The organism is Microbacterium sp. GCS4 (assembly GCF_001262495.1).
Lineage (GTDB): Bacteria > Actinomycetota > Actinomycetes > Actinomycetales > Microbacteriaceae > Microbacterium.
Genome location: NZ_LGYE01000001.1, coordinates 616,999 through 674,507 on the forward strand (window position 1 = coordinate 616,999; position 57,509 = coordinate 674,507).

The following is a 57,509-nucleotide window of genomic DNA, read 5'->3' on the forward strand; positions in this document are numbered from 1 at the left end:
CGATCACATCAGCTGTAGTGCTTCGGATAGAGTGCGGGGATGGCCAAGAACGAGGCGCGGCGCCGGGCGATCGCGGATGCCGGGCTGAGCGTGCTCGCTTCAGAGGGGTCCCGAGGGCTCACCCACCGGGCCATCGACCAGGGAGCCGGGCTCCCCGTCGGCACGACCTCGAACTACTTCCGCAGCCGCGATGCCCTCATCGAAGGGCTGGTCGACCGCATCAGCGAGCGGCTCGCCCCGACAGAGGACGACCTCGCGCGCCGAGCCGCTGATTCCCCGAGTCCCGCGCTGTTCGCGGACTACCTGCGGGACATCGTGCGGCGACTCACCGCGGATCCCGACGTCACGATGGCCCTGTTCGAGCTGCGCCTGGAGAGCAGTCGTCGTCCGGAGGTCGCGGCTCTCCTCGGGGCATGGCAGCGCGCGGGCTTCGAGGGCGACGTGGCTTTCAACGCCTCGGCGGGGCTGCCCGGGGGCCGCCGCGAGATCGCACTGTTCCACTATGCGATCGACGGACTCCTGCTCGACCGGCTCACGACGCCGATCGACCCCGAGACCTCGACCGACGAGATCATCGACGACCTGGTGGCGGGTCTGCTCCGCTGACCACCGGACGCGACTCCGGTCTGCCTCAGTGACCCACCACGATGATGAGGATGCCGACGACGACCGCTGCCGCGCACAGCGCGAAGCACGCATACGCCCCGACCAGCGCGAGGCGCTTCTGTCCTTCGGTCAGCGGGCTCTTGCGCGCCGCCTTCGCCGCCTGCTTCGCGGCCCGCTTGAGCTCCTTCTCGGTCACGACCGTGATCGCGTCGGTGAACTCGGCGGGGCTCACGACGGGCGCGCGCCCGCTGCGCACCAGCAGCCGAAGGCCCGTCGCATAGAAGGTCACCACGGCGCAGGCTCCGAGCAGTGCGGCGATGAAGACGAGCGCGAACGCCTCCCAGTCGATGGCGACAGTCACTTCGATCCCTCCTCATCGGCAGGCGACCCGCTCGTCGCGGAGACGCCGCCCTGCGGCTTCCCCTTGCCCTTCGCATCGCCCTTGCCCTTCGCCTTGGCCTCGGACTTCGCCTTCGCGTCGGCCTTGGCCTTGGTCTTCGCCTGCTCGCGCGCCTCGGCTCGGGCCTTCGCCTCGGCCTTGGCCTCGGCGATGCGCTGCTGGCGTCGCGTCGGCGGGGGCGTGTCGGGGAGGTCGACCGCGAGACCGGACTCGGCGACGTCGCTCATCGCGTTCGCGTGCGTCACGGCATCCTTGCGCGAACGCAGGAACAGACCGACGATCACGGCGAGCGCGAGGACGGCGTCGATCGCGATGCCCCAGTTGCCGAGCCAGGTGACCAGAAGCGCGGCGATCGCCCCCACGGCGCCGGCGGCGGGGAGCGTGAGCACCCAGCCGATCGCGATGCGCCCTGCGGTCCGCCAGCGCACCGTCGAGCCGCGCCGGCCCAGACCCGACCCGATGACCGAGCCCGAGGCGACCTGCGTGGTCGACAGGGCGAAGCCGAAGGCGCTGGAGGCGAGGATCGTGGCCGCGGTCGAGCTCTCGGCCGAGAACCCCTGCGCGGGCTTGACCTCGGTGAGTCCCTTGCCGAGGGTGCGGATGATGCGCCAGCCGCCGAGATAGGTGCCGAGCGCGATCGTGACGGCGCAGGCGATGATGACCCAGAGGTACGGATCGGCCTGCTCGCTGTTCTGCCAGCCGACGGCGATCAGCGCGAGGGTGATGACGCCCATGGTCTTCTGCGCGTCGTTGGTACCGTGCGCGAGCGCCACGAGCGAAGAGGTGAAGATCTGTCCCCAGCGGAAGCCGTCGCGTCCATCCGGCTTGCCGTCGTACCGACGAGTGATCGAATAGGCGATCTTCGTCGCTGCGAACGCGATGATCCCGGCGGTGAGCGGAGCGATCAGCGCCGGGAGGATGATCTTGGACAGCACCATCCCGAAGTCGATGCCGGCGACCCCGACGCCCACGAGCGTGGCGCCGATCAGACCGCCGAAGAGAGCGTGGGAGGAGCTCGACGGCAGACCGAGCAGCCAGGTGAGCATGTTCCACGTGATGGCGCCGATGAGTCCCGCGAAGATCATCGGGAGGAACAGCTCTCCCTGCATGCTGTCCTCGCGGATGATCCCGTGCGAGACCGTCTTGGACACCTCGGTCGACAGGAAAGCGCCGACGAGGTTCAGGACCGCCGCGAGAAGCACGGCCGTCTTGGGCTTCAACGCACCGGTGGCGATGGGGGTGGCCATCGCGTTCGCGGTGTCGTGGAACCCGTTGGTGAAGTCGAAGAAGAGTGCCAGCGCGATCACCAGCACGACGATGAGGACTGCGGTTTCCACCGTTCTCTTTCGGTCGTCGGGAAGAAGGAGGTGTCGACGGGATCGACGTGATGAACGAAGAGTTCACCGTGGGTTTGACTTCCGTTAACCGGCCCCGGTAGATCCTCCCACCCTGCCGGGTGACGGTCAACTCGACCTGGACTAGCGTGGAGCGGGTGACTGATGCTCCGATCGCCGCCCGCCGCTCCGCCCTCCGCACTCATCACGGCGACACGTTCGACGATCCCTACGAGTGGCTGCGCGACAAGGACTCCCCCGAGGTGATCTCGCATCTCGAGGCCGAGAACGCTCACACCGACTCCGAGCTCGCGGGGCTCGCCGACCTGCGCGAGACGCTGTTCCAGGAGATCAAGGGCCGCGTGCAGGAGACCGATCTCTCCGTGCCTACCCGTCGCGGCGCGTGGTGGTACTACAGCCGCACCGAGGAGGGCTCGCAATACGGCATCCACTGCCGCACGGCGGCCTCAGAGGACGACTGGACTCCCCCGGTGCTGGAGCCCGGGGTGCCCGTTCCCGGCGAGATCGTGCTGCTCGATGGCAACGCCGAGGCCGAGGGGCACGAGTTCTTCTCGCTCGGAGCGTTCGACACCTCCGACGACGCCACGAAGCTGCTCTGGTCGACCGACTTCGAGGGCGACGAGCTCTACACGGTGCGCGTCCGCGACCTAGAGAGCGGCGAGACGCTCCCCGACGAGATCCCGAACACCGGTGGGGCGTTCTTCACCCCCGACGGCACCGGCGTGCTCTACACCACCCGTGACGACGCGTGGCGTCCCGACGCCCTGTGGCTGCATCGCCTCGGCACACCCGTCGCGGACGACGTGCAGCTCTTCCATGAACCCGACGAGAAGTTCTGGCTCGGTGCCGGGATCACCCGCAGCCGCCGCTACCTCGTGATCGCCGTCGGATCGAGCGTCACGAGCGAGGAGCGTCTGGTCGACCTGACCGGTGACCTCACAGCGGAGCCGCAGATGGTCTGGCCGCGACGCGAGGGCGTGGAGTACTCGCTCGAGCACGCGATCGTCGACGGCGAGGATCGCCTGTTCATCCTGCACAACGATGGCGCCCTGGACTTCGAGCTCGTATCGGTCCGCGCGGACGATCCGCAGGGCGACCGACGCGTCGTGCTGGCCCACGAGCCGGGCCGACGCCTGCTCGGCATGGACGCGTTCCGTGACTTCGCGACCGTCGAGTACCGCCGTGAGGGTCTCGAGCGCGTCGGACTGCTCGACTACTCCACGGATGCCGTCGAGGACGTCGTCTTCGACGAGCCGCTGTACTCGGCCGGCGTGAGCGGCAACCCGGAGTGGCATTCGCCGTTCCTGCGCCTCGGCTACACGTCCTTCGTGACTCCCGGCACGGTGTACGAGCTCGACCTCGCGACGCGGGAGCTCGTGCTGCGCAAGCAGGTGACGGTGCTCGGCGGCTACGAACCGCAGGACTACGACCAGCGGCGCACGTGGGCGACGGCGTCCGACGGAACACAGGTGCCGATCTCCCTGGTCTGGAAGCGGTCGTTCGGCGAGCCCGGCGACGCACCCCGCCCCGTGCACCTCTACGGCTACGGCTCCTACGAGCACTCGATCGACCCCGGCTTCTCGGTCATGCGCCTGTCGGAGCTGGATCGCGGCGTGGTCTTCGCCGTCGCGCACGTGCGCGGCGGTGGCGAGATGGGTCGTCAGTGGTACGAGGACGGCAAGCTGCTGCACAAGCGCAACACGTTCACGGATTTCGTCGCCTGCGCCGAGCATCTCGTCGCGAGCGGCGTCACGACGCCCAAGCGCCTGGTCGCCGAGGGCGGCAGCGCCGGCGGTCTGCTGATGGGCGCGATCACGAACCTGGCCCCGGAGCTCTTCGCCGGCGTGCTCGCGGCCGTGCCCTTCGTCGACGCCTTGACCACGATCCTCGACCCCTCGCTGCCGCTCACCGTGATCGAGTGGGATGAGTGGGGCGACCCGCTGCACGACCCCGACGTGTACGCGTACATGAAGTCGTACACGCCCTATGAGAACATCGGCAACGGTTCGACCTATCCGCGGATCCTCGCCGTCACCTCATTGAACGACTCGCGCGTCGCCTACGTCGAACCCGCGAAGTGGGTCGCGGCGCTGCGCGAGGCCGGCGCGGAGGACGTGCTGCTCAAGTGCGAGATGGTCGCCGGCCACGGCGGCGTCAGCGGTCGGTACAACTCGTGGAAGGAGCGGGCTTTCGAGCTGGCCTGGCTCCTCGACACGGTCGGCCTCGCCTGACGGCATCCGCGTCCCTTCCCTCCGCCCTGCGCGATGAGGTAGGCGATCGCGCGGAGGGAGGACGATTCACGCAAGATCGTCCTCCCTCCGCGCGTTTACCTACCTCCCTTGCGCTTCGACTCGCCCTCCACATCACGAGGTCTCCGTCGAGTGTCCCCATCCCGTGCGTCAGCGGTCTGGCCGGTGACCGTGGACCGCCCATCCTGGTGCGTGTGGACAGACTGACGACATGGATGCGGAGCCGGAACGGCGTCGCCCACAGCACGGCCCTTCGGAATGCCGGATTCACCGACGCGACAATTCGCCGCGCCGTCGCGAGCGGGCATCTCGTAAGAGTGCGACGCTCCTGGCTCATCGACCCGACCTGCTCGCAGGCCCGGCGACGTGCGGCGGCGGGCGGCGGACGCATCACCTGCGTCACGGCCGCGCTCGAGCTAGGGCTGTGGACCCCGGCGATGGACTCGGTGCACATCGCCGTCCCGGCCACGGCATCCCGCAATCGAGGCGAGGATGTGACGAATCACTGGGCGCGCGGGCCGATACCCGTGCCGTCGAGGTCCGCCGAGGAGCCTCTCCTGAACGTGCTGTTCCATGTCGCCCGCTGCCTCGAACCGGCCGACGCCCTTGCGGTGTGGGAGTCTGCCCTGCATCTGCAGCGGATCACCGACGTCGAACTCGCGCGCGTGCGGTGGCGATCAGCGCGCGCCGATAGCCTGGCCGCCGTTGCGTCCTCCCTGTCGGACTCCGGATTGGAGACGCGATTCGTCTGGCTCATGCGCGAGATCGGCGTCACCGTCCGACAGCAGGTGTGGATCGACGGTCACCCTCTCGACGGCCTGATCGGCGATTCCCTGGCCGTGCAGATCGACGGGTTCGCCCATCACAGCGCGGCTCGCGATCGACGACGCGACATCCGCGCCGACGCACGCCTGGTGCTACGGGGCTACACCACGCTGCGGTTCGACTTCCACCAACTGCTCTTCACTCCGGACGAAGTGCAGGCGACCGTGCTCACCGCCATCGCACAGGGGCTTCATCGGTCGAGACTGCGCTGACGGGTGCAACGAGGTAGGCGATCGCGCGAAGGTAGGAGGATCCAGGTCGAATCCCCCTACGCCGGCGTGATCACCTCCGCACGCGCCCGCACCCCGCGCCCCGCTCAGCCGAACAGCGCGGCGGCTTCGTCGTACCGGCTGCGCGGGACGGTGTTGAGCTCGCCGAGTGCCTCCGCGAAGGGGACCCGCACGATGTCGGTGCCCTGCATGGCGACCATCTGGCCCCACGCGCCGTCGACGATGGCATCGGCAGCATGCAGGCCGAGGCGCGTCGCGAGGACGCGGTCGAAGGCCGAGGGCGATCCACCGCGCTGGATGTGGCCGAGGATCGTCGCGCGGGTCTCGATGCCCGTGAGACGCTCGATCTCGGGGGCGAGCCGGTCGCCGATGCCACCCAGCCGCGGGCGGTTGAAGGCATCCAGCCCCTTGTCGCTGTAGGCCTCGTCCATGCCCTGCAGCTTGAATCCCTCGGACACGACGACCAGAGGGGCGCGGCCGCGGTCATGAGCGCTCGTCACGAGCGCCGTGATCTCTTCGAGCGTCTGCGGGACCTCGGGGATGAGGATCGCGTGAGCGCCCGCGGCCATGCCGGCGTGCAGGGCGATCCACCCCACGTGCCGTCCCATGACCTCGGCGACCATGCAGCGCTGATGCGAGTCGCCGGTCGTGCGCAGGCGGTCCATCGCGTCCGTGGCGATGTTGACCGCCGTGTCGAAGCCGAACGAGTAGTCGGTGGCCCGTAGATCGTTGTCGATGGTCTTCGGCACGCCGATGACGTTGATGCCGTCCTTCGCGAGGCGGTCCGCCGCCGCGAGCGTCCCCTCGCCGCCGATCGCGATGATGCCGTCGATCTTGTGCCCGTACAGGGTCTTGGCGATGTTCTCCGCGCCGCCGCGCTCGCCCTCGTAGGGGTTGGTGCGGCTGGTTCCGAGGATCGTGCCGCCGACCTTCGAGAGTCCCTTGACCTCGTGGCGAGTGAGCGGGAAGAAGTCGCCGTCGACGACGCCGCGCCATCCGTCACGGATGCCGACGAACTCGAGGTCGTAGGTCGTGGTGCCCTTGAGCACGATGCCGCGGATGACCGCGTTGAGTCCGGGGCAGTCGCCGCCGCTCGTCAGGATGCCGATCTTCATGCTTGCCTCAGAGGGATTCGGGAACAGGGGGAAAGGCGACTCTGCCTGCGATCGACACTAGCGGTCGGGAGCGAGCATCCGCCATTCGAGACGGTGAAAACAGCCGATCTTGCCGCCGAATCGAGACGAATCGGCAGAAGTTCACCCGATTCACATCCGAGACGAGAAATCGGCGTCAAGAATCTGAATTCTTGACGCCGACTTCCGTGGCCGAGTCAGCTGCTCGCGACGCTCAGGCCGCGCCCAGAGCCTCGCGCAGCAGGTGCATCAGAGCACCGAGCTGCACGGGCTCGGCCGCAGCGTCATCGGTCGTCTCCCCGTCGAGGGCCCGCGCTGCGAGCCCCTGCTTCTGGTCGATGAGCTCGGCGATCTTCGTGTCGACCGTGTGAGCGGCGATGATGCGCCACGCCGTCACGGGCTCGTCCTGACCGATGCGGTGCACGCGGTCGATCGCCTGCGTCTGCTCCGCCGCGGTCCACGACAGCTCGGCGAGCACGACGTTCGACGCTGCCTGCATGTTGAGTCCCACACCGGCGGCGGTGAGCGAGCACACCGCGATGCCCACCTCGGGATCGCCGTTGAAGTCGTCGATCGCCTGCTGGCGCGCGGCCGAGGTCTGGTCTCCGCGGATCGACACCGAGCGGATGCCGGCGGCGGCGAAGTGCGCCTCTGCCTGATCCATCACGTCGATGTGCTTCGCGAAGAACACCACCTTTCCGACCGACCGCTGCAGCTGAGCCGCATAGTCCGCGGCGAGCTGGGCCTTGGCCTGTCCGATCCGGCGCACCATCGTGAAGACGTTGTCGCCGCCCGTTCCCGCCGCCTTCGACTCCTCGAGCTCGTTCTGCGCCACGAGGCGGACGATGTCGTCGTCGATCTCCCCCGGAGCGAGGCCGCGGTCGCCGCGCGCCTCGATGATGCGCCGATACCGCGCCGCGAGACGCTCGCCGAGCTCGCGCTCCGCTTGCCGGATGCTGCGCCCGAACTCGTCGTCGAGCTGCACCGGCAGATCCGCGATGAGCTTGTCGGGGAGATCTGCCGCGACGTCCTTCTTCTTGCGGCGCACGATCCCCATCGAGATCACGGCGTCACGCGCCTCCGGATAGAAGGCCTTGTCGGCAGGCGTGAAACCCGTCGCGTCGAGCTTCTCCATGAGCACGGGCCCGGGCTTCTCCCCCGTGGTCCACCCCAGGAAACGCCAGATCGCGTCGAAGTCCTCGACGTCGTTGATGAGCGGAGTCCCGGTGAGGGCGAGCATGAGCGGGTTGCCGCCCGGCGTGCGCTCCCGCACCCGCGAGGCGAGCGACAGCACGTTCTGCGACCGCTGCGAACTGAGGTTCTTGATGAAGTGCGCTTCGTCGACGACCATGCCGCGCAGCCCGATGGAAGCGAGCCACGACATGTGCCGGTCGAGGATCTCGTAGTTCACGATGAACACATCGGCGAAGGCGTCGATGTCGTCGCCATCGCCCTGGATGACGGTGGCGCGGCGCTGGGGCGTCCAGCGCTCGACCTCGCGCGCCCAGTTCATCTTGACCACGTTCGGCACCACGACGAGGAGCGGGTACGCGCCCGCGACCGACGCGGCGAGCACGGACTGCGCCGTCTTGCCGAGCCCGGGCTCGTCCGCGAGGAGGAAGCTGCGGTGCCCTTCCCGGACCGCTTCGAGGAAGCGCGACTGGTGCACCATGACCTCGAGGCCCTTGGGCGACAGGTGGTCGAACTCGGGCGCGGGCGGGAGATCCATGCTGGCTGCGGAGCCACCGGCTCCCGACTCGAACGCCTTGTAGAGCGGGCCCATGAGCTCCCACCCGTCGAGCCGGCGACGCGGAGTCGTGGTGGCGCGCGGCGTCAGATCGGGCGCAAGGAACGGGTTCGCGAGCTGACGCGCCTCGACCGACGGCGGAGTGACCTGCCGCTCGGCGATCGCGGCGGGCACGACCGGCACCTGGATGGGCGCGATGTCCGCAATGATGAGCTCCTCGGGAGCGAGCTCCGCGCCGGACTCGAGCAACCAGTCGCGACGCATGCGCTTGGCCACAGGCGAGGTGGCCTGGTCGGCCTCGAGCAGCTGGATCAGCGAGGTGTCGCGCGCAGCGGTCTTCGCAAGGATCGTCGCGACCCCGTCCAGACGCTTGAGGAGCTCGGCGCGCGCGGCGTCGGCGATCTCGGCATCCGCCTTGACCCTGGCGCGCTCCTCGCGCACCAGGAACGCGATCACCTGGAACTTGACCCGGTTCGTCGGGCCGAGCTTGCCTCGCTGCGACTTCGCCTCGATCTCGCGCACCTTGCGCGCGAGGATCGGGATGAGGGGCGCCTCATCGTCGCGACGGGATGTCTTCTTGCGCCGCGTGGCGGCGGTTGCCGTGGTCGGCATGCTCCTCCTGAGCGTGAAGGCCCTGCATCCCCATGATGCGAAGCCGTTCTCGATGTCCGCGTGTGGCGCGAGCCAGGACCGTGCGGACTGCAGTACCGGTCGACATCGATGCGCGATTGCAGCGGGAGATCGGTGACGACCGCGTCCATTCTATGTCATCACGACGCGCGTGCGCAGTCCCCGCCACGCCGGAGGCCGCCGGTCAAGGGACGACGGAGTCCAGGACCCGCTCGGCGTCGGTGACATCCGCCGCCATCTGCGCCTTGAGCTTCTCGATCCCCTCGAACGCGACCATGCCACGCAGCCTCTCGATGAACTCGACGGTCACGTCGTGCCCGTAGAGGTCGAGGTCGTTCTCCCCCAGCACATGAGCCTCCACCTGCCGCTCGAGCACGTCGTCGAATGTCGGATTGGTGCCGACGGAGATCGCAGCGCGGTGACGCACACCCGTGTCGTGATCCACGAGCCAGCCCGCATACACGCCGTCGGCAGGCACGAACGAGTCGACGGACGCCGAGAGGTTCGCCGTGGGGAAGCCGAGCTCGCGCCCGCGCTTGAGCCCGTGGACGACTTCGCCGCGCACGTCGACCGGACGGTCGAGCACGCGAGCGGCGGTCGACACATCGCCGTCGATCAGCAGCTCACGGATCCAGGTCGACGAGACACGTCGGTCGGAGCCGTCGAGGTATACGTCGTCGACCACCTCGACCGTGAAGCCGTGCGCGGGGGCGAGTTCACGGAGGAGCTCGGGGGTGCCTGCTCCGCCGTGTCCGAAACGGAAGTCCTCACCCACCAGGACGGTCGACACCCGCAGTGCGCCGACGAGGATCTGAGTCACGAAGTCCTCCGCCGTGAGCGCGGCGAGCCGCTCGTCGAAGGTGAGCATCAGGGTCGCATCGAGTTCGAGCTCGCCGAGCAGCTCGAGCTTGCGGTCGACGGTGACGACATTCTCGGGGCATCGGTCTGGACGCAGCACGGCGAGGGGATTGCGGTCGAAGGTCACGGCCACCGAGCGCACCCCGGAGGCCGACGCCGCGTCGCGGAGTCGGCGGATCACCGCACGGTGCCCGGCGTGGACACCATCGAACTTGCCGATCGCGACAGCCGACGGACCGAAGTCCACGGGCACCTCCTGCGGGTCGCGGAAGACGATCACGCCCGCACCTCGGCGCCCCGGGTCTCGGCATCCGCAACCACCGGGCGATGCGTGCGCAGCCACCAGATGCCGAACACGGGGAGCACGAGCGGGATGAAGAGGTAGCCTCGGCCGAACATCGACCACACGGTGTCGTGCGGGAACAGGTCCGGCAGGAAGAGGCTCAGCGCTCCCACCACGAGCACCCCGGTGAGCTCGAAGACGATCGCGACCCAGGCGACCGTGTACCAGCCGGCGCGTCGGGCGAACACGAGAGCCAGCGTCGCCAGGACGTAGACGACCGCCGCGAGCGCGGAGAGCGCGTAGGCGAGAGGCGCCTCGTCGAACTGGCGGACGATCTGCACGAAGCTGCGACCGGTCGCGGCCAGCGCCATCACGGCGTAGACGATCACGAGGACACGGCCGATGCCGGTCATCCGAGAGGAAGGGTGGGAGGTGCTCATAGCTCGATCCATTCTAGGCGCGCCCCGAGCACACCGGAGTCGTGCGCTGGACGGCCGTGACGGATCATGACCGAGCGCCGGTCATGCGATCTGGACAGTCCAGATCACGTGCATCCGCCACACCATGACCGCGACCGCGAGAGCCGCGACGCCGAGGATCACGGTGCTCCATCTGCTGCGCTCCATGAGCGCCCACAGCACGGCCCCGATCGGGAGGAGCACGGCCGAGACGAGGTAGACCCAGTACTCGAGAAGATCGCCGGTCGGGGGGTTTCCGGCGAAGGGCGCGACGATCGCGGCCACGACCTGCACCACGAGCAGCAGCTCGACCAGCGCGAGGGCGCCGACGGACCAGTCGCTCGGGCGGCGTCCGGCGAGACCGACGATCACGCAGAACAGCCCCGCCGCGACGGCGACGGCGACCTGCACGATCGTGAACCACAGGATCATCGCGCGACCTCCGGCATGTTCATGGCGCTCTTCAGATCGGCACCGCGCCTCTCGACGACGCCGACGAGCGTGCCGTCCTCGTCGATCGCGGCCGCGTGCGCGCCCTCGAGGCGCGACGCCTGGTCGTTCAGACGCTTGCCGTGTCGGAGGTCGCGGGCCTCCTCCGCGGTCACGTGCAGAACGTCGAGAACGCGGGCGGCCGCCGCGGCGGGTGTCATCGGGGTGGCGTCCGCGAGATCGTCGACGCTCACGGCATCCGCGACATCGAAGTCCCCCACGCGGGTCCGGCGCAGCGCCGTCAGGTGGCCGCCGACGCCGAGACCTGCACCGAGATCGCGGGCGAGCGAGCGGATGTACGTGCCGGAGGAGCAGCCGACGACCGCGTCGAGGTCGATCGCTCCGTCTCCCACGCGCCGGTCGAGGAGGTCGAAGCGCGACACGGTGACCTCGCGTGCCGCGAGCACCACCTCCTCGCCCGCGCGCACGCGGTCATAGGCGCGGCGTCCGTCGACCTTGATCGCCGACACCGAGCTCGGCACCTGCGAGATCCGTCCCGTGAGGGCTCGGACGCCCTCGTCGATGCCCTCTGCCGTCACCGCCGCGAGGTCGTCGGCGTCTGCGCGCGCAAGGATCTCCCCCTCGGCGTCGTCGGTGGACGTGGTGATGCCGAGACGGATGACCGCCTCGTAGGTCTTGTCGGCGCCGACGATGTACGTGAGCAGGCGCGTCGCCCCCTCGATGCCGATCACGAGCAACCCGGTCGCCATGGGATCCAGGGTGCCCGCGTGGCCGACCTTGCGCGTGCCGAACGCGCGGCGGACGCGGGCGACGACGTCGTGGCTGGTCAGTCCAGCAGGCTTGTCGACGAGGAGGATGCCGGGCGAGACCATCCCCCCAGCCTACGGTGCGGGCCTGCGCTCCACCGCACGCGGCATGCACGTACCGGACGGCTGTCGGCGGCTGAGCGCACCGCGGGTCGTGCCGCGCCACTCGCGCGGGACGGGAGGAGATTCTCGCCTAGGCTGTCGGCGTGCCCCCGACCTCGCGCCCCGACTCCTCTGGGTTGCCTGCCTTGATCGGATGGTACCGAGCGTCGGCGCGAGATCTGCCGTGGCGACGCGCCGAGTTCCATGAGGAATTCGGCGCGTGGGGAACGCTCGTCAGCGAGTTCATGCTGCAGCAGACCCCCGTGTCGCGGGTGCTCCCGCACCTCGAGGCATGGCTCGCCCGCTGGCCGAGCGCCCCCGCTCTCGCCGCGGCCACGCCCGCGGAGGTGCTCCAGCAGTGGTCGAACCTCGGTTACCCACGACGCGCGCTGTGGCTGCACCGCGCGGCGATCGAGGTCACTGACCGGCACGACGGCGTGGTCCCCCGCGACGTCGAGGCGCTCCTCGCACTCTCCGGGATCGGCGACTACACGGCGCGCGCGGTCGCCGCCTTCGCGTACGGCGATCGTCACCCCGTCGTCGACACGAACACCCGACGAGTGCTCGCGCGGGCGGTCCTCGGCCAGGCGCAGCCCGGCGCACCGTCGCGCAAGGACCTCGAGCTCATGTCGTCGCTCCTGCCGGAGGACGACGACGAGGCGGCGATCTTCAACGCCGCCGCCATGGAGCTCGGAGCAACCGTGTGCGTGTCGCGGCGCCCTCGCTGCGAGCAGTGCCCCCTGATCGAGTCGTGCGCGTGGGTCGGGGCCGGGCGTCCCGACACCGGCGACAGCCGCCGCCGTCAGGCGGCATTCGAGGGGTCTGATCGTCAGGCGCGCGGCGCGGCGCTGCGGGTTCTCCGCACAGCCGCGCCCGAGGCCGTGCCCTTGGTCTCCGTGCTCGCCGACTGGCCGGACGCACTGCAACGCGACCGGGCCATCGACTCGCTCATCGCCGACGGTCTGGCTGAGGCGGACGGCGAACTGCTCTCGTTGCCGCGCTGACGTGCTCCGGCCTGGGGACCTCAGCCGTGCCGCGCGGTCCGATGTCCCAGCAGCACGAGGTCGATGCGACTCCGCACCCCGAGCTTGGTGAACACGCGACCCAGGTGGACCTCGACCGTGCGGACCGACACGGTCAGCATGCCGGCGATATCGCGATTCGATCCGCCCTGCACCGCTATCAGTGCGACCTCCAGCTCCCGCGGTGTGAGGAGGCTCTCCCAACGACGGCGCACGGTGGCGAACCGCTCCGCGTCACGCTCGGCGCCGAGGCCGTCCAGCCGGTCGGCGACCGCGTCCGCCCACGCGGTCGCGCCGGACTCGTCGAAGAGCTGCCAGGCTGCGCGCAGATGAGTCCGCGCGACGTCGGAGTCTCCGTCGATCAGCGCCCTGGTGCCGAGTGACGACTCCACTCGTGCCCGCTCGAACGGCGAGGCGATCGCGCGGGCGGCGTCCGCGACCTCGGCGGCTTCATTCCGCCAGATCGGGGCGGAGCTCGTCGCCGCTCTCGTTCTCAGCAGTCGCCCGAGCGCCATGTCGGGTGGTTCGACCAGCTGCCGCGTACGAGGGGCCGGATCCGCCCCGATCGGCAGGTCCTCGTCGAGCCCCGGCACCGACAGCGCCGTCTGCGGTGAGCCGCGATCGAGCCACAGCCTGAGGCACGACGTGGCGACATTCGGCTCGCCGGCCAGGTGCGACCGGATCGCGCGATCGACGAGCTGATCCGTGCGCGAGGGGGCGGGCAGGGCAGCGGTGAGCGTGTGGGCGAACGGCCCGAGACGTCCGAGGACCGCGAGATCGAGGCGCCGGGCGAGCACGACTCCGAGGCCCGCGAACGGCACCGCGATGGGCAGGGTGAGGGATGCCTCGCAGAGGCGCGTGCGCGCACGCGCGATATCGCCGCGCCACACGTGCAGCAGCACCTCGATCACGATGCGGTGCGCAGCGATCAGGTCGGTCCGCTCGTATCCGGCGATGAACGGATCGATCTGCGGGACGACGCCCGACTCCCCCGTCGCCAGTACCTGCAACCCGCCCTCGACGTCTCCGACGACGGCACGTTGCAGCGCGCCGAGCACGATGCCGGTGACCGCGCCCGTCCCACTCGCGTCATCGGCCTCCCCTTCGCCGAGCAGCAGCCAGATCAGCGATACGACGGGATCCCGGAGCCGCCCGTCGGCGTCCGTGCGCTTCGCCCCCTCGCGCAGGACGTCGAGCCATGCCCGCGCTCTCTGTCGATCGCCCCGCTCCGCGCACAGGGCGGCACCGAACGCCGCTGCGCGGGTCCACGCATGCCAGTCCTCCCCTGTGTCGCTCGGCGGGCGGAGCAGCGCCATGTTCACGTCCGGCACGGTTCCCTGCAGGTGCGCGTGCGCGACGAGCAATGCCGCGAGTCCGTGCAGTCGGGAGCTGCCCTCGCCGTCGGGGTACATCGGAGCGAGCCATCCCGCTGCCTCAGCCATGCACCCGGATCCGACCGCGGCGCTCCCCGCGATCAGCCGCACAGGATCCCGGTCCGCCGGATTCGCGTGCGCGGCAGCCTCCGAAGCGAACAGGAGCGCGCGTTCGGTGTCTCCGGCATCGGCGAGCTCCCGTGCGGCCTGCACGAGCAGACGGGCGGATGCCGGGTCGCTCCGCGCCGAGCTCCGCGCGCGATGCCACGCGGCAGTGGCGGGCTCACCGGCTGCCCGGAGCGCCTCCGCGAGTCGGCGATGCGCGTCCACGACCATGACGGGGCTGCTCACCGCCACGATCCAGATCGCGAAACGCTGCTCGACGAACCGGAAGTGCCCGGCGTGCACGCACAGATGCTGCGAGAGCTCGGTCTCGTCGTCGACGCTGCGCTCGCAGGCGGCGAGCACGGGGCCGATCCCTTCGTCCAGGCTCAAGGCTGCGATGAGCAGCAATGTCCGTTCCTCCGCGGAGACCGCGACGTCGGCGAAGCGATCGACGATGGTCGGCACGGCGGGCAGTGGGAGCGGCAGGGGACGCAGGCCTGCGCGCTCCGCGGGATCCAGCAGTCCGGCGACCTCCCGGATCGTGTGCACGTCGCCGTCGAGGCGTTCGGCGAGACGCGCCGCGACCCACGGTGCACAGGGTAGGTCGTGATCGACCAGGTCCGACAGGATCCGCTCGACGACGACGACCTGCGTCCCCGCACGCACGCTCGACACTTACCGCCCCCTCCGGCCGAACCTCCGCTCAGCCCTGTGCCGACGGTAGCAACCGGATACGGCACCTTGTGCGAGATGCCGGAACTTCACATCCGTGTCGACGGAGAGGTGCGCGGGACGTCAGGAGACCGCGTCGTCGTCCTCATGACGGTACGGGTCCGCCTCACCGGCGTGGGACGCCGAAGACGCGAGCTTCGCGACCTCCGCATCCCGCTCCTGAGCCTCCCGGAGGAGGGCGGTGATGTGGTCGGCGTTCTCGGGCAGCGCATCGGGGATGAACTCCAGCGTCGGGACGAGACGCGTGCTCAGCTGCCGCCCGACCTCGCTGCGCAGCATCCCCGTCGCGGAGGTGAGCGCGGCACCGCTCGAGAGCCGCTCCTCCTCCGTGCCGAGCACCGTGTAGAACACCGAGGCGTGCTGGAGGTCACCGCTCACCCGGACATCCGTGATGGTGACGAAGCCGAGCCGCGGGTCGCGGAGCCCCTTCTCGAGCCGCTCCGCGAGGATCACACGGATGCGATCAGCGAGTCGGGCCTGTCGTTCTCCAGCCATTGTTCCTTCTCCTGAGGCATAGCGGTCGTTGAGCGAGCGAAGCGAGACGAAACGTCCGAAGAGGGCGTTTCGTCTCGTCGCTTCGCTCCTCGCTCAACGACCGCGGTGGGGATCAGCCGCGCGGCTTCTCGACCATCTCGGTGGTCTCGATCTCGTCGCCGATCTGGATGTCGTTGTACTTGCCGAGACCGATACCGGCCTCGTAGTCCGTGCGGACCTCGGTGACGTCGTCCTTGAAGCGACGCAGCGACTCGATGGCCAGGCCATCGGCGAGCACGACGCCGTCACGGATGACGCGCGCCTTGGCGTTGCGCGTGATCGTTCCGGAGCGGACGATGACACCGGCGATGTTGCCGAACTTCGAGGAGCGGAACACCTCGCGGATCTCGGCGACACCCGACTGGACCTCTTCGTACTCCGGCTTGAGCATGCCCTTGAGCGAGCTCTCGATCTCGTCGATCGCGTTGTAGATGACGGAGTAGAACCGGATGTCCACGCCCTCGCGCTGAGCGCGCTCGCGCGCCTTCGTGTCGGGACGGACGTTGAAGCCCACGATGATCGCGTTGTCGATCGTCGCGAGGTTCACGTCGGATTCGGTGATCGCACCCACACCGCGGTGGATGATGCGCAGCTGCACCGACTCGTCGACCTCGATCTTGAGCAGCGACTCCTCGAGCGCCTCGACGGCACCCGAGACGTCACCCTTGATGATGAGGTTGAGCGACTCGACCTTGCCCTCTTCGAGAGCACGGGTGAAGTCCTCGAGCGAGATGCGCTTGCGGGCCTTGGCCAGCTGGGCGTTGCGCTCGACGGCCTCGCGCTTCTCGGCGATCTGACGGGCCATGCGGTCTTCCTCGGTCACGATGAAGACGTCGCCGGCACGCGGCACCGAGTTGAGACCCTGCACCTGCACGGGGCGCGACGGGAAGGCCTCGAGGACCTGCTCGCCGTTCTCGTCCGCCATCGCACGGACGCGGCCGTACGCCGTACCCGCGACGATCGCGTCGCCGACGCGGAGCGTTCCGGACTGGATGAGCACCGTGGCGACCGAACCGCGACCCTTGTCGAGCTTCGCCTCGATGGCGACACCGCGAGCTGCCTTGTTCGGGTTGGCCGTGAGGTCGAGTCCGGCGTCGGCCGTGAGCAGCACAGCGTCCAGGAGGTCCTGGATGCCGGTTCCGGCACGAGCCGAGACGTCGACGAACATGACGTCGCCGCCGTACTCCTCGGCGACCAGACCGTACTCGGTGAGCTGCTGACGCACCTTGGCCGGGTTGGCCTCGGGCTTGTCGACCTTATTCACTGCGACCACGATCGGCACGTTCGCCGCCTGAGCGTGGTTCAGCGCCTCGACCGTCTGCGGCATGATGCCGTCGTCGGCCGCGACCACGAGGATCGCAAGGTCGGTCACCTGCGCACCACGGGCACGCATGGCGGTGAACGCCTCGTGACCCGGGGTGTCGATGAAGGTGACGGCACGCTCGACGCCCTCGTGCTCGGTCCACACCTGGTAGGCACCGATGTGCTGGGTGATGCCGCCGGCCTCGCCCTCGATGACGTTGGTCTGACGGATCGCGTCGAGCAGTCGCGTCTTACCGTGGTCGACGTGACCCATGACGGTGACCACCGGAGGACGGATCTCGAGGTCGTCCTCGCTCTCCGCCTCCAGCTCCGCCTCGAGGTCGAGACCGAAGCCCTCGAGGAGCTCCTTGTCCTCGTCCTCGGGCGAGACCATCTGGATCTTGTAGCCGAGCTCCTCGCCGAGGACCTCGAACGTCGCCTCGTCCAGCGACTCGGTGGCCGTGGCCATCTCTCCGAGGTTGAAGAGGATGGTGACGAGCGTTCCGGGCTGGACCGTGTAGCCGGTCAGCGTCTCGATCTTGTCGGCGAAGTCCGCGATGGACGCGCCGCGACGCATGCGGATCGTCTCGCCGTTGCCGCGGGTGACGTTGACGCCGCCGACGACCGGAGCACTCCGCATCTCGAACTCTTGCCGCTTCGCCCGCCGCGACTTGCGCTGCTTGCTCTTGCCGCCGCCCTTGCCGAAGGCACCTGCGGTACCGCCGCCGGGGCCGCGACCACGGCCGCCGCCACCGGGACGTCCGGCGAAACCGCCGCCGGGACGAGCACCGGGTCCGCCGGCACCGGGTCCGCCAGCGCCGCCGGGACGACCGGGGCCGCCGGGACGCTGCTGGAACGGTGCGCCGGGACGACCGCCCTGGCCGCCGCGAGGGGCGCCGGGACGGGGCGAGCCGGGACGCGGAGCGCCGGGACGCGGTGCGCCGGGACGAGGAGCCTGCGGGCGCGGGATGTTGCCGGGCGTCGGGCGCTGGCCCATGCCCTGCGCCGAGGCGAAGGGGTTGTTGCCGGGACGGGGTCCGGTCGGGCGCTGGCCCATGCCCTGGTTCGAGGCGAAGGGGTTGTTGCCGGGACGGGGGGCGCCGGGCTTCGGCGCGCTGTCTCCAGCGGGCTTGGACCCGCCTTCAGCGCCGGGCTTCGGGGCACCGTCGGACGACTTCGGGGCAGCGGGTCCCGGCTTGGCCGCAGCCGGGCCGGGGGTCGCCGCAGGAGCCTCCGCCGGGGCTGCGGGAGCCTCGGGGGCCGGGGCCGGCTTGGGGCCGGGCTTCGGACCGGGGGTCGGCGCCGCGCTCTTGGCAGCAGCCGGCTTCGCCGCAGCGGGCTTGGCGGCGGGAGCCGCCTCACCCGAGGACTTCAGCGAGGGGTCGGCCTCGATCGCCGCACGCAGCTTGCGCGCCACCGGCGGTTCGATGGTCGAAGAGGGGCTCTTGACGAACTCTCCGAGTTCCTTGAGCTTCGCAAGTGCGACCTTGCTGTCGACGCCGAACTCAGCGGCGATCTCATGTACGCGTGGTTTACCAGCCACAATTCTCCTGTCTGGGTCGGTCTGCCCAGACAGGGCAGACCACTAGTCGCGGACGGGTCTCATTTCGAGCCGTTCACTTTGTTTCCATAGCTGTTCAGCCTTTGTTTCTCGATGGTCTGCGTGTCCAGGGGACCGGACACGCGCAATGCTCGTCCGAAAGCACGTCGCCGCAGCGCGGCATCCATGCATTCCTGCGTCGGATGCAGCCACGCGCCCCTTCCCGGCAGGACGGCATGCTCATCGATGATGAGGACGTCGTTCTGGGACACCACCCTGAGAAGGGCGGAGCGGGAAGCACGCGTGCGACAGCCGACGCACGTTCGTACGGGTTCCATCTTACACCTGCGTTCCCACCCGACTCGCGCCGGCGGGGCGAGTCGGGTGTCGGAATGGGTCAGTCCAGGACGCTGTCGGGCTGGATGTCGATCTTCGCGCCCGTCAGCTTGGCGGCGAGTCGGGCGTTCTGCCCCTCCTTGCCGATCGCGAGCGAGAGCTGGTAGTCGGGCACGAGGGCGCGAACGGCCTTGGTGCCCGCATCCAGGATGAACGAGCTCGTCACCTTCGCGGGTGACAGCGCGTTCGCGACGAACGCCGCGAGCTCGGGGTTGTAGTCGACGATGTCGATCTTCTCCCCTGCCAGCTCCTCGGTCACGGCCCGCACACGGCGGCCCATCTCCCCGATGCAGGCGCCCTTGGCGTTGATGGAGGGGTCGTTGGCCTTGACCGCGATCTTCGTGCGGTGACCGGCCTCTCGCGCGAGCGAGACGATCTCCACGAGACCCGCCGCGATCTCGGGCACCTCGAGGGCGAACAGCTTGCGCACCAGGCCCGGATGCGTGCGGGAGACGGTGATCTGCGGACCCTTGAGTCCTTTCGCGACGCTCGTGACGTACACGCGCAGGCGCGAGCCGTGCGTGTACTCCTCGCCGGGGACCTGCTCCTCGGGCGGGAGGATCGCCTCGACCGTACCGAGGTCGACGTGGATCATGCGCGGGTTCGGACCCTGCTGGATCACGCCGGCGACGATGTCGCCTTCCTTGTCCTTGAAGTCGCCCAGAACCACGTCGTCGGCGATGTCGCGCAGGCGCTGACTGATCACCTGCTTGGCGGCGAAGGCCGCGATGCGTCCGAAGTCGTCGGGAGTCGCGTCCTCCTCGCCGATGACGGCGCCTTCGTCGTCCTTCACGGCCTGGAGCACGGCGACGTGCCCGCTGCGGCGATCGAGTTCGACGCGCACGCCCTCGGGCGTCGCGCCGTCGGCCGAGACATGCTTCGAGTAGGCGGTCAGGATGGCCTGTTCGATGATCGCGACGAGTTCGTCGAAGGGGATCGCCTTCTCCTTCTCGATCCCACGCAGCAGACTCAGTTCGATATCCATGACGGCTCCCTATTCAGCTCTCGTCGCGCCGGTTCGCACGCGCGACATCCGTACAACGATACCGTGTGCCCGCATCCTCGTGCCACGACGGCGGCGACGGACGCGGAGCGGATGCCGCAGGGGCGCTCAGGCAGCGGGAGCGCCGGCCAGGTCGTTGATCGCGCCGATGAGTCGGAACAGGTTCCCCACCTGACGCTGGTCGAGGTGCAGCGCCAGCCGTGGGAGGTGCAGCACGTCGTCATCGGCGACCTCCGGCGACCGCGGCAAGGTCCGTTCGATGCGTCCGCTCGACAGCATCCCGCCGAAGCGTGCGTTGAGATCGGCGATCTCCGCATCCGTCGGCTCGGAGCGCAACCGCAGCACGAGGGTGTCGCCCACCCAGCGAAGCGAGTCGTAGTTGCGCCAGAACCCCGCGATCTCCGCCACTGCGGCCTCGACGGAGTCGGTGACCACGACGCGGTCGAAGTCGCCCTCGGAGATCACCCCTGTCGGCGCGAGATCCTCGTCGACGAAACGCTTGAGACCGTTCCAGAATGTGCCGCCCCGCTCGTCGAGCAGCACGATGGGAGTGGGCTCGGCCTTGCCCGTCTGCTGCAGCGTCAGCAGCTCGAACATCTCGTCGAGCGTCCCGAACCCGCCGGGCAGGCAGATGAAGCCGCTGGACTCCTTGATGAGCATGAGCTTGCGAGTGAAGAAGTACTTCATTGCGACGACGTGGTCGCTGCCCGCGACCAGGCTGTTCGCCTTCTCCTCGAAGGGCAGCCGGATCGACACGCCGAGCGACAACGCGGGTCCCGCGCCCTCCGCGGCGGCCTGCATGATGCCCGGCCCGGCCCCGGTCACGACCATCCAGCCGTCGGTCGCGAGCGCTGCGGCGACATCCCGCGCCTGCACGTAGAGCGGGTCGTCCGTGCGCGTGCGCGCGGAGCCGAAGACCGTGACCTTGGGGACGCCTCGGTAGGGCGCGAAGAGCCGGAACGCGTCGCGCATCTCCGCGAGGGCAGCGGAGGCGATCTTGAGGTCGAGGCGCTCGGTGTCGTCCTCCCCCAGCAGCACCGCCGTGCGCATCATGCGCATCACGAGGCGACGATCGGTGCGCACGCCGGCCTCGTCGAGCACGGCGTTGATCTCGGCGGCCAGGGACTCCGGCAGCGGTTCCTCTGTCATGCCTCCACCCTGTCACGCACGAGAGCGGGCACGGCCGTCGAAACGCCGCCGGTTCACCGCGTCGTCACCCGACGTCCACGCGGATCACGGCGACCGGCTCCTGTCAACTCCCCTGCCGTCGCGCCGGGTCGGCGGGAGGATCGTCCCATGACAGAGATCACCGGCCCGGAAGCACTCGCCCGCGTCACCGCCCTCGTCGAGGACATCGACTTCACCATGCTCACGACAGTCGACGACGACGGCAACCTCGTCAGCCGGCCCATGTCGACCCGGCAGATGGACGAGTCCGGCGACATCTGGTTCTTCACCTCGGAGGACACCGAGAAGGTCGAGGAGGCGCAGGAGCACCGGCAGGTCGGACTCGCGTACTGCGACGCGAAGGGCATGCGTTACGTCTCCGTCGCCGGCACGGCGAGCATCGTGCGCGACCGTCGGAAGATGGAGGAGCTCTACTCCCCCTCCCTCGACATCTGGTTCGAGGACGGACTAGACACCCCCGGGGTCGTGCTGCTGAAGGTCACGCCCGTCGTCACGGAGTTCTGGGAGTCGTCCAAGGGCCCGATCGCGATGGCCGCCGGAGCACTGAAGGCGCTCGTCACCCGCGACACGCCCGACGACGACATCATGGACCACGGACGCATCGTCTGCTGACGCCGTCCCCTCGGAGAGCGACGAACGCCGCACCCGTCGAACGGGTGCGGCGTTCGTCGTCGATCCTCTAGCGGCGTGCGAGCGTTGCGATGGCCTCCGCCACCGAGACGGTGTCCCGGTCTCCGGAGGCGCGGTCCCACAGTTCGACCTGTCCGTCGGCGGCACCGCGTCCGACGATCACGATCTTCGGGACGCCGACGAGCTCGGCATCGCCGAACTTGACTCCCGGCGAGACCTTCGGACGGTCGTCGTAGAGCACGTCGAGGCCCGATGCCTCGAGCTGTGCCGAGATGTCGGCGGCGACCTCGAACGCCACCTGATCGCGGCCGGCAGCCACGACCTGGACGTCGAACGGGGCGACCGACGCCGGCCAGATCAGTCCCTTGTCGTCGTTGTTCAGCTCGGCGATGATCGCGAGGATGCGGGTGACGCCGATGCCGTACGAGCCCATGGTCACGGTGACGAGCTTGCCGTTCTCGTCGAGGACCTTGAGTCCGAGAGTCTCGGCGAAGAATCGGCCCAGCTGGAACACGTGTCCGATCTCCATGCCCCGGGCGAGTTCCACGGGGCCAGAGCCGTCGGGCGCGGGGTCACCGGCGCGGACGTTCGCGATCTCGATGATGCCGTCGGCCTCGAAGTCGCGGCCTGCGACGACGGAGTGCGCATGCTTCTGGTCGATGTTCGCGCCGGTGATCCAGCTCGTGCCCTCGCTCACGCGCGGGTCGACGAGGTAGCGGATGCCGGTAGCCGATTCCTCGCCCAAGACGGCGCCGGTCGGCGACCAGGGTCCGATGTACCCCTTGACCAGAAGAGGGTTGTTCTCGAAGTCCTCGGACGTCGCGGTCTCCACCTCTGCGGGTGCGAACGCGACCTCGGCGCGCTTCTCGTCGACGTCGCGATCCCCGGGGATGCCGACGACGACGAGCTCGCGCGTGCCGTCGAGGTGCGTCAAGGCGAGCACGACGTTCTTGAGCGTGTCCGCCGCGGTGTACTCGCCGTCCAGATGCGCGTTCGAGTGCGCGACGAGCGTCTCGATCGTCGGTGTGTCCGGTGAGTCGAACACCTCGGGTGCGGCATCGGGGTCGAAGGCGACCGCTTCGGGCACTGCCGTGGAGAAGGCCTCGACGTTCGCGGCGAATCCGCCGGCGCTTCGGACGAACGTGTCCTCTCCGACGGGCGTCGGGTGAAGGAACTCCTCGCTGCGAGCGCCACCCATGAGGCCGTTGTCGGCGTTCACGATCACGTACTCGAGGCCGAGACGCTGGAAGATGCGCTCGTACGCATCGCGCTGCGCCTGATAGCTGACGTCGAGTCCTGCATCCGAGGAGTCGAAGGAGTAGGCGTCCTTCATCGTGAACTCTCGGCCGCGGAGCAGGCCTGCACGGGGACGTGCCTCGTCGCGGTACTTGTCCTGGATCTGGTAGATCGTGAGAGGGAGGTCCTTGTACGACGAGTACAGGTCCTTCACGAGGAGCGTGAACATCTCCTCGTGGGTGGGGGCGAGCAGATAGTCCGCGCCCTTGCGATCCTGGAGACGGAAGATCCCGTCGCCGTATGACTCCCACCGTCCGGAGAGCTCGTAGGGCTCGCGCGGTAGCAGCGCGGGGAAGTGCACTTCCTGGGCTCCTGCGTTGCTCATCTCATCGCGGATGATCGCCTCGATCCTGGCCTTCACCTTGAGACCGAGCGGCAGCCACGTGAACACTCCTGGAGCTGCGCGGCGGATGTATCCGGCGCGGATGAGCAGCTTGTGGCTGGTGACCTCTGCCTCGGCAGGGTCTTCGCGGAGCGTACGGAGGAAGAAGTTGGAGAGACGAGTGACCACGGGCCAAGTCTAGTGACCGGCGGCCACCCGTCCTCACGTCGGTCAGTTGAGGGCGGGAAGCCCCTGCGGGATGACTCCACCGGCGTAGAGGCTCGCGGCGAGCTCCTGCGTGGCCGTCAGCGCGACGCGCTGCGGCAGCGGTCCGTACGAGATGCGTGCCACGCCGAGCTTCTCGTACTCGGAGGCGGCGAGCGCACCGGGGAGGCCGATCACGCTGACCTTGCCCTCGCCGATGCCGTCGACGAGCTGCCGGGTGACGGCCGCGTCGAGCATCCCGGGCACGAAAACGCACGTGGCGCCGGCGTCGAGGAAGGCCCGTCCGCGCTGGATCGCATCGGCGACGCTCTCGGCGATCGGACGATGACCTGCACGCACGAAGGCGTCGGTGCGGGCGTTGAGCGCGAAGGGCACACCCTCCGCCTCGGCGGCCTTGACGATGGCCTCGACCGCTGCGACGGACTCGTCGAGCGGCTTGAGACGGTCCTCGACGTTCGCGCCGACGACGCCTGCCTGGATCGCGAAGCGCGTGGTCTCGCCCGCATTCTCGTAGCCGTCGTCGAGGTCGGCCGTGACGGGAACGGACACGGATGCCGCGATGCGACCCACCATGTCGATCATGATGTCGCGAGGCGTCGCGCCGTCGTCGTATCCGAAGGACGCGGCGACGCCGTGGCCCGCGGTCGCGATCGCCTTCGTCTCGGGCAGTGCCGCGACGGCGCGTGCGGACACGACGTCCCACACGTTCACGACGCGGAGGATCTCCGGTGCTTCGTACAGTCCGATGAGGGTCTTGGCCTTGTCAGCAGTGGTCATGCCTCCACGCTAACGCGAGCGGCGGGGGCATGGGCCGGAGTCGGGGTTCTCTTCGGCGGCTCACCGGCGGCCGTCTCTGTAGCATCCCAGCACTCCGATACTCGCGCTCTCCTCTTGCGGTTTTCACTCGTGATCTGGGCTCGACGGACGCGCACCGATCGACCTGGATACCGCACGTCGCCTGGCCGGCGCGGCACCCGGCTTGGACCGGGTGCTCACCCATCCCATAACGGGCTCGGTTCTCGCAGTCGATCGACATCGCCCCTCGGCCGATCTCAAGCGACTGCTGCGAGCGCGCGATCAGCGCTGCCGCTTCCCCACCTGCGGATTCTCCGCGCGCGACTGCGATCTCGACCACACGCAGGACCACGCGCTCGGCGGTGAGACGTCCTCGGCGAACCTCGCTCCGCTCTGCCGGCGTCATCACACTCTGAAACACCACAGCCCATGGCACGTCGAGAATCTCGGCGGCGGCTTCCTCTCGTGGACAAGTCCGACCGGACGCGTGTACCTCGATGCCCCGCCGACACCGAGCGAGTCGCAGACGATGGCCTACGCGACTCCGCCGTTCTGAGACTGTGCGGCAGGTCACCGTTGCCTGCAGCGCCACCATCGCTGTCCGCATGCCCGCGCCCCGCGCGCTCACCCACCTCCGAGCACCCACTCCGGACATCCGCTTAGGGTGGGGGCATGCCTCAGCGCCGCTCACATGTCGCCCCGTCCGCCGCGCAGACTGAGCTGGCTGCAGCACTCGCCTCGCTGCGCGAGTCTCTCGACGCGCCCGCGGAGTTCCCGTCCGCGGTGCTGGCCGAGGCCGAGGCATCGACCGCCCCCGCCCCCGCGCTCGATCTTCGAGAAATCCCGTTCGCGACGCTCGATCCGAAGGGGTCGCGCGATCTCGACCAGGCGTTCCAGCTCGAACGCCGTGGGTCGGGGTACACCGTGCGTTACGCGATCGCCGACGTCCCCGGGTTCGTGGCTCCGTGCGGCGCGGTCGACACCGAGGCGCGGCGCCGCGGCCAGACCCTCTACGCCGCCGACGGAACGATCCCGCTGCACCCCAGGGTGCTGAGCGAGGACCGTGCGTCGCTGCTCCCGGAGGTCGAGCGTCCTGCGCTCGTCTGGACTTTCGCCCTCGACGAGGCCGGACTGGTCGAGGACTTCCGTCTCGAACGCGCGCTCCTCCGCTCCCGGGTGCAGCTCGACTACACCACAACGCAGGCATCGCTGGACCGTGGCGAAGACGGACCCGCCGCGCTACTGCCGGAGATCGGAGCGCTGCGGGTCGAGCAGGAGCGGCTGCGCGGCGGAGCCAGTCTGAACCTCCCGGACGAGGAGGTCGTGCGCACGGAGGACGGCGGCTACGCGATCGAGCGACGGCATCCGCTCCCCGTCGAGGAATGGAACGCCCAGCTCTCGCTCATGACCGGCATGGCCGCCGCGTCGCTCATGCTCGATGCGAAGGTCGGCATCCTTCGGACGATGCCCCAGCCCGACGAGAAGGCGTTCGACGCGTTCCGACACCAGACCGAGGCGCTCGGACGGCCGTGGACGACCGGACGCTACGGCGACTATCTTCGCGATCTGGATCGAGCGGACCCTCTCACACTCCCGGTGCTGGAGGCGGCGGCGACACTCTTCCGCGGAGCCGGCTACGCGACGTTCGACGGATCGCTCCCCTCGTCCACCGAGCAGGCCGCGATCGCCGCGCCCTACGCCCACGCCACGGCACCGCTTCGTCGTCTCGTGGATCGCTGGTCGCTGGCGATCTGCCTCGCGGTCTCGGAAGGGCGGGACGTTCCGGCCTGGGCCAGGGACTCGCTCGCCGACATCCCCGGACTCATGCAGGAGTCCGGGCAGCGCGCCTCGAAGCTCGACGCGCAGACCGTCAACTGCGTCGAGGCAGCTCTGCTCACACCCCTGGTCGGCACGGTCGTCGACGCGACCGTGATCGAGATTCGTGGTGAGCGGGCGAGCGTGCAGATCGCGGACCCGGCGGTGACGGCATCCGCTCCCGTGCCGCCCGACACGGCGCCCGGATCCGTCGTGCGTCTCCGCATCGTCGACACCGACATCTCCGCCGGCACCGTGGACTTCGCTCTGTGACGCACTCCGCAGCAGAGAACCCCCTCGCCGTCGCCGAGCGTTTCGTCGCCGCCCGCTTCCCCCGCGCCGCCATCGCGATCGTCGCCGGAAGCACCGCTCGCGGCGACCGCACCGCGAGCAGCGACATCGACCTGTTGCTAATCGGAGACGATCTCTTCGACGACGACCGGCAGAGCGAAGCCTCGACGCACGATTTCCACGGCGAAGTGCTCGAGGTCTTCGCCTACGCCCATAGCGGCTTCGAGGAATGGGCTCGGCGCGGCATCGATCAGCATCGCCCCGTCATCGTGCACATGCTGATCGAGGGCACGGCGATCCGCGACGACGGAGGTCTCGCGGGTCTCCGTTCGACGTGGCGCCCGGTGCTGGACGCGGGTCCGGTCCTGAACGATGCGGAGTCGCGGTTCCGCCGCTACGTGATCACGGACGTGCTCGACGACCTCCGCGACGCGACCGATCCGCTCGAGCGCCGAGTGGAGGCATCCCTGCTGTTCGAACGGATCGCAGAGCTCATGCTCCTCGACGCCGGTCGATGGATCGCGGCCGGCAAGTGGCTGCCCCGACGGCTCCGCGCTCTGGACCCGGCACGAGCCGAACGACTGAGCGCTCCCCTGCTCGCGAACGACTTCGACCTCTTCGCCGCACGCGTCGACGAGGAGCTCGAGCGCGCGGGCGGCCGCGTGCAGGGCGGTTTCGTGCGCTGAGATCGGCCCGCGCGCTCAGGCGGGCACGACGGTTGTCGTCATCACGAGCAGCTGCGGGTCGCTGAGGTCGAGTGCGACCGTGATCGACGCGAACTCGGAGAGAGATGCCGCGTGCGTGCCACCGCACAGGATCTCGGCCGTCCCCTCGGGCAGCGCGCACTGCCAGGTACGGCGATCCACGATCGTCGGACCGGCCGGCACGACACGACTCTCCGCGCCGGAGTCCACCCAGTCGGCGAGCTTCGCGTTGATCGCCGCGACCCGCTCGTCGAGCGTGGCGGCGAACGTCTCGGTGTCGAATCCCGCACGACGCAGACTCTTGCCGAGCCGGTACTCGTCGACGGAGCCGTCCTCGTGGATCCGGCTCGACTGATTCGCCCTGCCCTCGAAGTCGGGGGTCCCGAGTGCGTCGGCGCCGGGGTCCTTCCGCCACAGGTCGGCGAGCGCGAGATCGAGAGCGAGTGAGGCGAGGTGGCACGCCGTATGCCCTCGGCTCAGGCCCGCGCGGCGCGACTCGTCGACGTGCAGCCCGACCTCCGCGCCGGGGACGAGCCACGTCGGCGCTTCGCCCTCGATCGGATGAGCGACCAGCCACGTCCAGCCCTCGACGCCGCGCTTCACGGGGATGTCCGTCCCGATCGCGAGCACGCCCTCGTCGGACACTGCGGCCATGACCGCCTCCGTCACCCCGACGGAGGAATCCTCGAGGTCGATGACTCCGCTGTCACCGGGCTGGTCCGGCCAGGTGTGGTCCACGGGGTGGAACGGCGTCCGGTCCACGATGACGACCGTGCCCGCATCCTGCTCCTCCACCCGCTGGACGGTGCCGGTTCCCCGGACCGCGCCTTCCGTGAACGAGACGACGGTGGACGAGAGCGAGTCGGTCATGACATCAACTCTTCCACAGGCCGCTGCCTCGAGACCTCACCCTCAGTGCGCAGGCGGGATCGTGAAGCTGGCGAGCCGCTCGCCGTCCGTCACGAAGATGCCGTCCGACTCCCCCGTGAACTTGCGGCTGACCCAGTCGAAGCGGATGCGGGTGGTGTCGCCCTCCGTGGACGAGGACAGCACCGTCATCCGTGCACCTGCTCCGATGGCGTCGGTCCCGGCCCAGGCACGGATCCCATCGGGCCCCGCTTTGACCGTGCCCCAGTCGCTCACGAACCCGTCGGCGGTGAACGCATCGACGAAGGCCTCCGTGTCGGCCGCGTTGATCGCGTCGATCATCCTCTGCACGGGGGCCGGAAGGTCGGAAGAGGGCATCAGTGCCTCCTGTCTGAAGATCGACGCGGGTGGATCAGGCCGTGACGACCTGCGCGGTGCCGAGCGGTGCGTCGGGTCCCATCTCGGCAGCGATGCGATTGGCTTCCTCGATCAGCGTCGCGACGATGTCCGCTTCCGGCACGGTCTTGATGACCTCGCCCTTGACGAAGATCTGCCCCTTGCCGTTTCCGGACGCGACTCCGAGGTCGGCCTCACGCGCCTCGCCCGGCCCGTTGACGACGCATCCCATGACCGCCACTCGCAGCGGGACCGTCATGTCCTTGAGACCGTCCGTGACGTTCTCGGCGAGCGTGTACACGTCGACCTGAGCGCGACCGCACGAGGGGCACGAGACGATCTCGAGCTTGCGCTCGCGCAGGTTCAGCGACTGCAGGATCTGGTGTCCGACCTTGACCTCCTCGGCGGGAGGAGCGGAGAGCGAGACGCGGATGGTGTCGCCGATGCCTTCGCCCAGGAGGATGCCGAACGCCGTGGCGCTCTTGATCGTGCCCTGGAACGCGGGGCCGGCCTCGGTGACGCCGAGGTGAAGCGGCCAGTCGCCCCGCTCGGCGAGCTGCCGGTAGGCCTTGACCATCACGATCGGGTCGTTGTGCTTGACGGAGATCTTGAAGTCGTGGAAGTCGTGCTCCTCGAACAGCGAGGCCTCCCACACGGCGCTCTCGACGAGCGCCTCGGCCGTGGCCTTGCCGTACTTGGCGAGAATGCGCTTGTCGAGCGAGCCGGCATTCACACCGATCCGCAGGGAGACCCCCGCAGCCTTGGCCGCCGCGGCGATCTTGCCCACGTTGCCGTCGAACTCGCGGATGTTGCCCGGGTTCACGCGGACCGCACCACAGCCGGCGTCGATCGCGGTGTAGATGTAACGGGGCTGGAAGTGGATGTCGGCGATCACGGGGATCTGGCTCTTCATCGCGATGATCTTGAGCGCGTCCGCGTCGTCCTGGTGAGGCACGGCGACGCGCACGATCTCGCAACCGGATGCCGTCAGCTCGGCGATCTGCTGAAGGGTGCCGTTGATGTCCGTGGTCTTCGTCGTCGTCATCGACTGCACGCTGACGGGAGCGCCGCCGCCGACGAGCACCTTGCCGACTTTGATCTGGCGGGACTTGCGTCGCGGGGCGAGGACCTCGGGGACCTTCGGCATTCCGATATTCACTGCTGGCACATGCTCAGCCTACGCCGCTGAGATGCACGAGGGCTGGATGTCAGGCCCACCGTCACGCGCCCGTCACCGGCATCGGCGGTGTGATAGTTTCGGCGCATGCTCGCGAACCTCACCTGGTGGCCCGCCTCCTAGGCGGTGTATTCGCGTTCCCACGAATCTAGACCGCCTCCGGGGCGGTCTTTTCGTTGAGCCGAGCCGGAGCCATGCACAGGAGACCCCGATGACCCTCTCTCGCCTCGCCGAGCTCACTGCCGACCCGGAGGCGTCCTTCGTCCTCATCGCTCGGGACGGCGCCGACACCGTCGAGCTGCTCAGCGGAGAAGTCGTCGACGTCGACCTGCTCGCCGACATCCCTCTGACGATCGACGGCACGGCCCGCGAGATCTTCGCGATGGTCCCCTATCGTCAGGTCCGCGAGCGCGGGTTCGTCGCCCAGGACGACGGCGCCCCGTTGCGCTGCGTCGTCGTCGACGAACATCTCCACGTCGCGACACCCGAGCTGCTCACCGCGCTCCCGGCCGAGAGCGTCCCGCTGCGCGACGGAGCCTTCGACGTCTCGGACGAGGACTACGCGCAGATCGTCGAGACGGTCATCGCCGACGAGATCGGACGCGGCGAGGGCGCGAACTTCGTGATCCGGCGCGACTACACCGCCGAGATCGACACGGACGACCGCACGGCTGCCCTCACCTGGTTCCGCGCACTGCTGGCCCACGAACGCGGCGCGTACTGGACTTTCGCGGTCGTCACCCCCGGGCACATCGCGGTCGGCGCGAGCCCCGAAGCCCACGTCGTCGCCCGCGAGGGGGTCGTGACGATGAACCCGATCTCCGGCACCTTCCGACACCCGGCCGGCGGCTCGACGCGGGAGACCCTCATGGAATTCCTCTCGTCGACCAAGGAGACCGAGGAGCTCTTCATGGTCGTCGACGAGGAGCTGAAGATGATGAGCGCGGTGTGCTCGGACGGCGGGCGGATCACCGGTCCGCACCTGAAGGAGATGTCTCGTCTCACGCACACCGAGTACATGCTCCGCGGGCGCAGTCGTCTCGATCCGCGTGACATCCTGCGTGAGACCATGTTCGCTCCGACCGTCACCGGGTCGCCGATGCAGAACGCCTGCGCGGTGATCCGGCGTCACGAGACGAAGCCCCGGGGGTACTACTCCGGCGTCGCCGCTCTCTTCACCCCGAACGACGCGGGGGGACACGACCTCGACGCCCCCATCCTGATCCGCACCGTGTACGTGCAGGGCGGCTCGCTCAGCGTGCCGGTGGGCGCGACCCTCGTGCGCCATTCCGATCCGCACGGGGAGGTGTCCGAGACGCACGGCAAGGCCGCGGGAGTCCTCGGTGCGATCGGGGCGATCGATCGCGACCGTGCCGCAGAAGCCCGTCAGGACGCGGATGAGCCCGGCGGACGCCAGTCGCTGGCCGACGACCCCGACATCGCCGCGTTGCTCTCCTCCCGCAACGCGCGCCTCGCCGACTTCTGGCTGAACCCGCAGGGCGAGGACTTCACGGGACCGTTCACGGGGCGCACGGCGCACGTGGTCGACGCGGAGGACCGCTTCACCACGATGCTCGCGCACCAGCTGCGCCACCTCGGACTCGACGTGACGATCACTCCCTGGAGCGACGCCAGGGATGACGAGGTCGACTCGGCGGACCTGGTGGTCGCGGGTCCCGGACCGGGTGACCCCCGCGACGGGGCCGACCCGCGGATCGCCCGCATGCGGGAGATCGTCGGCCGGCGGGTCGACGCACGGAAGCCGCTGCTCGCGGTGTGTCTGAGCCACCAGATCCTCGCCGACAGGCTGGGCATCGTGCTCACACCGCTCGACGCTCCGCACCAGGGACTGCAGAAGTCCGTCCCCGTGTTCGGCGAGGACGCCTCGATCGGCTTCTACAACACGTTCACGGCGCGGGTCGCCCCCGGCACGACGCAGGTGGGCGGCGTCGAGGTGTCGGCGGATCCGGCCACCGGAGACGTGTACGCCCTGGGCGGACCGCACGTCGCCTCGGTGCAGGGCCACCTGGAGTCGATCCTGTCGCGCGACGGCATCCGCACCCTCCACCGTCTCGTGGAGAAGGCGCTCGCCTGAAGGCACCGGAGCTCAGCCGCCGAGGAGCGTGATCGGGTTGAACACATCGGCCAGGAGAAGCAGCGCGCCCATCGCGATCAACAAGATAGCGACGACGACCGTCAGAGGCACGAGTCGCGTCGCGTCGACCGGTGCGGGCGGCGGGCGGCGGAAGAGCCGCGCCCCTGCACGGCGGATGCCGTCCCACAGCGCGACGACGATGTGACCGCCGTCCAGCGGCAGCAGCGGGAGCAGGTTGAAGACGAACAACGCCACGTTGAGCGAACCCAAGAGGCCGAGCAGCACCGCGAAGCGATTCAGCACCGGCGCGTCTGTGGCCGCGACCTCGCCGGCCAGACGCCCCACACCCACGACGCTCAGCGGACCGTTGGGATCGCGCTCCCCGCCGGTGACGAGCGACACACCGATGTCCCAGAGCCGCACCGGGAGCGTGAGGATCATCGACCCGACGCGCGCGACGGTGTCGCCGGCCATCTCCGGACCGGCTGAGAGCGGCAGCTGGATGTAGCCCATCTGGGCACCCATGCCGACGTAGCCGACCTCCTTCACCACCGGCTCGCCGTCGTCCCCCAGCACCGGCTGGCCGCTGGCGTCGGTGATCGTCCGCTCAGCACTCACGGGCGTGATGCGCAGCGTCTGCTCTGCGCCGTCGCGGCGCACCACGACGTCGAGCGTCTCGCCCGGAGATGCCTGCACGATCGCTGTGGCCTCGGCGAACGTCGACACCGGCGTGCCGTCGATCGATACGAGCACGTCGCCCGGCTCGACCCCGCCCTCTGCCGCGGGGGTAGCGGGGTCGTCGGGGGCGCACTCGGTCGCGGTGGACCCCGCGGGCAGCACGCACTCGCTCACCGAGGCGATGGTCGTCGTGCCCTGCTGCACGCCGATCCCGGACACGAGCACGGTGAAGATCACGACGGCGAGCACCAGGTTCATGAGCGGGCCGCCCAGCATGACGATCACACGCTTCCACACCGGCAGCCGATAGAACACTCGGTCTTCGGCGCCGTCCGCGATCGTCTCGTCGTTCGCCGTGCGCGCATCCTGCACGAGTGCACGGAACACGCCCTTGGCGGGACCGGCGTCCTTCGACGACGGATACATTCCCGACATCGAGATGAACCCGCCGAGCGGGAGGAGCTTGAAGCCGTACTCGGTCTCCCCGATGCGCTTCGACCAGAGTCGCGGTCCGAAGCCGATCATGTACTGGCCGACGCGCACGCCGAACAGCTTGGCGGGGAGGAGGTGACCGACCTCGTGCAGACCGATCGACAGGCCGAGGCCGATCAGCATGAACACGATGCCACCCAGATAGAGCAGTGCTTCCACTCCCCCACGGTACTGGTCTCCGCCTAGGAATCAGCCCACATCACATCGGGCGCCCGTGCTCGGATGCGGCCGCGCGCGGTCTAGGGTTGATCCGTGACTCCCCGCCAGCTGCGACTCCTGCGTGCAGCGGCGTCGTCGTCAGTCGCGACGGTTCTCGCCGCGGTGTCGCACACGATCGGCGGCGGAGCGGCCCCGCATCCGCTGCTCGTGCTGGCGATGGCCGTGCTCCTGATCCCCGTCGCGGCGCTGCTCGTCGGCAGCCGCGTGTCGCGCACCCGGGTCGCCCTCGCCGTGATCGTCGCACAGGCGGCGTTCCATGTCGTCTTCGCCGTACTCGGGGCGCCCACTGCCGGATCCTTCGCCGGGTCGTCGGCCGCCGCGCACCAGCATCATGTCGATCTGACGTCCTTCGGCCCCGTGGTCGCCGTCGTCGCCCCTGATGCGCTGATGCTCGTCGCCCACGTCGTCGCGGCCGTTCTCACGACGGCACTGCTGTGGCGGGGCGAGGCCCTGATCCGTGCGATCGCACGCTGGATCGTCGCGCGACTGCGCGACCGCTCGGCATCCGTCCGCCTCCCTCATCGTCCACGCCAGCCCCTCTCGTCGCTGACGCCCGCTCTCGTCGACCCCTCACTCACGGCATCCGTGTCGCGTCGGGGCCCGCCCGCGCTGGTCTGAGCCCCTCACATCCTGCGCCGTCTCCGACGAGGCGGTGCTTCCCGCGGTCTCCGCGCGCCCGTGGCGCGCTCCGCACCTCAGACTCAGGAGTATTCATGCGTACCTTCAGCACCCGCCCCTCGACCGCCCGTCGCACCGTCGTCGCCGGACTCGTCACCGGCGCCGTCCTCGCTCTCGCCGTTCCCGCGATGGCCAGCGCCCACGTCACGGTGAGCCCCGATGAGCTCGCTGCCGGCGATCACGGCACCCTCACGTTCGCCTTCTCGCACGGCTGCGAGGACTCGCCCACCACCGCCCTGCGCATCACGATGCCCGAGGGCCTCGCGTCGGTCGCGCCCACCATCGACCCGAACTGGACGATCGACGTCGAGCGCGGCGACGACGGCCTCGTGAGCGCGGTGACATACACCGCCGTGGCGCCCGTGGCGAACGGCCTGCGCGGTGCGGTCACGCTCGGAGTGGGCCTCGATGACAGCACCCCCGACACGCTCGTGTTTCCCGTCGTGCAGTCCTGCGTCGTCGGGAGCACCGAGTGGACCCAGGTCGCCGAGGACGGCGAGGATCCGCACGGCCTGGATGCCCCCGCCCCTGTCGTGACGGTCGGCGAGGCCACCGGCGGGCACGGCGAGCACGGCGAGCACGATGCCGCAGGCAGCGACGAGTCCGCGACCGCATCCGGGGACACGGACGCAGGCGGCGACGGACAAGGCGCGCTCGGCGTGGCATTCGGAGCAGGCGGACTCGTCGCAGGCGTCGCCGCGCTCGTCGTGTCGATCCTCGCGTTCCGCCGCCGGGCCTGAGACGCGCACGTCCCCCGCCCACGTCTGGGCGGGGGACGTGCCGCACCCCGATTCGACCGTCCCTCCGTGAGATCATGGAGACGACATGTCGATTGAACAGCAACCGAGCCTGCCGCCCGTGCTCCGCCCCGCGAACCCGCCCCGGCGTGAGCTGTCCGAACTCGCCTCCCGATTCGCGCGTGACGTGCGCGGCGATGCGACGGGAGTGACCCTGACCGGGATCACCCTCGCCACCGCCGACCTCCGCGCCGGAGAGGCCTTCGTCGCGATCCAGGGGGTGAACCGCCACGGCGCGGAGTTCGCACCGGTGGCCGCGGAGAAGGGCGCTGTCGCGATCATCACCGACGACGCCGGCGCCGACATCGCGGCATCCGCCGGCCTCCCGATCGTGGTGGTCGACGATCCTCGCGGTGTGCTCGGGGATCTGAGCGCGTGGGTGTACGGGACCGGAGCCGACGACCCGCTGCCGCTTCTGTTCGCGACCACCGGGACGAACGGCAAGACGAGCGTCTCGCATCTGCTCGAGGGCATCCTCGACCAGCTCGGCGTGGTGACGGGCCTGTCGTCGACCGCCGAGCGTCACATCGCCGGCGAGGTCATCGTCTCTCGTCTGACCACGCCCGAGGCCTCCGAGATGCACGCCCTGCTCGCGCTCATGCGCGAGCGTGAGGTCGAGGCCGTGGCCGTCGAGGTGAGCGCGCAGGCGCTCTCCAGGCACCGTGTCGACGGCATCCGCTTCGACGTCGCAGGGTTCACCAACCTGAGCCACGACCACCTCGACGACTACGCCGACATGGAGGAGTACTTCGAGGCCAAGCTTCCCCTGTTCCGTCCGGACCGCGCGATCACGTCCGTCGTGTGCCTCGACTCCGCTTCGGGTGCGATCGTCGCCCAGCGTGCCGAGATCCCCGTGGTGACCGTGGCGACACCAGCGATCGCGACCGACCGCGCGGCCGCCGAGCGCGCGGACTGGGTCGTCACGATCGACGAGGAGCGCGCCGCCGGCACGACGTTCACCATGACCGGCCCCTCCGGCTCCCTCACGACGACCGTCCCCGTGATCGGCCCGCACATGGCGGCGAACGCGGCTCTCGCGATCGTCATGCTGCTCGAGGGCGGCTACCCCTGGGAGCGGATCACCGCAGCGCTCGCGAGAGACGGCGACATCCACGCGCACCTTCCCGGGCGCACCCAGCTCGTCTCGGGCGAGACAGGACCCGCGGTGTTCGTCGACTTCGGCCACTCCCCCGACGCGTTCGAGAAGACCCTCGCCGCCGTGCGTCGCGTGACACCGGGGAAGGTCCTCATGCTATTCGGCGCCGACGGGGATCGCGACGCGAGCAAGCGCTACGACATGGCCCGCACGGCCGTGGAGGGCAGCGACATCCTCGTCGTCACCGACCATCACCCGCGCTTCGAGGACCCCGAGTCCATCCGGGCCACGCTCGTCGCCGGCGCCCGCGCAGCGCGCCCGGATGCCGAGATCCACGAGTTCTCGCCGCCCGAGACGGCGATCGTCGCGGCGGTCGGACTGGTCGGCGACGGCGACGCGATCCTCTGGGCGGGCCCCGGACACCAGGACTACCGCGACATCCGCGGCGTCCGCACACCCTACTCGGCGCGGGAGCTCGCGCGGCGTGCACTCAAGGCCGCAGGGTGGCCGGTGCCGGATCCGGCGTGGCCCGTACCCTACGCGCCTGAGGACTGAAAGGAGACGGCGGGCCGAAGAACTCGGTCTGCGCTCAGCCCTTGGCGATGAGCGCGTCCGCCGTGCGACGCGCCCACAGTTCGGCGTCGGCGAGCGATTCGAGCGTGAGCGATGCCGGCGGCTCGTGCGCGTCGACGACCCGGGAGATCGTGTCGACGATCCCGAGGAAGGTCAGACGCCCCTCGTGGAACGCCGTGACGGCCTGTTCGTTCGCGGCGTTGTAGACCGCGGGGAACGTGGCGCCGGCGCGTCCGACGGCCTTCGCCAGCGCGACGGCCGGGAACGCGTCGTCATCCAGCGGTTCGAACGTCCAGGATGCGGCCTTCGTCCAGTCGAGCGGACGCCCGACACCACCGACACGGCTCGGCCAGTCGAGGCCGAGCGAGATCGGCAGGCGCATGTCGGGCGGTGAGGCCTGCGCGATGGTCGACCCGTCGACGAACTCCACCATGGAGTGCACGATGGACTGCGGATGCACCACGACCTCGATGTCGTCGTACGCGATGTCGAACAGGAGGTGCGCCTCGATCACCTCGAGCCCCTTGTTGACGAGGGTCGCGGAGTTCGTCGTCACCATGCGACCCATGTCCCAGGTCGGATGCGCGAGGGCTTCCTGCGGGCTGACCTCGGCCATCTCGGAGCGGGTGCGCCCGCGGAACGGTCCGCCGGACGCGGTCACGACGAGACGGCGGACCTCATCGTGCGTGCCGCTGCGGAGCGCCTGCGCGAGCGCGGAATGCTCGGAGTCGACGGGGACGATCTGGTCGGGCGCCGCCGCGGCGAGCACGAGCTCCCCGCCGACGATCAGCGACTCCTTGTTCGCGAGCGCGAGCGTGCGACCAGCCGTGAGCGCGGCGAGGGTGGATCCGAGTCCGATCGATCCGGTGATGGCGTTCAGCACCACATCCGCCTCGACATCGCGGACGAGCTGTTCGGCCTGCTCGGCACCCAATGCCGTGTCCTCGACCTGGAAGCGCGCGGCCTGCTCCGCCAGCATCTCGGCGTTGCTGCCTGCGGCCAGACCGACGAGCTCGAACCGTCGCGGGTTCGCGCGGATGACGTCGAGCGCCTGGGTGCCGATGGAACCGGTGGAGCCGAGGACGATGATGCGACGCATGACGTCAGCCTATGACACGCCCTCGGCTCGAACGGATCAGCCGGCCTGCGCGATCGGCGTCGTCCCGAGGATGTCGACGACGAACACCAGGCTCTCGTTCTGGAGCTCGTTGCCCTCGGATGCGCCGTAGCCGTCCTTCGGAGGCATCGCGACGACGACCTGCGATCCGACGGTCTGCCCCTCGAGGGCCATCTTGAAGCCGGTCACGACGCCGGTGGTCGGGAACTGCGCGGGCACGGCACCACGACCCCAGCTGGAGTCGAACTCGCTGCCGTCGGACCACTTGACGCCGCGGTACTGAACCGTGACGAGGTCACCGGACTGGACGACGGGTCCGTCGCCCTTCTTGAGTGTCTCGACCTCGGTCTCGGTCGGGGCGTCTCCGTCCGGGATGGTGATGGTGGGGGCTCCCTCGTCGTCGAGCTCGACGGTCGGCATTCCCTCGACGGGGTCGACGTCCTCACCGGAAGCGGTCGTCGGAAGCTTCTCGATGGTCTCGACGTAGAGGATGTTCGCGTTCGAACCGTCCTGGACGGGAGGCAGTGCGAGCGCGACCTGCGAGCCGAGCGGCGCGCACTCGACGGCGGCCGTGAAAGCGAACTCCTGAGTCAGGTCGTAGTTCTGCTGCTGCGACTGTCCGCTGCTCAGGAGAGCGGGAACGACGCCGTCGGGGCCGAGCGATGAGCTCGCGAGCACCTCGCTCGTCGCGGCATCGACGAGCTGATAGCGCAGCGAGACGAGGTCGCCGGCGTGAAGGTCGTCACCGCTGCCCTCCTTCACGACGGTCCGCTCCGCGGCGGTGATCTCTGTGCCCGCGGGGACGGAGACCTTCGCGTCGGCTCCTTCGCCGTCGACAACGACGGCGTCCGATCCGGCGCCCGACGGCAGATCGGCCATGCACGCCGTGTTGGGGGTCGATGTCGGGTCGGCCGTCGAGTCGGGGGCGGCGTCGCCCGAGCATCCCGCCAGAAGGAGGGTCGCTGCGGCGACGGTGGACAGGACGATGAGCGGACGCTTGCGCACAGTGAGACCTCAGGGTTCGCGGGCGGGACAGTCCATCATCTCTCATCGCCCTTTGTCCGCGCTGGGAGGCGCGCGATGATGCTTCATTCCCGCACGAGCATGAATCCGGCGGTACTCTGCTCTGATGACGTCAGAGCAGCCCGTGGAGCCCGAACCGTCGCCCGAGGACTCGGCGAAGCCACGGCACACGGGATTCGCCTACGCGCTGGGGCGCAGTCTCATCACCCCGCTCGCGCGCGGCGTGTACCGCCCGCGGATCGAAGGCCGGGATAACGTCCCTCGCGATGGCGCGGTGATCTTCGCGAGCAACCATCTCTCGTTCATCGACTCGATCGCCATCCCGGTCGCCGCCCCCCGGCCCGTGCACTTCCTGGCGAAGTCCAGCTACTTCGAGGGCACCGGCTTCAGCGGCTGGCTGAGCAAGACGTTCTTCCAGTCGATCGGTGCGATACCCGTTCGTCGCGGCGCGGGTCAGGCGGCGCTCGACGCTCTCGACGTGCAGCGTCAGCTCCTCGACGAGGGGCTTGCGGTCGCGCTGTACCCCGAGGGGACGAGATCCACAGACGGACGCCTGTACAAGGGCCGTACAGGGGTGGCGTTCCTCGCTCTTCAGACGGGGGCCCCGGTGGTCCCGGTCGGTCTGATCGGCACCGACAAGGTCATGCCGGTCGGAGCCAAGGTCCCGACGCTGAAGGAGAGGATCACGGTCCGGTTCGGCGAGCCGCTCGACCTGTCACCGCACGGCCCCGCCGAGAGCGGCCGCGCACGTCGCCTCGCGACCGACGAGATCATGGCCGCGATCCACGCCCTCTCCGGGCAGGAACTCGCTGGGGCCTACAACGAGGCCCCAGCACAGGGTGCGATCGAGAAGATCAAGCAGGCGCTCCCACACGAACGCCGCTGACCCACGACACTCTCGCCGTCAGCCGGCGTGGCGTCAGCCGGCGTGGCGTCAGCCGGCGTGGCGTCAGCCGGCGTGGGCGGTGACAGTCGCCTCGTGCCGCACGGGGAAGTTCATCGAGTTCGCGATGAAGCACCATTCGTTGGCCTGAGCGTGCGCGCGCTCCGCTGCCTCGATCATGGAGGCCTCGGCGACCACGACCTGCGGACGGAGCATCACCTCGACGAACGCTCCCCCGCCTGCTCCGTTCTCGCGCATCAGGCCGGTCGCCGCGTCCCGGTAGGACAGGACAACGACTCCTGCGGTCACGCATGCATGCAAGTAGGACAGCAGGTGGCACTGCGACAGGGAGGCGAGCAGCATGTCCTCCGGGTTCCAGCGCGAAGGATCTCCGCGGAACGGCTTGTCGGCCGACGCCAGCAGCTCGGGCTTGCCCTCGACCTCGAGCGTGACGTCACGGCGGTACTCGCGGTAGCCGCTCGTGCCGGTACCGGTGTTGCCGGTCCACGTCGCGGTGAGGGCGTAGCGGTGGTCGCCGAGCGCTGCGGTCGTGTGTGCCATGACACCAGTCTGCCAGCCGCCGCGGACATCGCTGCCGCTACGTCGCGGTCTGCGTCGACGCGCCCGGGCGGGCGACGCCCGCCGCTGGAGGACTCTCCTCGGCGCTCGCGACGATATCCTTGACGACGTGCTGGAGACTCTCACCGTTCAGGATGCCGTGGAACTCGCCGTCGTCGAGCGGAGCGGGTTCGTCGAGTCCCGCCACGCGGGAGCTGCCGTCGTGCTCTCGCCGGACGGGGAGGTCATCGCCCGTCACGGCAACGCCGATGCGCTGATCCTGCCGCGCTCGAGCCTCAAGCCGCTGCAGGCGGTCGCCTGCATCACGGCGGGGGCCGCGCTCGAGGGCGAGCAGCTCGCTCTCTCGACCGCGAGCCACGTGGGAACCGACCGTCACGCCGACGTCGTGCGCGACGTGCTCGCCGAGGGCGGCCTCACAGAAGACGACCTCGCGTGCCCCACGGCGTGGCCGAGCGACACCGCCACGCGCGACGAGATGGTGCGCGAGCACGGTCAGCAGGAGCGCATCCGCATGAACTGCTCGGGCAAGCACGCGGCGATGCTGCGCGCCTGCGTCGCGACGGGCTGGCCGACGCAGGGGTACCTCGACCCCTCGCATCCGCTGCAGGCGCACATCCGCGACGTCATCGAGCGGCTGACCGGCGAGAAGGTCGCGCACACCGCGGTCGACGGGTGCGGGGCTCCCGTGTACGCGATCACGCTGACCGGGCTCGCTCGCTCCATCCATCGCATCGGCACGGCGTCCGACCGCTCGCCGTTCGCGCTGCACCGGGTTGCCGGCTCCCTGGTCCGCGCGGTCCGCGAGAACCCCTGGACCATCGAAGGTCCTGCGCGTCCCGACACGATCGCGATCGAGACGCTCGGCGTCTTCGCGAAGGGCGGCGCCGAGGGCGTCATGGTCATGGTCGCGCCGAACGGCACCACCGTCGCCCTGAAGATGCTCGACGGCGGAGCGCGTGCCTCGACCCTCGTCGCCGCGACGCTCCTGAACCGCTCCGGGGCCATCGCGGACGCCGACCTCGCTGCGCTCACGGCCGCCCTCCCCCTGGGCGTGCTCGGCGCGGGTGGCGTCGTCGGCAGCATCCGCGTCGGTTCCGGCATCTGACGGCTGACTGCTCACTGCTCACTGCTCACTGCCCTGAATTCCAGGCATCGATCACCACCCGTCGCGGAGACTCGGCGCCCCGGACCAGCCACGCCCGTCCGGCGTGAGAGCGGGCGAACGGCGGCAGCTCCCGGATCCCGGTGAGCTGACGGAGTTCGACGGGATGCTCCGCCCTGACGAGGACGTCGCCTTCCACGCGCACCCGCTGCCAGAGCGCCCACTCGCGCTGCCAGGTCTCGGCGTCCGCAATGAGGACCACCGGGTTCGCCGGTGCCGCGGTACGCAGATCCGCGGGGCTGCCGACGGTGTGATCGGGGAAGGCGCGGGCGAGATCCGCGATCGCCTGAGGCGCGCCGGCGCTGACGACGGCGGTCATCGATGCCTGCGGTCGCCACGCGGGCGTCGTCGCTCGCAGGTGCCCCGCCCGTGTCGATCGCAGACGCTGCTCCGGGACCCAGGCGATCTGCACCTCACGGTCCCCGATCCGGGCGCGCCCGGGTGGACGATCTCGGAGATACCCCTCCGCGTCTCCCCCGGCGGCGAGATGGTCGGTGCGACCGCTCGTCCGAAGGAGGGCGCGACGCGGAAGCAGATCGAGGATCCGACCGGCGGCGCCGTGGGCTCTCGTGGCGGTGAGGACGAAGGTGGACTGCGAACCCCCGCGGATGAGCCTCTCCCAGAGTTGCGCGAGATGGGCCGCGTGCTCGTGGGGAAGCGCGTCCAGCTGAGCATCGAGATCATCGCACAGGATCAGCGCCGCCTGCTGAGCGCGCCCGCCATCGGTCACGAGGCCGCACACGGCGTCCCAGGCCCCCTCCGGGTCGGTCGGCACGAGGACCGCGCCAGGCCACTGCGCGGCGATCGTTCGGATCGCGGCGGTCCGTCCGGAGCGGCTCTGGCCGATCAGGGCGATTCCCTTGTCGCGCCCGACCTGCAGGGTCTCCAACGGCTGAGCCTGACTCTCCGGGAGGTCGGCCCGTCCGAGCACGACAGCACCCGGAGGCGTCGTCTCCCGCAGACAGGCGAGAGCGATCCGGCGCGGCAGCGGAGGCAGCCATGGACTCTGCGGCACGGCCGAGGAGCCCCATCGCGCGGCGGCGAGAGCCACATCCTCGCTGCGGGTCAGCGCCACCCGCACCGTTCGAGCATCCTGGTCGCGGGGCCGCCGAACCAGACCGAGGCCTCGGGATTCGGGGCCACCGCCGATCGCGGACGCCGCGTCGCTGCCGATCACCGCGCGGCTGTCAGCGGCGTCCCCGACCCGGAGGCTCACCCGGAGAGGACAGTTCGCCGCGAGAGCGTCCCTGACGACGCCGACCGCGCGCTGCGTGCCCAGCACCAGGTGCATCCCCAGCGCTCGTCCTCGCGCGGCGATATCGGTGAAGACCGTCGCGAGATCGGGATGCTCCTGCAGCAGCGCAGCGAACTCGTCGACGACGATCACCAGGCGCGGCATGTCGACCTGGACGATGTCTCGGGCATACGCATCGGCGAGCACGGTCTCCCGCCGTCGCAACTCGGCTGTGAGGCTCGACACGCCGCGGCGCGCCCCCGCCGGATCGAGGTCCGTGACCACTGCGACCACGTGAGGGAGGGCGCGCAACGGATCGAAGGCAGTGCCGCCTTTGAAGTCGGCGAGCACGAACACCACGCGATCAGGGCCGTACGTGCTCGCCAGCGCCGTCACCCAGGACACCAGGAGTTCGCTCTTGCCGGATCCCGTCGTACCGGTGACGATCGCATGCGGCCCGTCCTCCACGAGGTCGAGCACGATGTCCTCCCCCGCGCCTCGTCCGACCGTCGTGGCGAGCGAGGTCGCACTCGCCTCCTGCGGTAGATCGCCGAGCAGGACGAGATCGGGGATCGGCAAGACGTCGTCGGACTCCTCCTCGAGCTCCGAACTCACCGCGCCGGCCTGCCCGCGCGAGAGGAACTCGGGCATCACATCGACCACGCCCTCGGCGGTGCGCAGGTGCGCGCGCTGCGCTTCCGCGATGTCGATCACGCTCGTGATGCCGTCGGGCACCGCCTGCCCCGGCGGAAGCAACCACACCCTGGCGTCGGCGTCGGGGACGGCCGACGAACCGTGCACCAGGAGTTCCAGCCGGAAGGCTGCACGTCCGGACGCACGCGCATGCGGCAGAGCGGAGAGTCCGAGATGCTCGACCGCAGCGCCGACCAGGGCGAGCTGCGACGGGCCGAAGCGCAGACAGAGCTGCACGGCGAGCGCCCGCGACGCCGCCGCCGCGAGCACCGCGGGGCCGCGCAGTGCGATGCCTCGACCGAGCGGAGCGGTGATCGGGACCTGTTCGATGCGCCCGCAGCGGACCTGGAACTCGCGCGCACGCTCTCCCTCTCCGCCCCCGACCGCACGCACCGCGCTCGTCCGCGCGCCGGAACCGACGACGAGCGCGGTCTCGGGGTCCGGTCGTCGCCCTTCGCGCAGTGGTGGGTCCACCAGCGCGCTCACCACATCGGGATCCCGGTGCCGACGGAGCATGCGCTCCGACTCGTGGCGCTCGCGCAGTTCGTCCTCGGCGCGAGCCCATCCCTTCTCCTCCTCGACCTCCGCACGCCGACGGGCCGCCCGCCGGGAACGGCGGCCGTCGACGACGGCCGCGAAGAGCATGAGCGGGCCGAGCGCGGCGAAGCACAGGGAGAGCAGCGAGCCCGTGACGAGCCAGAGCACGACGCCCGAAGCCACGGGTACGAGCGCGGCGATGATCGGGAGCGAAGGGCGCGCGGGCTGTGCGGGCGCAGCAGGGATCACGATCGGGAGGGAGTCCATCCCTCCAGTGGACACCCGAGCGGTGCACAGGCACCGCTCCTCCACAGGTCTCCGTGGCTATTCGGCGGATTCCTCGGATGGGGAGGAGAGATCGGTCGGCACTTCGGAGACCTGAACGATCACGAGGGTCACGTTGTCCCGTCCCCCGTTCTCGAGAGCGGCGGCCAGCATCGCGTCCACGGCGGCTGCGGGGTCCTGGTTCTCTCGCAGGAAGTGCTGGATGCCGTAATCGGTGAGCTCCTTGGTGAGCCCGTCGGAGCAGATGACGAACCGGTCCCCGGCCCGGACCTCCAGGGCGAGATAGTCCGGCGGGGTCAGCTCGCTCGCGCCCACGGCGCGCGTGATGACGTTGCTGTAAGGATGCCCCTCGGCCTCTTCCGGACTGATCTTGCCCGCGGCGATGAGCTCCTGCACCACGGAGTGGTCGGTCGTCACCTGGACGAGTCGATCGTCGCGCAGGAGGTAGACGCGGGAGTCTCCGATGTTGAGCGCCACCCAATGCGGATCGCCGTCGATGAACTCGAGGAAGATCCCGGTCAGTGTCGTCCCGGTGCCTTCGTCCGTCGTGTCGGGGTGCTCGGCGATGTCACCGACCGCGAGGTCCAACGCCCGCTCGATGGCGGCTCGATCGACGGTCCCCTCGGTCACGAGCGCCTCGAGGCGGGAAATGGTGCTCTGGCTCGCGATCTCCCCGCCCGCGTGGCCGCCCATGCCGTCGGCGACGATGAACAGGGGGTACTCGGCGAAGAACGCGTCCTGGTTGGTCTCCCGACGTCGTCCGACGTCGGTCGCTCCCGCCCACGTCAGGAGCAGCGGATGCTGCGCCACCGTGACGCTGTGCGTCCTCGTCGTCGTCTCAGCCACTCGTCGCCTCCGAAATGCCCCTGGATCGGGTGGCCCCAGGATACTCACACATCGTAATGGACTCCGCGCCGGTGATACCCGCTCGACGCTGGTTCCATACCTCCACGTTATCGTCTCGCGGTGATCGTTCCACACGATCGTCGATGCGATCCGTCGCGCCCGGCACGCACAGAGCCCCCGACCGAGGTCGAGGGCTCTGCAGTCGGCGATCAGGCCGGGGGCTGGTTGGGGTCGGACGGCGCCGCCGGCGGGGCGGGCGGAGCTGCAGGCGGCGCGGCGGGCGGGGCCGGCGGCACCTGAGGAGCTGCCGGCGGAACCTGCGGCGCTGCCGGGGGGACCTGCGGCGCGGTGGGCGGAACGCCAGGAGCCTGCTGCGGGGCTGCGGGCGGCGCGTATCCGGGCTGTGCCGGAGGGGCGTAGCCGGGCTGGGCGGGCGGGGCGTAGCCCTGCTGGGGTGCGCCGTAGCCCTGCTGAGGAGCACCGTAGCCCTGCTGGGGAGCACCGTAGCCCTGCTGGGGAGCACCGTAACCGGGAGCTGCCGCGGGGGTCGGCTGAACGGGGATGCCCTGCCACACCGTCTTGTCTCCGAGGAATCCGTTTCCTGCCCACGGAGCCGGAGCCACGTTCGGGTTCCAGCGCGACTTGTCGAAGGCGTTGATGCCGTACCAGACGAGGGACAGAAGCACGTACAGGATGACCCACACGGCGTCCTTCTGAAGCTTGAGGCCGACACGCCATGCAGCCAGCGCTGCGAACACGGCGAGGGCGAGCGAGAACGCGTAGCCGATGCCGATCCAGCTGAGGAGCAGGGAGCCCGCGAACGCGTACAGCACGAGCCAGGGGCTCAGGTCGCCGAGTTTGAAGAAGACCATGACGCTGTAGACAGGCACCCACGCGCGCCATTTGCCCTCGACACCGGCCTTCTCGAAGATCTTCATGAGGAAGATCGACGAGACCACGTAGAACGCCAACCCGAGTAGCAGGCCGACCAGCCCGATCACGAGCGCGACGCCGACGGCGGCCCCGTTGTCGTAGTAGCCGTTGTACAAGTCGTACATGATGATCCCCTCCGGATCCGATGGAGCAGACGCTGTGCGCGTTGCGACACCCACCATATCGGTGTGCTGTTATTACGGGCAACGACACGCGTGGGGAGAAATCCCCAGGCGACGCCGCACGTCACTCCGTCACGACGAGCTCCAGAACACCCGGCTCCGACGCTTCGCGCAGGATGATGCCCCGCCCCTCCGCCCACGTGCGCAGTGCACGGAGTGAACGGATCCGCGGACGGTCCTCGGCGAACGCGCGCACGAGCATCCCCTTCGACTTCTTGTTGAAGTGGTTGAGCGCCCGGCCGTGCTCCGTCACAACGCGCACGTAGGCGGAGGGAACGGCTGCCGGTACGGGGCCCAACGCCACGTAGGCTTCGCTGCGGAGATCCAGCACGAACGGGGGCTGCTCCGTCGCGATCGCGGCAGACGTCGCCTCGGCCCAATGCCGGCGCAGGGGCGCCACACCGGGCAGTGAGGTGCCCGCCGCGAGACGATACGCCGGGATCCGGTCCAGCGCACCCACGGGGCCGAACGGCGCGGAGTGGATCCAGACGTGGGTGCCCAGCCAACGCCGCGAGGCCGCCGACAGCGTCGCCGCGTCCAGAGCGTCGAACAGCACACCGGTGTAGCGATCGACGGCCGGCATCGTGGGCGCCGTGCGGAGCGCGAGGTTGTACGCGATCTCGTGCGCCTGCTTGGCGCTGAGCTTGAGCGTAGAGCGCGCAGCATCCTCGTCCGCGGCGAGGTCGACGAGGGCGTCAATCACCGCCTGTCGGGCGGATCCCAGGCCGGGCAAGGCGAGACCCGCGACGTCGAGCGGCGCGCCGTCACCACCCGTGCGCTTGGTCTCGGAGGGAGGGAGCAGGATCTTCATGGGACCTCATGACGCAGAGACGCGTCCGCCTCGACTCCCCGGAGGGGTCGAGGCGGACGCGACGAGGGGAACTGATCAGGCGACGAGGGCGGCGTTGCCGGCCACGATCGTCAGGTCGTTGCCCTCCATGGAGAGGAACCCGTCCTGCGCGTTCGCCAGCACCTTGGTGCCGTCGGTCTGGGTGATCCGGACCTGGCCCTCGGCGAGGATCGCCAGGACCGGCTCGTGCCCGGTCATGAAGCCGATCTCGCCCTCGACGGTCTTGGCGACCACGAGGCTCGCCTCCCCCGTCCAGACCTCCGCGTCCGCGGAGACGAGGCTCACGTGCAGCGCCATGGTCAGCCGTTCTCCTTCTGGATCTTCGCCCACTGCTCTTCGACGTCGGAGATGCCGCCGACGTTGAAGAAGGCCTGCTCGGCCACGTGGTCGAAGTCACCGCGGGTGATCGCGTCGAACGACTCGATGGTGTCCTTCAGCGGGACGGTCGAACCCTCGACGCCCGTGAACTTCTTGGCCATGTAAGTGTTCTGCGAGAGGAACTGCTGGATGCGACGTGCACGCGACACGACGATCTTGTCTTCCTCGGAGAGCTCATCGACACCGAGGATGGCGATGATCTCCTGCAGCTCCTTGTTCTTCTGGAGGATCTGCTTGACCGTGGTGGCCACGCGGTAGTGGTCCTCGCCGAGGTAGCGGGGGTCCATGATGCGCGACGTCGAGGTCAGCGGGTCGATGGCCGGGTACAGACCCTTCGACGCGATCTCACGGGAGAGCTCGGTCGTCGCGTCGAGGTGCGCGAAGGTCGTGGCCGGAGCCGGGTCGGTGTAGTCGTCGGCCGGCACGTAGATCGCCTGCAGCGAGGTGATCGAGTGACCACGCGTCGAGGTGATGCGCTCCTGGAGGAGACCCATCTCGTCGGCGAGGTTCGGCTGGTAGCCCACAGCGGAAGGCATGCGGCCCAGAAGGGTCGACACCTCGGAACCGGCCTGCGTGAAGCGGAAGATGTTGTCGATGAAGAGCAGCACGTCCTGCTTCTGCACGTCGCGGAAGTACTCCGCCATCGTCAGCGCCGACAGGGCGACGCGAAGGCGCGTCCCCGGCGGCTCGTCCATCTGGCCGAAGACGAGGGCGGTCTTGTCGAAGACGCCCGCCTCCTCCATCTCGTGGATCAGGTCGTTGCCCTCACGGGTGCGCTCGCCGACACCGGCGAACACCGACACACCACCGTGGTCCTGCGCAACGCGCTGGATCATCTCCTGGATGAGGACGGTCTTGCCGACACCGGCACCACCGAACAGACCGATCTTTCCACCCTGCACGTAGGGGGTCAGGAGGTCGATCGACTTGATGCCGGTCTCGAACATGGTGGTCTTCGACTCGAGCTGGTCGAAGTTCGGGGCCTTGCGGTGGATGGGCCAGCGCTCCGTGACCTCGATGGTCTCACCGGGCTCGCCGTTGAGGACCTCGCCGATCACGTTGAAGACCTTGCCCTTGGTGACGTCACCGACGGGGACCGAGATGGCCTCGCCCGTGTCGCGCACCTCCTGCCCGCGGACGATACCGTCCGTGGGCTTCAGGGCGATGGCGCGCACGAGGTCGTCGCCGAGGTGCTGAGCGACCTCGAGCGTGATCTCGGTCGACTCCTCGCCGATGGCGATCGTGGTCTTCAGCGCGTTGTAGATGTCGGGGATCGAGTCGTGCGGGAACTCGATGTCGACAACCGGACCGTTGACGCGTGCGACGCGCCCGACGACCGCGGTCGCCGGCTGGTCAGCCGTGGCGGTGGTGGTCATTTTCGTCTCTTTCCTGAGGGTCTATTTGCTCGACGAGAGGGCGTCGGCGCCGCCGACGATCTCTGCGATCTGCTGCGTGATCTCCGCCTGGCGCGCGTTGTTGCGCAGACGGGTGTAGTCGGTGATGAGCTTGTCGGCGTTGTCGCTGGCGGACTTCATCGCCTTCTGCGTCGCGGCCTGCTTGGCGGCGGACGACTGCAGGAGCGCGTTGAAGACGCGGCTCTGGATGTACACCGGCAGGATCGCGTCGAGCACGGTCTCGGCATCCGGCTCGAACTCGTACAGCGGGTAGACCGTGCTGCCCGCCTCCGAGTCGTCGGCCTCCGTGATCTCCAGCGGAAGCAGGCGCACGGACTCCGGCGACTGCGTCATCATGCTGACGAAACGGTTGTAGACGAGGTGGATCTCGTCGACGCCGCCCTCGTCCGCACCGCGCGAGAAGGCCTCGAGCAGTGTGGCAGAGATCTCCTCCGCCGTGCGGAAGGAGGGGGTGTCGGTGTCGCCGGTCCACTCCGCGGCCGACTCGATGCGACGGAACTGGAAGTACCCGACGGCCTTGCGACCGACCAGGTAGAACACCGGCTCCTTGCCCTGCTCACGCAGGAGCGATGCCACCTCGAGACCCTCACGGAGGATCTGCGAGTTGAAGGCTCCGGCGAGACCGCGGTCCGAGGAGAAGATCACGACCGCGGAGCGGCGGATGTTCTCGGGCTCACGGGTGAGCGGGTGGTCGACGTTCGAGTGCGTCGCGACGGCGGACACGGCCCTCGTCACGGCCCGCGCGAAGGGGCTGGACGCCTTGACGCGTGCCATCGCCTTCTGGATGCGCGAAGCCGCGATGAGTTCCATCGCCTTCGTGATCTTCTTGGTCGTCTGAGCAGAAGAGATCTTCTGCTTGTAGACCCTGAGTTGTGCGCCCATGAATCAGTTCCTCACGCGATTACGCGCGACGACCCTTGACGATCTTCTCCTGGTTGACGTCCTCGGCCTCGGCCGCAACGTGCTCCTCGTGACCCGGGGCGCCGATGGCGTGGCCCTTGCCACCCTGGAACTCCAGGATGAAGGCGTCCGTCTGCTTCGCCAGCTCCGCGACCGTGTCGTCGTCGAGGACGTTGGTCTCACGCAGCGTGTCGAGCACGGAGGTGTTGCGACGCAGGTAGTCCAGGAGCTCACGCTCGAACCGCAGCACGTCCTCGACCTCGATCGAGTCGAGCTTGCCGTTCGTGCCGGCCCAGATCGAGACGACCTGCTCCTCGACGGGGTACGGCGAGTACTGCGGCTGCTTGAGCAGCTCGGTCAGACGCGCACCGCGCGAGAGCTGACGACGCGAGGCGGCGTCGAGGTCGGAGGCGAACATCGCGAAGGCCTCGAGCGAGCGGTACTGCGCCAGCTCGAGCTTGAGCGTGCCGGAGACCTTCTTGATCGACTTGACCTGAGCGTCACCGCCGACTCGCGAGACCGAGATACCCACGTCGACCGCCGGACGCTGGTTGGCGTTGAAGAGGTCGGACTGGAGGAAGATCTGGCCGTCGGTGATCGAGATCACGTTGGTCGGGATGTACGCCGAGACGTCGTTGGCCTTCGTCTCGATGATCGGGAGACCCGTCATCGAACCGGCGCCGAGCTCGTCGGACAGCTTCGCGCACCGCTCGAGCAGACGCGAGTGCAGGTAGAAGACGTCACCCGGGTAGGCCTCGCGGCCCGGCGGGCGGCGCAGGAGGAGCGACACGGCGCGGTACGCCTCGGCCTGCTTCGACAGGTCGTCGAAGATGATGAGGACGTGCTTGCCGCCGTACATCCAGTGCTGGCCGATGGCCGAACCGGTGTAGGGAGCCAGGTACTTGAAGCCGGCGGGGTCGGATGCCGGAGCGGCCACGATCGTGGTGTACTCCAGAGCACCGGCCTCTTCGAGCGCGCCCTTCACCGAAGCGATGGTCGAGCCCTTCTGGCCGATCGCGACGTAGATGCAGCGGACCTGCTTGTTGACGTCGCCCGACTCCCAGTTGGCCTTCTGGTTGATGATCGTGTCGATCGCGATGGCCGTCTTGCCGGTCTGGCGGTCGCCGATGATCAGCTGACGCTGACCTCGGCCGACGGGGATCATCGCGTCGATGGCCTTGATGCCGGTCTGCATCGGCTCGTGCACCGACTTGCGCTGCATCACGCCGGGAGCCTGCAGCTCGAGCTCGCGGACACCCTCGGTCGCGATCGCGCCGAGGCCGTCGATCGGGTTGCCGAGCGGGTCGACCACGCGGCCGAGGTAGCCGTCGCCGACGGGGACCGAGAGGACCTCGCCCGTGCGGGTGACTTCCTGACCCGCCTCGATGCCGGTGAAGTCGCCGAGGACGACCACGCCGATCTCGTGCTCGTCGAGGTTGAGCGCGAGACCCTTGGTGCCGTCGGCGAAGGTCACGAGCTCGTTCGCCATGACGCCGGGCAGTCCCTCGACGTGGGCGATGCCGTCGGCGGCGTCGATGACGGTGCCGACCTCGGTCGCCGCAGCCCCGGTGGGCTCGTATGCCGCGGCGAAGTCCTTCAGCGCGTCACGGATGACGTCGGGGCTGATCGATAGTTCTGCCATTGTCTTCCCTTTGTATCTGGGTGCGCGGTTCCCCGCGCGAAGTCGTGTTAGCCGGCGAGCTTCTGGCGAAGATCGGCGAGACGGGCGGAGATGCTGCCGTCGATGACGTCGTCCGCGATCTGCACGCGCAGACCTCCGACGACGGTGGAGTCGATGACCTCGTTGAGGGACACCGTCCCCTCGTAACGGCGCGAGAGCGCGTCACTCAGGCGCGTGCGCTGAGCTGCGGTGAGCGGCTTCGCGGTGTGGACGGTGGCGACGACGCGGTCGCCCTGGCTCGCGACGACGCGCATGGCCCGGGAGAGCAGCTGACGCACCCGACGCTCGCGCGGCTGGCGCACCAGCGACGAGACGATCAGCGCGGTCGAGGCGCTCGTGGCTCCACCCGCGAGCAGACGCTCGATGAGAGAGCCCTTGGCGGCCTCTCCTCCGAGTCGGCTGCCGAGTGCGAGCTCGAGCTCCGGGTTGGCGGCGATGATTCGGGAGAACCCGAACAGCTCCCCCTCGATGTCGGCCCCGGGCTCCGCGATGGCCGCGGCCCGGATCGCCAGCTCCTCGATGCCGTCCGTCAGCTCGCTCGCCGACGACCAGCGCTCGGCGACAGCCGTCTTCAGCACATCCTGCGCGTTCTGCGAGAACGAGCCGAACACCGCTGCCACGACGTTCTGTCGCGCCACGGCCGCAGCCGCAGGGTCGGCCAGCGCGCCGCTCAGCTGGGACGACACCCCCACGGCGCGGGCGGCTGCGAACAGCTCCTGCGCCGTGTCGAGGGTGACGCCCTTCGCTGCGGCAAGCGCCTGAGTGGATGCCGCCAGTGCCTGAGTGGTCGCGCTGCCCATTACTGAGCCGCCTTCTCGGATGCTTCGAGGTCGGCGAGGAAGCGGTCGACGACCGCCGTCGCACGTGCATCGTCGGCGAGCGTCTCACCGACCACACCACCGGCGAGGTCGATCGCGAGCGTGCCCACCTCGTTGCGGAGCGAGACGAGCGCCGTCTGACGCTCGGCCTCGATCTGCGAGTGCGCGGCCGCGGTCACGCGAGCAGCTTCGCTGGTCGCTGCGTCCTTGGCCTCGGCAACGATCTTCTTGCCGTCCTCGCGGGCGGCCTCACGGATCTCACCGGCCTCGGTACGCGCTTCGGCCAGCTGACGCGTGTACTCCTCGAGCGCGGCCTCGGCCTGCTTCTGAGCCTCGTCGGCCTTGGCGATGTTGCCCTCGATCGCGGCAGAGCGCTTGTCGAGCAGGTCGTAGAGCTTGGGAAGGGCGACCTTCCACACCACGAAGAGGATGACGACGAAGCACACCGCCGACCAGATGATGTCGTACCACGCGGGAATCAGAGGGTTCTGATTTTCACCCTCTGCTGCGAGGTTCGTGACAAGAGCGTTCAGCATCCTGTCTCCTTATCGAAACTGGAAGGGAGGACTTACTGGAAGATGAAGTAGGTCGCGATGCCGATGAAGGCGAGCGCCTCGGTGAAGGCGATACCGATGTACATCAGGACCTGCAGGCGACCGGCCAGCTCGGGCTGACGGGCGACACCCTCGATCGTCTTGCCGACGACGATGCCGACGCCGATGGCGGGACCGATGGCTGCGAGGCCGTAGCCCACGGTGCCGATGTTGCCGTTGAGTTCAGCGAGAACCGTAGTTGCGTCCACGGGTTTTTCCTTTCAGTTGGGTGGACAGGCAGATGCCTGCCCGCTCAGTGCTCTTCTGCGACCGCGAGCTGGATGTAGACCGCGGTGAGGATGGTGAAGACGTAGGCCTGCAGGAAGGCCACGAGGACCTCGAACAGGGTGAAGGCGAAGCCGAACGCGAGGGTTCCCGCACCGAGTGCGATCCACCCGCTTCCGAGCGTGATCACGAAGAACTGGGTGGCCGAGAAGAACAGCACGAGCATGAGGTGCCCGACGACCATGTTCATGAGCAGTCGCAGCGTCAGCGTGATCGGACGGATGATGAACGTCGAGAGGATCTCGAGCGGCGTCACGATGACGTAGAGGAACGGCGGCACGCCAGACGGGAACAGTGCGTTGCGGAAGAAGTTCTTGGGGCTCTTCTTGACACCTGCGTAGATGAACGACACGTAGCTGACGAGCGCCAGCAGCGCCGGGACGGCGATGATGCTCGTACCGGCGATGTTCATGAACGGGATGATGCCCGTGAGGTTCATGAAAAGGACCATGAAGAAGATGGTCGCGAGGATCGGGAGGAACCGGCGGCCGTCCTTGCGGCCGAGCAGGTCCTCGGCGACATTGACCCGCACGAAGTCGAGCGCCATCTCCACGACGCTCTGGAAGCGACCAGGCACGACGCGCATGCGGCGGGTACCCAGCCAGAGGAACAGCACCACGGCGATGGTCGCGACGAACTGGACGAGGTGAATTCGGTTGATCACCAGGTCGCCGATCTGGAAGACGGCGTCAGGGAAGAACTCGGCGATGGACGGAGCGTGGAACTCGTCATCCGTGGCGAGTCGGGGCATCAGGGTCGCAGCAAGATTAAACAGCGCGGGCTCCAGCTTCGGGGCACCGGTCAGAACCGGAGCGACGATGGTCGGTGTGCTTCAGGCGCAAGCGCTCGCGGGCGAGCGGCGGGCACGTGTCAACACTATCAGAATCTGAGGGTGGCCTAAGACCTCGCGGGACCGTCCTCCGAGGGAGAGGCCCCCGGGGCCGCGTCCTCCGGAACCTCCGTCGGCAACGAGGAATCGCTGACATGTGGCAGGCGCATGGTGCCGATCGTGACCGCGTCGACGATGAGCGAAACGAGCACGCCGGCGATGATCGAGACGAAGAACACCGTCGGCTGGATCCAGGGCTGATCCCTCAGCACGACGATGACCAGGAAGAAGACGATGATCTTGAGCAGCCATCCGCCGAGCACGATCGCGAAGAAGAACTGGACGTACAGGGGCTCGCCGTACCAGCGGTTGGCGATGAGGATGCTGGCGCCGGTGATCCCGAGGAAGACCGCAGCGATCAGCACGCCCAGCAGTCCGCTGACGAGTCCCTCCCCCTGAGCGACGAGGTATCCGACGGTCGCGGCGCCGACGGCGAGCACGACCGTCGACACCACCGACCAGATGAGGGTCCTGCGGAGGATCGGGGTGCTGGAGACGGGGTTCGGGCTCATGGGGACTCCACGGGTGTCGGGTCGGGCTCGGCATCCGTCGTGGTGCGCTTACGACGGGAGGGCATCAGGGTGATGACGAGGCAGGCGGCGATGCCCAGGACGCCGAAGCCCACCCCTGGCAGGTACTGGCCCGGCCAGTCCTCACGGGCTCCCACGTACATCAGGAGCACCGCGATCGAGATGATCGCGGTCCAGGCGTAGAAGATCAGCACGGCGTCGCGATCGCGATGGCCGAGGTCCAGCATCCGGTGGTGCAGGTGCTTGCGATCGGGCGAGAAGGGCGACTTGCCCGCGTTCATACGGCGGAGCACCGCGAGCCCGAAATCGAGCAGCGGCAGAAGCACGACGAGCAAGGGCAGCAGGATCGGGATGAAGGCTCCGAGCAGCTGCGAGCGGCCCAGTCGCTCGAGGTCGAGCGCCGAGGGCTCGAGCTGCCCGGTGACGGCGATCGCCGAGGTGGCCATGAGGAGGCCGAGCACGAGCGCGCCGGAGTCGCCCATGAACAGCTTCGCCGGACTCCAGTTGAAGGGCAGGAAGCCGATGCACGCGCCGATGAGCACGGCCGCGAGAAACGACGCGAGGTTGAAGTAGCTCGAGGCGCCGGTGTCGCGCGTGAGTATGTACGAGTACGCGAAGAACACGCCGTTCGCGATCAGGCAGACGCCGGCGACCAGGCCGTCCAGCCCGTCGATGAAGTTCACCGCGTTCATGACGATCACGATCGCGAACATCGTGATCGTGATGCTCAGCCAGCTGGAGAAGACGATCAGGTCACCGAACGGCAGCGACAGGATCTGCAGCCCGCCGCCGATCGTGATGATCGCGGCGGCGAGGAACTGCGCGCCGAGCTTGATCATCCAGTCGAGATCCCAGAGGTCGTCGACCACGCCGATGACCGCGATCAGCAGTGCGGCCGCGAGGATCGACCACATGGTCTGCGGCGGCATCCAGATCGTGGCGAAGAACGGATTCGCGGCCGACACCCCCATCGCGATCGCGATGCCCAGGAAGATCGCGACGCCGCCGAGACGTGGCGTGGGCGTCTTGTGGACGTCGCGCTCGCGGATCTCGGGGTACAGCTTGAACCGCAGGCTCAGCTTCCAGACCGCCCAGGTCAGCGCGAACGTGATCGCGGCGGTGATGACGGCCGTCAGGAGGTACTGCTTCACAGGTCCTCGTCCTGCTGCAGTGGCGGCCCCGGCTCGAGCAGGTCGCCGAGGACCTCCTCGAGACGCTCACGACTGATCGCGCCCTGACGGAGCACGCGCACCAGGCCGGTCGTCGGCTCGGCGCCGCGCGGAACGAGCGATGTCGCGTCGACGATCGTGGAGGCGACGCCCTCCTTGCTGATGCCGTCGGCCAGGTACACCGCGACGCTGTTGCCCAGCATCCGCTCGGCGTCGTAAGCGGAGATCGCCGCGTCGCGACCCGTGAGGTTGGCGCTGGACACAGCGAGCGGGCCGGTCTCGGCGAGGAGCTCGAGCGCCACGCGACCCTCCGGCATCCGGACGGCGACCGTGCCCTCGGTCTCCCCCAGGTCCCACACCAGGGACGGCTGCGCGGGGAGGACGATCGTCAGACCACCGGGCCAGAACGCGTCGACGAGGCGCTGCACGGGTTCCGGCACCGATTCAGCGAGGGCCGCGAGCGTCTCCTTCGAGCCGATCAGCACGGGCGGCGGCTGGTTCCGTCCGCGCCCCTTGGCATCGAGGAGACGCTGCACGGCGGCGGGCGAGAAGGCGTCGGCCGCGACGCCGTACACGGTGTCGGTGGGCATCACGATGAGCTCGCCCCGAGCGATGGCCTGGCGCGCGTGACGCATGCCGGCGAGGAGTTCGGACTCGTCGCCGCAGTCGAAGATGGAGGACATGACCTTCCGATTCTAGACGGCCGGCGCCTGTGCGACCGATGACGACGCCGTCAAGGACGCAGGGCCGTGGTCGCCCTGTCTCGAAGCGTGAGATCGCGATGCGTGGCAGCGGCCCGCCACCCGTCGCGGGTGAGGATGCTGCGGATCTCCTCGCCCTGCATCTCGCCGTGCTCGATCACCAGCAGTCCCCCTGGTCTCAGCAGCTCCGCCGCCCGGACGCTGAGGATGCGCACGATGTCGAGGCCGTCCTCTCCCCCGTACAGGGCCATATGCGGATCGAACAGCCGCACCTCGGGATCGCGGGGCACGGCGGCATCCGGAACGTAGGGCGGGTTGGAGATGACGACCGACGCCGAGCCGTCGAGGTCGCGGAACGCCTCGCCGAGGTCCTCGTCCACCAGCGTGAGGTTCGCGACCCCCGCGGTGTTGCGCTGTGCCCAGGGAAACGCCTCGGGTGACAGCTCGGTCGCGAACACCCTCGCGTGCGGCACCTCGGTGGCCATCGCGAGCGCGATCGCCCCGGACCCTGTTCCCAGATCGATCGCGATCGGTGCGGGTTCGGGCGAGGCGAGCAGCGCGTCGATCGCGAACTGCACGACGGTCTCGGTCTCGGGGCGCGGCACGAAGACGCCGGGACCCACCGCGAGCTCCAGATGACGGAACGGCGCCACCCCGGTGATGTGCTGCAGCGGCTCCCGCCCGGCGCGACGTGCGACGAGCTCGTCGAAGGCGGTCGCGCGGGCGTCCGAGACCGTGTCGCCGCGCACCAGAGCAGCCTGGACCTCTCCTCGGCGCATCCCCAAAACGTGGCCCGCGAGGAGCTCGGCGTCGACGAGAGGATCCGGAACCCCGGCGTCAGCGAGGCGCTCCGCCGCGGCGCGCACGAGGGAAGCGAGAGAGGTGTCGGGCATGGGTCCAGCGTACGGGGGCACGAGGGTGTCACATTGGCGACCCCTGATCGTGACTCGCCTAGGCTGGGCATCAGTCACCCCGCATCCAGGAAGGCTCCTCATGCCCGGCATCCACTCCGACATCACCACGGCGTTCGGCAACACCCCGCTCGTCCGGCTCAACCGAGTGGCCGAGGGCGTCGATGCGACGATCCTCGCGAAGCTCGAGTTCTACAACCCGGCGTCGAGCGTCAAGGACCGCCTCGGGATCGCGATCGTCGACGCCGCGGAGGCGTCCGGCCAGCTGAAGCCCGGCGGGACGATCGTGGAGGCCACCAGCGGCAACACCGGCATCGCTCTCGCGATGGTCGGCGCGGCCCGCGGCTACAAGGTCATCCTCACGATGCCGGCGTCGATGTCGAAGGAGCGGCGGATGCTGCTGAAGGCGTTCGGGGCCGAACTCGTGCTCACCGACCCGACG

General features: G+C 69.2%; 53 protein-coding genes (1 of these 53 running past the window's edge). 14 read left to right on the forward strand and 39 right to left on the reverse strand.

All coding sequences use genetic code 11. The annotated features are described in order from the left end of the window. The first annotated feature begins 39 nt into the window (after positions 1-39). Positions 40-606 carry a TetR/AcrR family transcriptional regulator gene (locus AKH00_RS03145; RefSeq protein ID WP_050721236.1) on the forward strand — a complete coding sequence of 189 codons (567 nt, stop codon included), beginning with the start codon at positions 40-42 and terminating at the stop codon, positions 604-606. Positions 607-631: 25 nt separating this feature from the next. Here AKH00_RS03145 and AKH00_RS03150 read toward each other — a convergent pair whose 3' ends face one another. Together AKH00_RS03150 and AKH00_RS03155 are read right to left on the reverse strand one after the other, a co-directional pair. Next, positions 632-967, reverse strand: coding sequence for a hypothetical protein (locus AKH00_RS03150; protein WP_050721237.1), 336 nt, complete (start codon positions 965-967; stop codon positions 632-634). Next, positions 964-2,343 (reverse strand): inorganic phosphate transporter, encoded by a 1,380-nt coding sequence (locus tag AKH00_RS03155; RefSeq protein WP_050721238.1) that lies wholly within the window; start codon positions 2,341-2,343, stop codon positions 964-966. Before AKH00_RS03155 ends, AKH00_RS03150 begins: the two co-directional genes overlap by 4 nt. A gap of 155 nt (positions 2,344-2,498) precedes the next feature. Between AKH00_RS03155 and AKH00_RS03160 the strand changes: the two genes are divergently transcribed. Together AKH00_RS03160 and AKH00_RS03165 are read left to right on the forward strand one after the other, a co-directional pair. Then, positions 2,499-4,592, forward strand: coding sequence for a S9 family peptidase (locus AKH00_RS03160; protein ID WP_050721239.1), 2,094 nt, complete (start codon positions 2,499-2,501; stop codon positions 4,590-4,592). A 233-nt stretch (positions 4,593-4,825) separates the two neighbouring features. Next, a complete protein-coding gene (locus AKH00_RS03165; protein WP_050721240.1) occupies positions 4,826-5,647 on the forward strand; it encodes a DUF559 domain-containing protein in 822 nt (273 codons plus the stop codon). Positions 5,648-5,751: 104 nt separating this feature from the next. Here AKH00_RS03165 and AKH00_RS03170 read toward each other — a convergent pair whose 3' ends face one another. The 6 genes from AKH00_RS03170 to truB all read right to left on the reverse strand — a co-directional run bounded on the left by AKH00_RS03170 (position 5,752) and on the right by truB (position 12,096). Then, a complete protein-coding gene (locus tag AKH00_RS03170; RefSeq protein ID WP_050721241.1) occupies positions 5,752-6,780 on the reverse strand; it encodes an ATP-dependent 6-phosphofructokinase in 1,029 nt (342 codons plus the stop codon). Between the two features lie 232 nt (positions 6,781-7,012). After that, positions 7,013-9,157, reverse strand: a complete 2,145-nt coding sequence (locus AKH00_RS03175; protein WP_050721242.1) for a DEAD/DEAH box helicase — start codon at positions 9,155-9,157, stop codon at positions 7,013-7,015. A 202-nt stretch (positions 9,158-9,359) separates the two neighbouring features. Continuing rightward, positions 9,360-10,313 carry a bifunctional riboflavin kinase/FAD synthetase gene (locus tag AKH00_RS03180; RefSeq protein WP_050721243.1) on the reverse strand — a complete coding sequence of 318 codons (954 nt, stop codon included), beginning with the start codon at positions 10,311-10,313 and terminating at the stop codon, positions 9,360-9,362. Further along, on the reverse strand, positions 10,310-10,729 hold the full coding sequence (locus AKH00_RS03185) for a hypothetical protein (RefSeq protein WP_200903811.1): 420 nt from the start codon (positions 10,727-10,729) through the stop codon (positions 10,310-10,312). The genes AKH00_RS03180 and AKH00_RS03185 overlap by 4 nt, the downstream gene beginning before the upstream one ends. 108 nt (positions 10,730-10,837) lie before the next feature. Next, positions 10,838-11,206, reverse strand: coding sequence for a hypothetical protein (locus AKH00_RS03190; RefSeq protein WP_050721245.1), 369 nt, complete (start codon positions 11,204-11,206; stop codon positions 10,838-10,840). After that, positions 11,203-12,096: a tRNA pseudouridine(55) synthase TruB gene (gene truB / locus AKH00_RS03195; RefSeq protein WP_050721246.1), complete on the reverse strand. Its 894-nt coding sequence runs from the start codon at positions 12,094-12,096 to the stop codon at positions 11,203-11,205. Before truB ends, AKH00_RS03190 begins: the two co-directional genes overlap by 4 nt. 140 nt (positions 12,097-12,236) lie before the next feature. On the opposite strand from truB, the gene AKH00_RS03200 reads away from it, so the two are divergent. Next, positions 12,237-13,136 (forward strand): A/G-specific adenine glycosylase, encoded by a 900-nt coding sequence (locus AKH00_RS03200; protein WP_050721247.1) that lies wholly within the window; start codon positions 12,237-12,239, stop codon positions 13,134-13,136. 20 nt (positions 13,137-13,156) lie between these two features. Here the strand turns inward: AKH00_RS03200 and AKH00_RS03205 are convergent, their stop codons facing one another. The 6 genes from AKH00_RS03205 to AKH00_RS03225 form a co-directional block, all read right to left on the reverse strand. After that, the gene (locus tag AKH00_RS03205; protein WP_050721248.1) at positions 13,157-15,307 is read right to left on the reverse strand and encodes a helix-turn-helix transcriptional regulator; all 2,151 of its coding nucleotides are present in this window, start codon (positions 15,305-15,307) and stop codon (positions 13,157-13,159) included. Between the two features lie 120 nt (positions 15,308-15,427). Beyond that, positions 15,428-15,859: a 30S ribosome-binding factor RbfA gene (gene rbfA / locus AKH00_RS03210; RefSeq protein WP_050721249.1), complete on the reverse strand. Its 432-nt coding sequence runs from the start codon at positions 15,857-15,859 to the stop codon at positions 15,428-15,430. A 112-nt stretch (positions 15,860-15,971) separates the two neighbouring features. Further along, the gene (gene infB / locus AKH00_RS03215) at positions 15,972-18,743 is read right to left on the reverse strand and encodes a translation initiation factor IF-2 (RefSeq protein WP_050721250.1); all 2,772 of its coding nucleotides are present in this window, start codon (positions 18,741-18,743) and stop codon (positions 15,972-15,974) included. 59 nt (positions 18,744-18,802) lie between these two features. Further along, positions 18,803-19,078, reverse strand: a complete 276-nt coding sequence (locus AKH00_RS17565; protein ID WP_082297371.1) for a YlxR family protein — start codon at positions 19,076-19,078, stop codon at positions 18,803-18,805. Positions 19,079-19,137: 59 nt separating this feature from the next. Next, the gene (gene nusA, locus AKH00_RS03220) at positions 19,138-20,121 is read right to left on the reverse strand and encodes a transcription termination factor NusA (protein WP_050721251.1); all 984 of its coding nucleotides are present in this window, start codon (positions 20,119-20,121) and stop codon (positions 19,138-19,140) included. Positions 20,122-20,247: 126 nt separating this feature from the next. After that, positions 20,248-21,288, reverse strand: a complete 1,041-nt coding sequence (locus AKH00_RS03225; protein ID WP_050721252.1) for a TIGR00730 family Rossman fold protein — start codon at positions 21,286-21,288, stop codon at positions 20,248-20,250. A 147-nt stretch (positions 21,289-21,435) separates the two neighbouring features. Here AKH00_RS03225 and AKH00_RS03230 point away from each other — a divergent pair, with 147 nt between their 5' ends. Beyond that, entirely contained in the window at positions 21,436-21,939 is a 504-nt protein-coding gene (locus AKH00_RS03230) for a pyridoxamine 5'-phosphate oxidase family protein (protein WP_050721253.1), read from the forward strand. Positions 21,940-22,006: 67 nt separating this feature from the next. On the opposite strand, the gene AKH00_RS03235 is transcribed toward AKH00_RS03230, so the two are convergent. Further along, the gene (locus tag AKH00_RS03235) at positions 22,007-23,764 is read right to left on the reverse strand and encodes a proline--tRNA ligase (protein ID WP_050721254.1); all 1,758 of its coding nucleotides are present in this window, start codon (positions 23,762-23,764) and stop codon (positions 22,007-22,009) included. A 42-nt stretch (positions 23,765-23,806) separates the two neighbouring features. Beyond that, positions 23,807-24,577, reverse strand: a complete 771-nt coding sequence (locus AKH00_RS03240; RefSeq protein WP_050721255.1) for an isocitrate lyase/PEP mutase family protein — start codon at positions 24,575-24,577, stop codon at positions 23,807-23,809. A 690-nt stretch (positions 24,578-25,267) separates the two neighbouring features. Here AKH00_RS03240 and AKH00_RS03250 point away from each other — a divergent pair. Both AKH00_RS03250 and AKH00_RS03255 read left to right on the forward strand, forming a co-directional pair. After that, positions 25,268-26,683 (forward strand): RNB domain-containing ribonuclease, encoded by a 1,416-nt coding sequence (locus AKH00_RS03250; RefSeq protein WP_050721257.1) that lies wholly within the window; start codon positions 25,268-25,270, stop codon positions 26,681-26,683. Continuing rightward, positions 26,680-27,387 carry a nucleotidyltransferase domain-containing protein gene (locus AKH00_RS03255; RefSeq protein WP_050721258.1) on the forward strand — a complete coding sequence of 236 codons (708 nt, stop codon included), beginning with the start codon at positions 26,680-26,682 and terminating at the stop codon, positions 27,385-27,387. Before AKH00_RS03250 ends, AKH00_RS03255 begins: the two co-directional genes overlap by 4 nt. A 15-nt stretch (positions 27,388-27,402) precedes the next feature. Here the strand turns inward: AKH00_RS03255 and AKH00_RS03260 are convergent, their stop codons facing one another. The 3 genes from AKH00_RS03260 to ispG are packed head-to-tail and all read right to left on the reverse strand — an operon-like array spanning position 27,403 to position 29,836. Then, positions 27,403-28,275, reverse strand: coding sequence for a hypothetical protein (locus AKH00_RS03260; protein ID WP_050721259.1), 873 nt, complete (start codon positions 28,273-28,275; stop codon positions 27,403-27,405). Between the two features lie 42 nt (positions 28,276-28,317). Beyond that, positions 28,318-28,650 (reverse strand): nuclear transport factor 2 family protein, encoded by a 333-nt coding sequence (locus AKH00_RS03265; protein ID WP_050721260.1) that lies wholly within the window; start codon positions 28,648-28,650, stop codon positions 28,318-28,320. A gap of 34 nt (positions 28,651-28,684) precedes the next feature. Further along, positions 28,685-29,836: a flavodoxin-dependent (E)-4-hydroxy-3-methylbut-2-enyl-diphosphate synthase gene (gene ispG / locus AKH00_RS03270; RefSeq protein WP_200903785.1), complete on the reverse strand. Its 1,152-nt coding sequence runs from the start codon at positions 29,834-29,836 to the stop codon at positions 28,685-28,687. A gap of 220 nt (positions 29,837-30,056) precedes the next feature. Here ispG and AKH00_RS03275 point away from each other — a divergent pair, with 220 nt between their 5' ends. Next, on the forward strand, positions 30,057-31,940 hold the full coding sequence (locus AKH00_RS03275; protein ID WP_050721262.1) for an anthranilate synthase family protein: 1,884 nt from the start codon (positions 30,057-30,059) through the stop codon (positions 31,938-31,940). Positions 31,941-31,952: 12 nt separating this feature from the next. On the opposite strand, the gene AKH00_RS03280 is transcribed toward AKH00_RS03275, so the two are convergent. After that, entirely contained in the window at positions 31,953-33,269 is a 1,317-nt protein-coding gene (locus AKH00_RS03280; protein ID WP_152926096.1) for a M50 family metallopeptidase, read from the reverse strand. Between the two features lie 93 nt (positions 33,270-33,362). Here AKH00_RS03280 and AKH00_RS03285 point away from each other — a divergent pair, with 93 nt between their 5' ends. The 3 genes from AKH00_RS03285 (at position 33,363) to AKH00_RS03295 (ending at position 36,455) form a co-directional block, all read left to right on the forward strand. Then, on the forward strand, positions 33,363-33,947 hold the full coding sequence (locus AKH00_RS03285; protein ID WP_050721263.1) for a hypothetical protein: 585 nt from the start codon (positions 33,363-33,365) through the stop codon (positions 33,945-33,947). A 95-nt stretch (positions 33,948-34,042) separates the two neighbouring features. After that, entirely contained in the window at positions 34,043-34,747 is a 705-nt protein-coding gene (locus AKH00_RS03290) for a YcnI family copper-binding membrane protein (protein ID WP_050721264.1), read from the forward strand. A gap of 85 nt (positions 34,748-34,832) precedes the next feature. Next, complete coding sequence (locus AKH00_RS03295) at positions 34,833-36,455, forward strand: Mur ligase family protein (RefSeq protein WP_050721265.1); 1,623 nt, start codon at positions 34,833-34,835, stop codon at positions 36,453-36,455. 34 nt (positions 36,456-36,489) lie between these two features. Here the strand turns inward: AKH00_RS03295 and dxr are convergent, their stop codons facing one another. Further along, positions 36,490-37,572 (reverse strand): 1-deoxy-D-xylulose-5-phosphate reductoisomerase, encoded by a 1,083-nt coding sequence (gene dxr, locus AKH00_RS03300; protein ID WP_050721266.1) that lies wholly within the window; start codon positions 37,570-37,572, stop codon positions 36,490-36,492. Positions 37,573-37,608: 36 nt separating this feature from the next. Then, positions 37,609-38,595, reverse strand: a complete 987-nt coding sequence (locus AKH00_RS03305) for an FKBP-type peptidyl-prolyl cis-trans isomerase (RefSeq protein ID WP_050721267.1) — start codon at positions 38,593-38,595, stop codon at positions 37,609-37,611. A 124-nt stretch (positions 38,596-38,719) separates the two neighbouring features. Here AKH00_RS03305 and AKH00_RS03310 point away from each other — a divergent pair, with 124 nt between their 5' ends. Next, on the forward strand, positions 38,720-39,499 hold the full coding sequence (locus AKH00_RS03310) for a lysophospholipid acyltransferase family protein (protein WP_050721268.1): 780 nt from the start codon (positions 38,720-38,722) through the stop codon (positions 39,497-39,499). A gap of 63 nt (positions 39,500-39,562) precedes the next feature. On the opposite strand, the gene AKH00_RS03315 is transcribed toward AKH00_RS03310, so the two are convergent. Further along, positions 39,563-40,057 carry an OsmC family protein gene (locus AKH00_RS03315; protein ID WP_050721269.1) on the reverse strand — a complete coding sequence of 165 codons (495 nt, stop codon included), beginning with the start codon at positions 40,055-40,057 and terminating at the stop codon, positions 39,563-39,565. Between the two features lie 127 nt (positions 40,058-40,184). On the opposite strand from AKH00_RS03315, the gene AKH00_RS03320 reads away from it, so the two are divergent. Next, positions 40,185-41,180 carry an asparaginase gene (locus AKH00_RS03320; protein WP_050721270.1) on the forward strand — a complete coding sequence of 332 codons (996 nt, stop codon included), beginning with the start codon at positions 40,185-40,187 and terminating at the stop codon, positions 41,178-41,180. 25 nt (positions 41,181-41,205) lie between these two features. Here AKH00_RS03320 and AKH00_RS03325 read toward each other — a convergent pair whose 3' ends face one another. The 16 genes from AKH00_RS03325 to prmC all read right to left on the reverse strand — a co-directional run bounded on the left by AKH00_RS03325 (position 41,206) and on the right by prmC (position 57,049). Then, positions 41,206-43,968 (reverse strand): FtsK/SpoIIIE domain-containing protein, encoded by a 2,763-nt coding sequence (locus AKH00_RS03325; protein ID WP_050721271.1) that lies wholly within the window; start codon positions 43,966-43,968, stop codon positions 41,206-41,208. 57 nt (positions 43,969-44,025) lie between these two features. Then, positions 44,026-44,832, reverse strand: coding sequence for a PP2C family protein-serine/threonine phosphatase (locus AKH00_RS03330; RefSeq protein WP_050721272.1), 807 nt, complete (start codon positions 44,830-44,832; stop codon positions 44,026-44,028). 209 nt (positions 44,833-45,041) lie between these two features. Beyond that, a complete protein-coding gene (locus AKH00_RS18090; protein ID WP_050721273.1) occupies positions 45,042-45,890 on the reverse strand; it encodes a hypothetical protein in 849 nt (282 codons plus the stop codon). Positions 45,891-46,011: 121 nt separating this feature from the next. Continuing rightward, on the reverse strand, positions 46,012-46,758 hold the full coding sequence (locus AKH00_RS03340) for a YaaA family protein (RefSeq protein ID WP_050721274.1): 747 nt from the start codon (positions 46,756-46,758) through the stop codon (positions 46,012-46,014). Between the two features lie 75 nt (positions 46,759-46,833). Continuing rightward, entirely contained in the window at positions 46,834-47,094 is a 261-nt protein-coding gene (locus AKH00_RS03345; RefSeq protein WP_050721275.1) for a F0F1 ATP synthase subunit epsilon, read from the reverse strand. A 2-nt stretch (positions 47,095-47,096) separates the two neighbouring features. Further along, the gene (gene atpD / locus AKH00_RS03350; protein ID WP_050721276.1) at positions 47,097-48,551 is read right to left on the reverse strand and encodes a F0F1 ATP synthase subunit beta; all 1,455 of its coding nucleotides are present in this window, start codon (positions 48,549-48,551) and stop codon (positions 47,097-47,099) included. A gap of 21 nt (positions 48,552-48,572) precedes the next feature. Then, a complete protein-coding gene (locus AKH00_RS03355; RefSeq protein ID WP_050721277.1) occupies positions 48,573-49,472 on the reverse strand; it encodes a F0F1 ATP synthase subunit gamma in 900 nt (299 codons plus the stop codon). Positions 49,473-49,491: 19 nt separating this feature from the next. Further along, positions 49,492-51,132 carry a F0F1 ATP synthase subunit alpha gene (atpA, locus tag AKH00_RS03360; RefSeq protein ID WP_050721278.1) on the reverse strand — a complete coding sequence of 547 codons (1,641 nt, stop codon included), beginning with the start codon at positions 51,130-51,132 and terminating at the stop codon, positions 49,492-49,494. Positions 51,133-51,179: 47 nt separating this feature from the next. Then, a complete protein-coding gene (locus AKH00_RS03365; protein ID WP_050721279.1) occupies positions 51,180-51,971 on the reverse strand; it encodes a F0F1 ATP synthase subunit delta in 792 nt (263 codons plus the stop codon). Next, entirely contained in the window at positions 51,971-52,525 is a 555-nt protein-coding gene (locus AKH00_RS03370) for a F0F1 ATP synthase subunit B (RefSeq protein ID WP_050721280.1), read from the reverse strand. Before AKH00_RS03370 ends, AKH00_RS03365 begins: the two co-directional genes overlap by 1 nt. A 32-nt stretch (positions 52,526-52,557) precedes the next feature. Then, a complete protein-coding gene (gene atpE / locus AKH00_RS03375) occupies positions 52,558-52,791 on the reverse strand; it encodes an ATP synthase F0 subunit C (protein ID WP_050721281.1) in 234 nt (77 codons plus the stop codon). Positions 52,792-52,835: 44 nt separating this feature from the next. Continuing rightward, positions 52,836-53,618 (reverse strand): F0F1 ATP synthase subunit A, encoded by a 783-nt coding sequence (atpB, locus tag AKH00_RS03380; protein WP_082297373.1) that lies wholly within the window; start codon positions 53,616-53,618, stop codon positions 52,836-52,838. Between the two features lie 146 nt (positions 53,619-53,764). Then, positions 53,765-54,268 carry a hypothetical protein gene (locus AKH00_RS03385; RefSeq protein ID WP_050721282.1) on the reverse strand — a complete coding sequence of 168 codons (504 nt, stop codon included), beginning with the start codon at positions 54,266-54,268 and terminating at the stop codon, positions 53,765-53,767. Next, positions 54,265-55,437, reverse strand: coding sequence for a glycosyltransferase family 4 protein (locus AKH00_RS03390; RefSeq protein WP_050721283.1), 1,173 nt, complete (start codon positions 55,435-55,437; stop codon positions 54,265-54,267). Before AKH00_RS03390 ends, AKH00_RS03385 begins: the two co-directional genes overlap by 4 nt. Beyond that, positions 55,434-56,138: an L-threonylcarbamoyladenylate synthase gene (locus AKH00_RS03395; protein WP_050721284.1), complete on the reverse strand. Its 705-nt coding sequence runs from the start codon at positions 56,136-56,138 to the stop codon at positions 55,434-55,436. Before AKH00_RS03395 ends, AKH00_RS03390 begins: the two co-directional genes overlap by 4 nt. A 50-nt stretch (positions 56,139-56,188) precedes the next feature. Next, positions 56,189-57,049 (reverse strand): peptide chain release factor N(5)-glutamine methyltransferase, encoded by an 861-nt coding sequence (gene prmC, locus AKH00_RS03400; RefSeq protein WP_050721285.1) that lies wholly within the window; start codon positions 57,047-57,049, stop codon positions 56,189-56,191. A 100-nt stretch (positions 57,050-57,149) separates the two neighbouring features. On the opposite strand from prmC, the gene cysK reads away from it, so the two are divergent. Continuing rightward, positions 57,150-57,509: the beginning of a cysteine synthase A gene (gene cysK, locus AKH00_RS03405; RefSeq protein WP_050721286.1), read on the forward strand. It continues 579 nt past the right edge of the window; the window shows 360 of its 939 coding nt (coding positions 1-360); its start codon is at positions 57,150-57,152; its stop codon lies off the right edge, out of view.

Excerpts from the sequence above, each read along its gene's own strand:
- AKH00_RS03260 (WP_050721259.1), bottom strand. The coding sequence starts at position 28,275 with ATGACCGACTCGCTCTCGTCCACCGTCGTCTCGTTCACGGAAGGCGCG.
- AKH00_RS03295 (WP_050721265.1), top strand. The coding sequence starts at position 34,833 with ATGTCGATTGAACAGCAACCGAGCCTGCCGCCCGTGCTCCGCCCCGCG.
- atpD (WP_050721276.1), bottom strand. The coding sequence starts at position 48,551 with ATGACCACCACCGCCACGGCTGACCAGCCGGCGACCGCGGTCGTCGGG.
- AKH00_RS03385 (WP_050721282.1), bottom strand. The coding sequence starts at position 54,268 with ATGAGCCCGAACCCCGTCTCCAGCACCCCGATCCTCCGCAGGACCCTC.
- dxr (WP_050721266.1), bottom strand. The coding sequence starts at position 37,572 with ATGCGTCGCATCATCGTCCTCGGCTCCACCGGTTCCATCGGCACCCAG.
- AKH00_RS03275 (WP_050721262.1), top strand. The coding sequence starts at position 30,057 with ATGACCCTCTCTCGCCTCGCCGAGCTCACTGCCGACCCGGAGGCGTCC.
- AKH00_RS03265 (WP_050721260.1), bottom strand. The coding sequence starts at position 28,650 with ATGCCCTCTTCCGACCTTCCGGCCCCCGTGCAGAGGATGATCGACGCG.
- truB (WP_050721246.1), bottom strand. The coding sequence starts at position 12,096 with ATGGTCTCGCCCGGCATCCTCCTCGTCGACAAGCCTGCTGGACTGACC.
- AKH00_RS03225 (WP_050721252.1), bottom strand. The coding sequence starts at position 21,288 with ATGACAGAGGAACCGCTGCCGGAGTCCCTGGCCGCCGAGATCAACGCC.
- AKH00_RS03395 (WP_050721284.1), bottom strand. The coding sequence starts at position 56,138 with ATGTCCTCCATCTTCGACTGCGGCGACGAGTCCGAACTCCTCGCCGGC.
- AKH00_RS03240 (WP_050721255.1), bottom strand. The coding sequence starts at position 24,577 with ATGACCACTGCTGACAAGGCCAAGACCCTCATCGGACTGTACGAAGCA.
- AKH00_RS03250 (WP_050721257.1), top strand. The coding sequence starts at position 25,268 with ATGCCTCAGCGCCGCTCACATGTCGCCCCGTCCGCCGCGCAGACTGAG.
- AKH00_RS03370 (WP_050721280.1), bottom strand. The coding sequence starts at position 52,525 with ATGCTGAACGCTCTTGTCACGAACCTCGCAGCAGAGGGTGAAAATCAG.
- AKH00_RS03190 (WP_050721245.1), bottom strand. The coding sequence starts at position 11,206 with ATGATCCTGTGGTTCACGATCGTGCAGGTCGCCGTCGCCGTCGCGGCG.
- AKH00_RS03175 (WP_050721242.1), bottom strand. The coding sequence starts at position 9,157 with ATGCCGACCACGGCAACCGCCGCCACGCGGCGCAAGAAGACATCCCGT.
- AKH00_RS03185 (WP_200903811.1), bottom strand. The coding sequence starts at position 10,729 with ATGACCGGCATCGGCCGTGTCCTCGTGATCGTCTACGCCGTGATGGCG.
- AKH00_RS03315 (WP_050721269.1), bottom strand. The coding sequence starts at position 40,057 with ATGGCACACACGACCGCAGCGCTCGGCGACCACCGCTACGCCCTCACC.
- AKH00_RS03290 (WP_050721264.1), top strand. The coding sequence starts at position 34,043 with ATGCGTACCTTCAGCACCCGCCCCTCGACCGCCCGTCGCACCGTCGTC.
- AKH00_RS03170 (WP_050721241.1), bottom strand. The coding sequence starts at position 6,780 with ATGAAGATCGGCATCCTGACGAGCGGCGGCGACTGCCCCGGACTCAAC.
- prmC (WP_050721285.1), bottom strand. The coding sequence starts at position 57,049 with ATGCCCGACACCTCTCTCGCTTCCCTCGTGCGCGCCGCGGCGGAGCGC.
- atpB (WP_082297373.1), bottom strand. The coding sequence starts at position 53,618 with ATGCCCCGACTCGCCACGGATGACGAGTTCCACGCTCCGTCCATCGCC.
- AKH00_RS03165 (WP_050721240.1), top strand. The coding sequence starts at position 4,826 with ATGCGGAGCCGGAACGGCGTCGCCCACAGCACGGCCCTTCGGAATGCC.
- AKH00_RS03345 (WP_050721275.1), bottom strand. The coding sequence starts at position 47,094 with ATGGCGCTGCACGTGAGCCTCGTCTCCGCGGACGCGGAGGTCTGGACG.
- AKH00_RS03355 (WP_050721277.1), bottom strand. The coding sequence starts at position 49,472 with ATGGGCGCACAACTCAGGGTCTACAAGCAGAAGATCTCTTCTGCTCAG.
- rbfA (WP_050721249.1), bottom strand. The coding sequence starts at position 15,859 with ATGGCTGGAGAACGACAGGCCCGACTCGCTGATCGCATCCGTGTGATC.
- AKH00_RS03365 (WP_050721279.1), bottom strand. The coding sequence starts at position 51,971 with ATGGGCAGCGCGACCACTCAGGCACTGGCGGCATCCACTCAGGCGCTT.
- AKH00_RS03230 (WP_050721253.1), top strand. The coding sequence starts at position 21,436 with ATGACAGAGATCACCGGCCCGGAAGCACTCGCCCGCGTCACCGCCCTC.
- AKH00_RS03145 (WP_050721236.1), top strand. The coding sequence starts at position 40 with ATGGCCAAGAACGAGGCGCGGCGCCGGGCGATCGCGGATGCCGGGCTG.
- AKH00_RS17565 (WP_082297371.1), bottom strand. The coding sequence starts at position 19,078 with ATGGAACCCGTACGAACGTGCGTCGGCTGTCGCACGCGTGCTTCCCGC.
- AKH00_RS03310 (WP_050721268.1), top strand. The coding sequence starts at position 38,720 with ATGACGTCAGAGCAGCCCGTGGAGCCCGAACCGTCGCCCGAGGACTCG.
- AKH00_RS18090 (WP_050721273.1), bottom strand. The coding sequence starts at position 45,890 with ATGTACGACTTGTACAACGGCTACTACGACAACGGGGCCGCCGTCGGC.
- nusA (WP_050721251.1), bottom strand. The coding sequence starts at position 20,121 with ATGGATATCGAACTGAGTCTGCTGCGTGGGATCGAGAAGGAGAAGGCG.
- AKH00_RS03325 (WP_050721271.1), bottom strand. The coding sequence starts at position 43,968 with ATGGACTCCCTCCCGATCGTGATCCCTGCTGCGCCCGCACAGCCCGCG.
- atpA (WP_050721278.1), bottom strand. The coding sequence starts at position 51,132 with ATGGCAGAACTATCGATCAGCCCCGACGTCATCCGTGACGCGCTGAAG.
- AKH00_RS03340 (WP_050721274.1), bottom strand. The coding sequence starts at position 46,758 with ATGAAGATCCTGCTCCCTCCCTCCGAGACCAAGCGCACGGGTGGTGAC.